The 47,023-nt window shown below is 71.0% G+C and carries 38 protein-coding genes and 1 rRNA gene (1 of these 39 cut by a window edge); 26 read left to right on the top strand and 13 right to left on the bottom strand.

The window, feature by feature from the left end; translation table 11 throughout:
- Positions 1 to 125 (bottom strand): 16S ribosomal RNA (locus ACLJPY_RS43930); the annotation flags it as partial.
- Positions 126 to 578: 453 nt separating this feature from the next.
- Between ACLJPY_RS43930 and ACLJPY_RS43925 the strand changes: the two genes are divergently transcribed.
- Positions 579 to 1,370 (top strand): alpha/beta fold hydrolase, encoded by a 792-nt coding sequence (locus tag ACLJPY_RS43925; protein WP_410596914.1) that lies wholly within the window; start codon positions 579 to 581, stop codon positions 1,368 to 1,370.
- Positions 1,367 to 2,125 carry an SDR family oxidoreductase gene (locus tag ACLJPY_RS43920; protein ID WP_410596913.1) on the top strand — a complete coding sequence of 253 codons (759 nt, stop codon included), beginning with the start codon at positions 1,367 to 1,369 and terminating at the stop codon, positions 2,123 to 2,125. Before ACLJPY_RS43925 ends, ACLJPY_RS43920 begins: the two co-directional genes overlap by 4 nt.
- Here ACLJPY_RS43920 and ACLJPY_RS43915 read toward each other — a convergent pair.
- Positions 2,110 to 3,657 carry a transposase gene (locus ACLJPY_RS43915; protein ID WP_410596921.1) on the bottom strand — a complete coding sequence of 516 codons (1,548 nt, stop codon included), beginning with the start codon at positions 3,655 to 3,657 and terminating at the stop codon, positions 2,110 to 2,112. The genes ACLJPY_RS43920 and ACLJPY_RS43915 overlap by 16 nt on opposite strands.
- Before the next feature lie 153 nt (positions 3,658 to 3,810).
- Between ACLJPY_RS43915 and ACLJPY_RS43910 the strand changes: the two genes are divergently transcribed.
- The 5 genes from ACLJPY_RS43910 (at position 3,811) to ACLJPY_RS43890 (ending at position 10,499) form a co-directional block, all read left to right on the top strand.
- On the top strand, positions 3,811 to 6,408 hold the full coding sequence (locus ACLJPY_RS43910; protein ID WP_410596912.1) for a bifunctional FO biosynthesis protein CofGH: 2,598 nt from the start codon (positions 3,811 to 3,813) through the stop codon (positions 6,406 to 6,408).
- Positions 6,409 to 6,453: 45 nt separating this feature from the next.
- Complete coding sequence (locus tag ACLJPY_RS43905) at positions 6,454 to 6,978, top strand: DUF4232 domain-containing protein (protein ID WP_410596911.1); 525 nt, start codon at positions 6,454 to 6,456, stop codon at positions 6,976 to 6,978.
- Positions 6,979 to 7,068: 90 nt separating this feature from the next.
- Positions 7,069 to 7,923 carry an arpA protein gene (locus tag ACLJPY_RS43900; RefSeq protein WP_410596910.1) on the top strand — a complete coding sequence of 285 codons (855 nt, stop codon included), beginning with the start codon at positions 7,069 to 7,071 and terminating at the stop codon, positions 7,921 to 7,923.
- Positions 7,924 to 7,953: 30 nt separating this feature from the next.
- Complete coding sequence (locus ACLJPY_RS43895; protein ID WP_410596909.1) at positions 7,954 to 8,763, top strand: class I SAM-dependent methyltransferase; 810 nt, start codon at positions 7,954 to 7,956, stop codon at positions 8,761 to 8,763.
- On the top strand, positions 8,760 to 10,499 hold the full coding sequence (locus ACLJPY_RS43890) for a choline/carnitine O-acyltransferase (protein WP_410596908.1): 1,740 nt from the start codon (positions 8,760 to 8,762) through the stop codon (positions 10,497 to 10,499). Before ACLJPY_RS43895 ends, ACLJPY_RS43890 begins: the two co-directional genes overlap by 4 nt.
- A gap of 104 nt (positions 10,500 to 10,603) precedes the next feature.
- Here the strand turns inward: ACLJPY_RS43890 and ACLJPY_RS43885 are convergent, their stop codons facing one another.
- Positions 10,604 to 11,386, bottom strand: coding sequence for a class I SAM-dependent methyltransferase (locus ACLJPY_RS43885; RefSeq protein WP_410596907.1), 783 nt, complete (start codon positions 11,384 to 11,386; stop codon positions 10,604 to 10,606).
- Between the two features lie 198 nt (positions 11,387 to 11,584).
- On the opposite strand from ACLJPY_RS43885, the gene ACLJPY_RS43880 reads away from it, so the two are divergent.
- The 9 genes from ACLJPY_RS43880 to ACLJPY_RS43840 all read left to right on the top strand — a co-directional run bounded on the left by ACLJPY_RS43880 (position 11,585) and on the right by ACLJPY_RS43840 (position 25,283).
- Positions 11,585 to 13,843 carry a discoidin domain-containing protein gene (locus ACLJPY_RS43880; protein WP_410596906.1) on the top strand — a complete coding sequence of 753 codons (2,259 nt, stop codon included), beginning with the start codon at positions 11,585 to 11,587 and terminating at the stop codon, positions 13,841 to 13,843.
- A 6-nt stretch (positions 13,844 to 13,849) separates the two neighbouring features.
- Positions 13,850 to 16,036: a discoidin domain-containing protein gene (locus tag ACLJPY_RS43875; RefSeq protein WP_410596905.1), complete on the top strand. Its 2,187-nt coding sequence runs from the start codon at positions 13,850 to 13,852 to the stop codon at positions 16,034 to 16,036.
- An 87-nt stretch (positions 16,037 to 16,123) separates the two neighbouring features.
- Positions 16,124 to 17,131, top strand: coding sequence for a LacI family DNA-binding transcriptional regulator (locus ACLJPY_RS43870; protein WP_410596904.1), 1,008 nt, complete (start codon positions 16,124 to 16,126; stop codon positions 17,129 to 17,131).
- Positions 17,132 to 17,723: 592 nt separating this feature from the next.
- A complete protein-coding gene (locus ACLJPY_RS43865) occupies positions 17,724 to 19,100 on the top strand; it encodes an ABC transporter substrate-binding protein (protein WP_410596903.1) in 1,377 nt (458 codons plus the stop codon).
- Positions 19,078 to 20,046, top strand: coding sequence for a carbohydrate ABC transporter permease (locus tag ACLJPY_RS43860; RefSeq protein WP_410596902.1), 969 nt, complete (start codon positions 19,078 to 19,080; stop codon positions 20,044 to 20,046). The genes ACLJPY_RS43865 and ACLJPY_RS43860 overlap by 23 nt, the downstream gene beginning before the upstream one ends.
- On the top strand, positions 20,043 to 20,912 hold the full coding sequence (locus ACLJPY_RS43855; RefSeq protein ID WP_410596901.1) for a carbohydrate ABC transporter permease: 870 nt from the start codon (positions 20,043 to 20,045) through the stop codon (positions 20,910 to 20,912). Before ACLJPY_RS43860 ends, ACLJPY_RS43855 begins: the two co-directional genes overlap by 4 nt.
- 32 nt (positions 20,913 to 20,944) lie before the next feature.
- On the top strand, positions 20,945 to 22,516 hold the full coding sequence (locus tag ACLJPY_RS43850; protein ID WP_410596900.1) for a glycoside hydrolase family 13 protein: 1,572 nt from the start codon (positions 20,945 to 20,947) through the stop codon (positions 22,514 to 22,516).
- A 176-nt stretch (positions 22,517 to 22,692) separates the two neighbouring features.
- Positions 22,693 to 24,903 carry an ATP-binding protein gene (locus ACLJPY_RS43845; protein ID WP_410596899.1) on the top strand — a complete coding sequence of 737 codons (2,211 nt, stop codon included), beginning with the start codon at positions 22,693 to 22,695 and terminating at the stop codon, positions 24,901 to 24,903.
- Positions 24,900 to 25,283, top strand: a complete 384-nt coding sequence (locus ACLJPY_RS43840) for a hypothetical protein (RefSeq protein WP_410596898.1) — start codon at positions 24,900 to 24,902, stop codon at positions 25,281 to 25,283. The genes ACLJPY_RS43845 and ACLJPY_RS43840 overlap by 4 nt, the downstream gene beginning before the upstream one ends.
- 3 nt (positions 25,284 to 25,286) lie before the next feature.
- Here the strand turns inward: ACLJPY_RS43840 and ACLJPY_RS43835 are convergent, their stop codons facing one another.
- Both ACLJPY_RS43835 and ACLJPY_RS43830 read right to left on the bottom strand, forming a co-directional pair.
- Complete coding sequence (locus ACLJPY_RS43835; RefSeq protein WP_410596897.1) at positions 25,287 to 25,994, bottom strand: lasso peptide biosynthesis B2 protein; 708 nt, start codon at positions 25,992 to 25,994, stop codon at positions 25,287 to 25,289.
- Entirely contained in the window at positions 25,991 to 27,742 is a 1,752-nt protein-coding gene (locus ACLJPY_RS43830; protein WP_410596896.1) for a lasso peptide isopeptide bond-forming cyclase, read from the bottom strand. Before ACLJPY_RS43830 ends, ACLJPY_RS43835 begins: the two co-directional genes overlap by 4 nt.
- Before the next feature lie 464 nt (positions 27,743 to 28,206).
- On the opposite strand from ACLJPY_RS43830, the gene ACLJPY_RS43825 reads away from it, so the two are divergent.
- Positions 28,207 to 29,427, top strand: coding sequence for an ROK family transcriptional regulator (locus tag ACLJPY_RS43825; protein ID WP_410596895.1), 1,221 nt, complete (start codon positions 28,207 to 28,209; stop codon positions 29,425 to 29,427).
- A gap of 266 nt (positions 29,428 to 29,693) precedes the next feature.
- Entirely contained in the window at positions 29,694 to 31,052 is a 1,359-nt protein-coding gene (locus tag ACLJPY_RS43820; RefSeq protein WP_410596894.1) for a hypothetical protein, read from the top strand.
- A 28-nt stretch (positions 31,053 to 31,080) separates the two neighbouring features.
- Here ACLJPY_RS43820 and ACLJPY_RS43815 read toward each other — a convergent pair whose 3' ends face one another.
- Entirely contained in the window at positions 31,081 to 32,415 is a 1,335-nt protein-coding gene (locus ACLJPY_RS43815; RefSeq protein ID WP_410596893.1) for an LVIVD repeat-containing protein, read from the bottom strand.
- Between the two features lie 105 nt (positions 32,416 to 32,520).
- On the opposite strand from ACLJPY_RS43815, the gene ACLJPY_RS43810 reads away from it, so the two are divergent.
- A complete protein-coding gene (locus tag ACLJPY_RS43810) occupies positions 32,521 to 33,966 on the top strand; it encodes an ABC transporter substrate-binding protein (RefSeq protein ID WP_410596892.1) in 1,446 nt (481 codons plus the stop codon).
- Between the two features lie 232 nt (positions 33,967 to 34,198).
- On the opposite strand, the gene ACLJPY_RS43805 is transcribed toward ACLJPY_RS43810, so the two are convergent.
- Positions 34,199 to 35,077 (bottom strand): LysR family transcriptional regulator, encoded by an 879-nt coding sequence (locus ACLJPY_RS43805; protein ID WP_410596891.1) that lies wholly within the window; start codon positions 35,075 to 35,077, stop codon positions 34,199 to 34,201.
- A gap of 71 nt (positions 35,078 to 35,148) precedes the next feature.
- Between ACLJPY_RS43805 and ACLJPY_RS43800 the strand changes: the two genes are divergently transcribed.
- On the top strand, positions 35,149 to 36,168 hold the full coding sequence (locus ACLJPY_RS43800) for an SDR family oxidoreductase (protein ID WP_410596890.1): 1,020 nt from the start codon (positions 35,149 to 35,151) through the stop codon (positions 36,166 to 36,168).
- Here ACLJPY_RS43800 and ACLJPY_RS43795 read toward each other — a convergent pair.
- Entirely contained in the window at positions 36,165 to 36,899 is a 735-nt protein-coding gene (locus ACLJPY_RS43795) for an SDR family oxidoreductase (RefSeq protein ID WP_410596889.1), read from the bottom strand. The genes ACLJPY_RS43800 and ACLJPY_RS43795 overlap by 4 nt on opposite strands.
- Before the next feature lie 21 nt (positions 36,900 to 36,920).
- Here ACLJPY_RS43795 and ACLJPY_RS43790 point away from each other — a divergent pair, with 21 nt between their 5' ends.
- Positions 36,921 to 37,553, top strand: coding sequence for a class I SAM-dependent methyltransferase (locus ACLJPY_RS43790; RefSeq protein ID WP_410596888.1), 633 nt, complete (start codon positions 36,921 to 36,923; stop codon positions 37,551 to 37,553).
- A 53-nt stretch (positions 37,554 to 37,606) separates the two neighbouring features.
- Here the strand turns inward: ACLJPY_RS43790 and ACLJPY_RS43785 are convergent, their stop codons facing one another.
- From ACLJPY_RS43785 to ACLJPY_RS43765, 5 genes are all read right to left on the bottom strand, one after another.
- Positions 37,607 to 39,499, bottom strand: a complete 1,893-nt coding sequence (locus ACLJPY_RS43785; protein WP_410596887.1) for a S8 family peptidase — start codon at positions 39,497 to 39,499, stop codon at positions 37,607 to 37,609.
- A 68-nt stretch (positions 39,500 to 39,567) separates the two neighbouring features.
- A complete protein-coding gene (locus ACLJPY_RS43780) occupies positions 39,568 to 39,936 on the bottom strand; it encodes a hypothetical protein (protein ID WP_410596886.1) in 369 nt (122 codons plus the stop codon).
- Between the two features lie 33 nt (positions 39,937 to 39,969).
- A complete protein-coding gene (gene lpdA, locus ACLJPY_RS43775; protein WP_410596885.1) occupies positions 39,970 to 41,361 on the bottom strand; it encodes a dihydrolipoyl dehydrogenase in 1,392 nt (463 codons plus the stop codon).
- A gap of 70 nt (positions 41,362 to 41,431) precedes the next feature.
- Positions 41,432 to 42,193 (bottom strand): lysophospholipid acyltransferase family protein, encoded by a 762-nt coding sequence (locus ACLJPY_RS43770; protein WP_410596884.1) that lies wholly within the window; start codon positions 42,191 to 42,193, stop codon positions 41,432 to 41,434.
- Between the two features lie 77 nt (positions 42,194 to 42,270).
- Positions 42,271 to 42,675, bottom strand: coding sequence for a nitroreductase family deazaflavin-dependent oxidoreductase (locus tag ACLJPY_RS43765; RefSeq protein ID WP_410596883.1), 405 nt, complete (start codon positions 42,673 to 42,675; stop codon positions 42,271 to 42,273).
- Between the two features lie 215 nt (positions 42,676 to 42,890).
- Between ACLJPY_RS43765 and ACLJPY_RS43760 the strand changes: the two genes are divergently transcribed.
- The 5 genes from ACLJPY_RS43760 to ACLJPY_RS43740 all read left to right on the top strand — a co-directional run.
- Positions 42,891 to 43,931: a LacI family DNA-binding transcriptional regulator gene (locus ACLJPY_RS43760; protein ID WP_410596882.1), complete on the top strand. Its 1,041-nt coding sequence runs from the start codon at positions 42,891 to 42,893 to the stop codon at positions 43,929 to 43,931.
- A gap of 80 nt (positions 43,932 to 44,011) precedes the next feature.
- A complete protein-coding gene (locus ACLJPY_RS43755; RefSeq protein WP_410596881.1) occupies positions 44,012 to 45,145 on the top strand; it encodes a DUF993 family protein in 1,134 nt (377 codons plus the stop codon).
- Positions 45,145 to 45,957, top strand: a complete 813-nt coding sequence (locus ACLJPY_RS43750) for a sugar phosphate isomerase/epimerase family protein (RefSeq protein ID WP_410596920.1) — start codon at positions 45,145 to 45,147, stop codon at positions 45,955 to 45,957. Before ACLJPY_RS43755 ends, ACLJPY_RS43750 begins: the two co-directional genes overlap by 1 nt.
- Positions 45,958 to 46,008: 51 nt before the next feature.
- Positions 46,009 to 46,680, top strand: coding sequence for an IclR family transcriptional regulator (locus ACLJPY_RS43745; protein ID WP_410596880.1), 672 nt, complete (start codon positions 46,009 to 46,011; stop codon positions 46,678 to 46,680).
- 46 nt (positions 46,681 to 46,726) lie between these two features.
- Positions 46,727 to 47,023, top strand: partial view of a response regulator transcription factor gene (locus tag ACLJPY_RS43740; protein ID WP_410596879.1) — the 5' portion only. The gene runs 414 nt beyond the window's last position; 297 of the gene's 711 nt are visible here — the first part of the coding sequence; the start codon lies at positions 46,727 to 46,729; its stop codon lies off the right edge, out of view.

Here is a 47,023-nt window from a genome sequence, read left to right as displayed (position 1 = left end):
CAGATTACCCACGTGTTACTCACCCGTTCGCCACTCATCACCACCGAAATGGATCAGCGTTCGACTTGCATGTGTTAAGCACGCCGCCAGCGTTCGTCCTGAGCCAGGATCAAACTCTCCAACAATGAACAGTTTAATCGAGGCAATTTAATGCTCTCAAAGGAACCTCATACGAGGTTTCAATACATAAGCTCTACTGGCTTAGTTCACTAGCACACTGTTGAGTTCTCAAGCAACACACCCCGAACCCGCCGCGATCAAGCGGCCCGCTCGAAGCGAGTCATTCCTAGCAGTTTTGGTGGGACACCCACTCAATCGCGATCCGCGAGAGCTTGGTTCGTGTCCCCGCCGCTCGGTTTCCCTGGCGACTTGGAGAACTTTACATGCCCCGAAAGGGCCCGAAACAGGGGGGTCCCTTAACAAGATCGGCGCAGGTCAGACCCCGTGACGAAGCCCGTCCAAGGCCCAGTCTGCCCCCAACCGGCCCGGAGCGCCACCGAAAGACGACCGGAAGAACATTGCTCCGACTACATTGCACCGTATTGCTCCGACACAAAGCTCCGCCTAGCGTCGGCGGCATGAACCTCGCTCACGACGACCTCGGGAGCGGCCGCCCGGTCCTGCTGGTCCACGGCCACCCCTTCGACCGCTCGATGTGGCGGCCCCAGGCCGAGCACCTCGCCCGAAGCGGCTACCGGGTCATCACCCCCGACCTCCGCGGCTACGGCGAGTCGCCCACCCAAGACGAGAAGACCGGCCTCGACGTCTTCGCGCAGGACCTCGTCGACCTGGCCGACCGCCTCGAACTGGACACCTTCGTCCTCGGCGGCCTCTCCATGGGCGGCCAGATCGTCATGCAGCTGGTGCAGAAGCACCCCGGTCGCGTCGAAGCCCTCCTCCTCGCGGACACCTTCGCGGGCCTCGACACCACGGAGGCCAAGCAGGCCCGCTACGACACGGCGGACCGCATCACCGCGGAAGGCATGGAGCGCTACGCCGAGGAGCTCCTCCCGAAGATGATCTCGAAGCAGACCCGCGCGACCAGGCCGGACGTCGAGGCCCACGTCCGCCGGATGATGCGCAACGCCCCTGCAGGAGGAGCCGCCGCCGCGCTGAGGGGACGTGCCGAGCGCCCCGACTACACCGGCACCCTGAAGAACGTCGAAGTCCCCACCCTGGTCGTCGTGGGCCGTGAGGACGAGTTCACCCCGGTCAGCGACGCCGAGCTCATCCACCGGGAAGTCGCGGCTTCGACCCTGGTGGTGATCGAAGGTGCGGGCCACCTGCCTAACCTGGAGCGCGAGACGGAGTTCAACGAGGCACTCAGCACCTTCCTGACGACGAGCAAGAGCAGCGGAGCGACCCCATGACCCAGCAGACCGTGTTCGTGACCGGCGCGAGCGCCGGCTTCGGTGACGCCATCGCGCGCCGGTTCGCCGCCGAGGGCGCCCGCGTGATCGCCGTCGCCCGCAGCGAGGACAAGCTCGAGAAGCTCGCCGGCGAGCTCGGCGACGCCGTCCTCCCGGTGAAACTCGACGTCAGCGACGCCGAAGCGGTCAAGACCACCATCGAGAACCTCCCGCCGGAGTGGAACCAGGTCGACGTCCTGGTCAACAACGCCGGCCTGGCCAAGGGCCTCGAGCCCGCGCAGAAGGCCGACCTCGACGACTGGGACGAGATGATCGCGACCAACGTCCGCGGCCTCGCGCACGTCACGCGCGCGCTGCTGCCGGGCATGGTCGAGCGCGGCCGCGGGCACGTCATCAACATCGGCTCGATCGCCGGCACCTACCCCTACCCCGGCGGCAACGTCTACGGCGCGACCAAGGCGTTCGTCCACCAGTTCAGCCTCAACCTCCGCAGCGACCTGCACGGCACCGGCGTCCGGGTCACGAACATCGAGCCCGGCATGGTCGGCGGCACGGACTTCTCGAAGGTCCGCTTCGCGGGCGACGAGGCGAAGGCCGACAAGGTGTACGAAGGCACGACCCCGCTGACGGCCGAGGACGTCGCCGAGTCCGTCCTTTGGGCCGCGAACCAGCCGAAGCACGTGAACATCAACGTCATCGAGCTGATGCCGGTGGTCCAGAGCTTCTCGGCGCTGCAGATCTACCGCGAGAGCTGAAACAGCGAAAGCAGCGCCTGCTGACCCGGCTCCGGCGAGGTCAGCAGGCGCTTGGTCCGCGGCCGCCCGCCGGTGGACGGGTAGCGCAGCACCAGCTCGCCGATGCCCGCCAGCTGGTCCAGCAGCTCCCGCACCGACAGGTTCATCCCCGCGCGGTCGGCCTCGCGCCGCATCAGGTGGGTCACCGTCGCCGCGAGCACCGAGACCAGGCCGTGCGCGGCGATCCGCTGCCGCGTCCACTCCCAGCGCGGGGTCGGGCCGGTGACGGCGGGCCCGGTCAGCCAGCGGAACGTCGATTCGAGGTGGGTGCGGGCCCGGTAGGCGGTCACCACCTCGGCGACCGGCCAGTCCCGGTCGGTGACCAGCACCTGCTTGCCGAAGAACTCTTCGTCCAGCCGGGCCAGCGCGAGCGCGTCGATCCGCCGTTCCACCCGGATCTCCCCGGGACGGTTCCCGCTCAGGACCGCGGTGAGCACGCGCTCGATGCGCCGGCCGCGCGTCACCCGGCCGATCTCGGCGTGCACCTGGGCGCGGTCGCCGCGGTGGGTGCCCGCGGCCAGTGCCTCCGCGAGGCCGTCGAGCTCGCGGGTCGCGGTGGCCAGCTCGTCGGCGAACGCGCGGGACTGCGCCGCGTGCAGCGTCGCCGAGTGGGTCAGGATCACCCGCCGCCGGACGCCGTCCACGACGGCGTGCGTGTCCAGCGCCGTCAGCCCGGCGAACCGCTCGGGGTCGACGCGCCGGCGCGCGGACGCGGGCTGGGTCAGCAGCTCGGGGTGGTCGGTCAGCGGCAGGGACCCGACGAACCCGCTGCGTGAGCCCAGATCGAGCTGGGCCGCCTGGCCGGAGTGGAACACGAGGGTCGCCGGCCCCAGCTCCGCCATGAGCGAGGCGAACGTCGGCGCGGTGCCGTCGTCACGCCGGTAGAGCCGCGACGCCAGCGGGATGGCGCCGTCGCGGGTCACCCGCAGGCCGGCCCCGGCGAGCACGCCCTGGCACGCCGACGGCAGCGTGCAGTCGGCGGGGGCGAACGCGGCGAACTGCGGGACGTCGACGGCGAGCGCCGCGTGGTCGTCGAGCACCGCCAGCACGGCGGCCGCGACCGTCTCCTCGATGCCTTCGATGCGCTCCGGCGTCAACCGTTCCAGGGCCCGCCAAAGACCATCCACAGTGGACAGCCGGGGCCGGATCAGCTCCGCGGCCGCGGAGCCCGCCCACCACGACCCGATCGGGGTTTCCGGAGCGGTCGCGCGGTGCAGCACCGCGACGGCGAGGGTCAGCCCCAGCGACGGCTTCGCGCGCACGACGTCGTCGACGCGGGCGACGAAATCCAGCCGGGAGAGCGTCGCCCACACCGCGGCGACGTCGCCGTACGTCCGGTACGACGCCGACTCGGGCTCGCCGCCCGGGACGGCCCGGGCGATTTCGTCGGCCGTGCCGAGGTAACGCTGGGTGACCACCCGCGGCTTGCCGTCCACCCGGGCGGACTCCGCGAGGTAGTAGTAGGTCCGTCCGCCGATCTTCTTGCCGACCACCGATGCCACCCTTTAGGTAATACACGTCGACGAGCTGATCGACAACCACGGGACCCCGCTCACCTGCGAAGATCGCGGAGAGAACCGATCGGGTGAACCGAGTGCCGAACACACCCTGGCTGGTCTCGCGAGGACAGTCCTAGCGTTGGCGGAATGGGACCCGAACCCGACGCCACCGCCCCGACCGCCTCCGCGATGCGCCGCGCGCTCGCCCGGGCGCGTGACGGGAAGACACTCGACGTAGCCGAAGCGAGCGTCCTGCTGCACGCCCGCGGTGACGACCTCACCAAGCTGTCCGAGTACGCCTCCCGCATCCGGGACGCGGGCCTGGCCGAAGCCGGGCGCGCCGGCGTCATCACCTACAGCCGCAAGGTGTTCATCCCGCTGACCCGCCTGTGCCGCGACCGCTGCGGCTACTGCACGTTCGTCACCGTGCCGGGCCGGCTCGAATCGCCGTTCCTGTCCCCGGACGAGGTCCTCGACATCGCCCGCAAGGGTGCCGAGATGGGCTGCAAGGAGGCCCTCTTCACGCTCGGCGACCGGCCCGAGGACCGCTGGAAGGCCGCCCGCGAGTGGCTGGACGCGCACGGCTACGACGACACGCTCTCCTACGTCCGCGCGATGGCCATCCGCGTCCTGGAGGAGACCGGCCTGCTGCCGCACCTCAACCCGGGCGTGCTGACCTGGCAGGACTTCCAGCGGCTGAAGCCGGTCGCGCCGTCGATGGGCATGATGCTGGAGACGACCGCGACCCGGCTGTGGAGCGAGAAGGGCGGCCCGCACTACGGCTCGCCGGACAAGGATCCGGCGGTCCGGTTGCGGGTGCTCGAAGACGCCGGTCGCAGCAGCGTCCCGTTCACCACCGGTGTCCTGATCGGCATCGGGGAGACGTTCGAGGAGCGCGCGGACGCGCTGTTCGAGATCCGCAAGGTCGCCAAGACCTACGGCGGCATCCAGGAAGTCATCGTGCAGAACTTCCGGGCCAAGCCGGACACGAAGATGCGTGCGACCCCGGACGCCGACCTCGAAGAGCTCGCCGCGAACATCGCCGTCGCGCGGCTGGTGCTCGGCCCGAAGATGCGCATCCAGGCGCCGCCGAACCTGATCGGCAACCAGTACGACCTGATGATCCGCGCCGGCATCGACGACTGGGGCGGCGTCTCACCGCTGACCCCGGACCACGTCAACCCGGAACGCGCGTGGCCGCAGATCGACGAGCTCGCCCGCCGCACCGAGAAGGCCGGGTTCGAGCTCAAGGAGCGGCTGACGATCTACCCCGAGTACGTCAAGGCCGGCGAGCCGTGGCTGGACCCGCGGATCACGCGGCACGTCGCCGCGCTCGTCGACTACGACACGGGCATGGCCCGCGAAGGCGCGATGCCGGTCGGCATCCCGTGGCAGGAACCGGACGGCGGCTGGCAGGAGTCCGGGCGCACCGAGCTGCACACCGAGATCGACACCAGCGGCCGCACCGAGGACCGCCGCAGCGACTTCGACTCCGTGTACGGCGACTGGAAGGAAATCGGCGACCGGATCAAGACCGGGCCGGCCAAGTTCGACACGGACATCCTGGAAGCGTTGCGCAGCGCGGAAACGGACCCCGCCGGGCTGTCCGACGACGCCGCGCTCGCGCTGCTGCACGCCGACGGCCGCGAACTCGACGCGTTCACCCGGATCGCCGACGACCTGCGGCGCGAGACGGTCGGTGACGACGTCACGTTCGTCGTCACCCGGAACATCAACTTCACCAACGTCTGCTACACGGGTTGCCGCTTCTGCGCCTTCGCGCAGCGTCGCACCGACGCCGACGCGTACACGCTCTCGCTGGAGCAGGTCGGCGACCGCGTCGACGAGGCGTGGGCCGCGGGCGCGACCGAGATCTGCATGCAGGGCGGCATCCACCCGGACCTGCCGGGCACCGCGTACTTCGACCTCGCGGCCGAGGTCAAGCGGCGGCAGCCGGAGATCCACCTGCACTCCTACAGCCCGATGGAGGTCGTGAACGGCGCTTCGCGGACGAACCTGTCGCTTCGCGATTGGCTCATCAAGGCGAAAGAGGCCGGTGTGGACTCGCTGCCGGGCACGGCGGCGGAGATCCTCGACGACGACGTCCGCTGGGTGCTCACCAAGGGCAAGCTGCCGACGTCGGAGTGGATCAAGGTCGTCACGACCGCGCACGAGGTCGGCCTGCCGACGACGTCCACGATGATGTACGGCCACGTCGACACGCCGGCGCACTGGGTCGCGCACCTCAAGCTGCTGGCCCGGCTGCAGCGCGAAGGCCTCGAGAAGCACGGGCGACGCGGGTTCACCGAGTTCGTCCTGCTGCCGTTCATCCACCAGAGCGCGCCGATCTACCTGGCCGGCCTCGCCCGCCCGGGCACCACGCTGCGCGAGAACCGCGCGGTGCACGCGCTGGCCCGGCTGCTGCTGCACGGCATGATCGACAACATCCAGAGCTCCTGGGTGAAGCTCGGCGAAGAGGGCAGCCGCGCGGTGCTGCAGGGCGGCGTCAACGACATCGGCGGGACGCTGATGGAGGAGACGATCAGCCGGATGGCCGGTGCGTCCAACGGGTCGTACAAGACGATCAGCGACATGCGGGCGATGGTCGAGCCGCTGGGCCGTCCGCTGGTCCAGCGCACGACCGGTTACGGCAGGCCGTCGGCCGAGCGGCTCGCCGCCGCGGAGGCGTCCGACGGTGTCGCGACGGCCGTCCGCAAGCCGCTGCTGCCGCTGCTGACCCCGTGAGGTGGTGGCGGGCGCCTTCCGGGGCGCCCGCTACCCTTCCGCCGCATGGGGGTTTCGCGCTTCGCACCACTTCTCGTCGTAGCCCTTCTCGCGGGTTGCGGTACTACGCCGCCACCACCCGCTCCGACGCCACCACCGAGCCCGACGTACGCGCCGCCGCCCCCGAGCGGTCTGTCGCTTTCGGTCGGTCCGGTCGAGGCCGGGCTCGGGCACCGCGCCAGCGTGCTGACGCTGACCAACCGGGACACCGTGCCGCGCAAGGTCACCGGCTACCCGGACGTCAAGATCCTGGCCGGCGACGGCACCCCGCTCGACGTCAAGGTGCTCCACCAGACGTCCTACTTCGCGCCCGATCCGGGCCCGCAGGACCTGACGCTCCAGCCGGGTGAGAAGGCGCTGTCGGTGCTCGCCTGGTCGGCCACGGTCACCAGCGGTGACAAGCACACCGGCGCCGCGGTTTCGGTGGTCCCGATCCCCGGCGAGCCCGCGCAGAAGCAGCCGCTGGAGACGGATCTGGGCACCACCGGCACCGTCGAGCTCAGCGCCTGGGCCAGCAGGATCGGCCGTTGACGACCGTGTGTCACCGCTCACAAACCCACGGTTGACCAGCGGGCTTCTGTGCTAACTCTGTTCCTTCACCCGCCGGAAGGGACCTCGACGATGAGCACCTCCGTAGCGCCACTGGAAATGGTCGACACCGACCGCTACCCGCTCACCGATCCGGGCAGCCCGGCCTGGCGCGAGACCGTGGGCCGCACCCGCGCCGAGCTCGCCGACGCCGGCTGCAGCGTCCTCACCGACTTCATCCGTCCCGGACTCCACGACCTCCTCCGCGAGGAATGCGCCGCGCTCGAACCGCACGCGTACACGAAGATCGAGAAGGTCAACGCCTACAACACCGCCCTCGACGAGCCGCTGCCCGAAGACCACCCCGGCCGGACGATCATGGAACGCGGCAACGCTTTCGTCGCCCGCGACCGCATCCCGCCGTCGTCGATCATCAGCCGGCTCTACACCAGCCCGGTGTTCCGCCGGTTCGTCGCGGACTGCTTCGGGCTGCCGGAACTGCACGAACTCGCCGACCCGCTGTCCGGGCTGACGCTCAACGTGATCGCGCCCGGCCGCGCGCACCCGTGGCACTTCGACACGAACACCCACACCGTCAGCATGCTCACCCAGGCTGCCGACGACGGCGGCACCTTCGAGTACTGCCCGGGCATCCGGTCCGCCGCGGACGAGAACTTCCCCGCCGTGCGCTCGGTGCTGGCCGGCGACACCGGGCTCGTCCGGCGCCTCGACCTGCGGCCCGGTGATCTCCAGCTGTTCAAAGGGCGCTTCGCGCTGCACCGGGTCAGCACCGTGGCGGGCGCGATCGCGCGGCATTCCGCGATCTTCGCCTACAGCGAGCGGCCGGGGGTCATCGGCAGCGCGGAGCGCACCCGGCAGCTGTTCGGCCGCGTCCTGCCCGCGCACCTCGCGGAGCGCACCGCCCGCGGCGACGAACTGCTCGACTAGATCACTCGACCAGATCAGGGAGCGTGGCCCATGCCTTTCGACTCCACCGGCAAGATCTCGTTCGACCACATCTACACCGCACCCGACCCGCGGCCGTTCTTCGGCACGTTGAAGCGCGTCGGCTACCACATTCCCCAGCTGGCGAAGCCGTACTTCGCGGAGCTGATCGCGGCGCACCCCGCCGAGCGGCCGACCGTGCTCGACGTCGGCTGCTCGTACGGCGTCAACGCGGCCCTGCAGCGCTGCGAAGCGACGATGGACGACCTCTACGCCCACTACACCGCCCCGGCCGTGCGCGCGCTGGACCACGCGGCGCTGGTCGAGGCGGACCGCAAGCGCGTCCACCCCGGCGGGCCGCGGTTCTACGGCCTGGACAGCTCGGCCCCGGCGCTCGAGTACGCGCTTTCGGCGGGCTTCCTCGACGAGGCCATCCACACCGACCTCGAACGCGACGACCCGGACAGCACCCAGCAGAAGCTCTTGGACGACGTCGACCTCGTCGTCTCGACCGGCTGCGTCGGGTACGTCACCGAGAAGACGCTCACCCGGGTCGCCCGCGGCTCGCGGCCGTGGATGGCGCACTTCGTGCTGCGGATGTTCTCCTACGAACCGATCGCCGAAAGCCTCGCGGAGCTGGGGTACGAGACCACGGGCGTCGGTGGGGTCTTCCGGCAGCGGCAGTTCGCCTCCGCCGAGGAGCAGACGCAGATCGTGGACACGCTGAGCGCGGCCGGCGTCGACCCCACCGGGCTGGAGTCCGACGGGTGGCTCTACGCGCAGCTGTATGTTTCCCGTCCTGAAGGCTCGGCCCCAGTCGCATTCCCCGACGAAGAAGGATGACCGTGAGCAGTCCGGAATGGTCCACCCGCACGTTCGGCAACGAGGACCGGCTCCCCCGAGTCCCGCTTCCCACCCTGGAGGACAGCGGCCGCCGGTTCCTCGAGTGGTGCGCCCCGCTGCTGACGCCGGACGAGCTGGCCGAGACCGAGGCGGCCGTCGCGGAGTTCCTCGCGGGTCCCGGGCCGGAGCTGCAGGCGCGGCTCGAGGAGTACGACCGCTCGCCCGGCGTGCGCAGCTGGCTCGACACGTTCTGGCCGTACCGCTACCTCGGCCGCCGCGACCGGATCGCGCTCAACGCCAACTTCTTCTTCCTGTTCTCCGAGTCCCCGCTCGGTCAGGTGGAGCGCGCGGCCGAGCTGACCGCGGCCGCCGTGGACTACAAGCTGAAGCTCGACGGCGAACTCGTGCCGCCGGTGCTGCTGCGCGGCACGCCGCAGTCGATGGTGCAGCACAAGTTCCTGTTCTCGGCGACGCGCATCCCGGGCGAGGTGCTGGACACCGCGCGCACGCGGTTCCCGTCGCCCGAGCGGCACATCGTGGTGTTCTCGAAGGGGACGCCGTTCCGGCTGGACGTCCTCGCCGCTGACGGCCGCCCGTATCCGCCGGCCCAGCTGGGCGAGGCGCTGCGGGCGATCCTCAAGGACGACCACCGCACCGACGTCCCGGCCGGGCCCTTCACCACGAAGGCCCGCGCCGAGTGGGCGGCTTCGCGGGCCGCGCTGCTCGAAGCCGGGAACGCCGACGCGCTCGAAGCCATCGAAACCGCGTTGTTCTGCCTGTGCCTGGACGACTTCACGCCGTCGAACGCCCTGGAGGCGGGTGACCGGCTGCTGTACGGCGACAACCGCTGGTACGACAAGGCCGTGTCGCTCATCGTGTTCGAGGACGGCACCGCGGGGATCAACGTCGAGCACTGCGAACTCGACGGCACCACGATCCTCGGCTTCACCGACGCCCTGCTGAGCGGCTCGCGCGAGCCGCGGGAGACCACCGACGGCGTGCCGGGCTTCGAGGCGATCGAGTTCACGCTGACCGACGAACTCCGCGAAGACGCTCTCGCCGCCGCAGCGGCGTACCGGGCGTACGCGGAGGCGACCGCGACGCAGACGGTGTCGTTCGACTTCGGCGCGAACCGGGCGAAGGAGCTCGGGATGTCCCCGGACGCCTTCGCGCAGATGGCGTACCAGCTGGCCCACCGGCGCGCGAAGGGCCTGACCGGCGCGACGTACGAGTCGATCGCCACCCGGCAGTTCCGGAACGGCCGGACCGAGGCCATGCGGGTCGTCACGCCCGAGGTCGTGCGGTTCGCCGACGTCCTGACCTCTTCGAGCGCTTCCGCGGACGAGAAGCGCGAAGCGTTCCGCGCGGCCGCGGCGAAGCACGTGGCCCGGGCGAAGGAGTGCCAGGCCGGCGACGCGCCGGAGCAGCACCTGTGGGAGCTGCAGCTGATCGGGAAACGCCGTGGCGACGCGGAAACCCCGGCGCTGTACTCCGCACCGGGCTGGCTGAAGCTGCGCGACGACTACCTCAGCACGAGCTCGGCGCCGTCGGTCAACATCCAGTACTTCGGCTTCGGCTCGACCAGCCCGCAGTGCATCGGCATCGCGTACGTGCTGCTGCCGGACCGCTGGAACATCTACCTGAGCACGCCGAAGCACGTCTCGGCGGAGATGTACCGCTTCGCCGACGAACTCGCTGTCGCCGTGCAGGAGCTGCAGGAGCTGCTGGCCGGGTAGTGCCGCGCGTCCCAGGTGCGCTGACGCTCACCGAGCCGGGCGCGGTGCGGGTCCGAGCCGGGCCGCTGCCAACTAACCGCTACGCCGAACGAGCCGCTCCCTGGTCACGCCGTGGGGTTCGAGACGACGAGCACCAGTGAGCCGTCGAAGGTCGGCTGCTCGCGGAGCCTGCCGTAGCGGCGTTCCCACGTGCCGTCGTCGAGGTCGTGCTGGAGTTCCGCGGCGAAGCGGTGGTGCACGCGGTCGTCGACGAAGCTCCACGCCGAGCACGACAGCCTCGCGCCCGGGTCCAGCAGGCGTTCGGGGCGGGCGTAGTAGGCCTCGTTGAAGCCGTCGGTGCAGTCGATCGGGATCGGCACGCCGATGACTTCGGTGTGGCCGCCGAGCCCGTCGGCGATGTCGTCGACCGACGGGAAGCGGCGGGCCTCGGTTTCGATCACCTCCGGCGCGTAGTCCAGCAGCCAGAAGCGGCGCAGCCGGTCCGGGTCGCACGTGAGGACGGCGATCGGGCCACGGGTGACGCGGCGCAGCTCCTCCAGCCCGGTCCACAGGTCGTTCCACTGGTGGACGCTGAACGTGCTCATCGCGCCCTCGAACGCCCGGTCGCCGAACGGCAGCTTCTCGGCGACCGCGTCGACGGCGGGCGACAGGCCCGCCGGACGTTGCGCCCGCATCGACGCCGACGGCTCGACCGCCGTCACTTCGCGGTCTTCGGGCTCGTACGCGCCGGCGCCCGCGCCGACGTTCAGCACGGTTCGCGCGTCACCCAGTGCGTCGAGGATGTACTGCCCGATGCGGGGATCCGGCTTGCGGTAGTCGGTGTAGACCCCGCCGATCGCGCCGTAGTCGGCGTCCCCGGCGCTGCCGTCCGCGCGTCGCTGGCTCATCCCTGGAAAATATCAGCGCGGGCCACCGGCGACGGCGTTGCTCCGCCGGGCGTAAGCGAACGCCGGGCATCCGGGCCAGTCGTCAATTCCTGTCGCAAACTTGCGTAAGTTCGTCCAAGTATTGCGATTTCCTGTCCGCGATTCGTATGATCCGGATCACAGAGGTCCCCACCTGCTGCGGAAAGGCCAGTGCCGTCCATGTCTCCCAGCTCTGTGTTCAGCGCGCCCAAAATCCGTTACGGCGCCTCAGCGGTCGCCGTCATCGCCGCCGCCGGGCTCACCATCGCCGCCGGCCCGGCCGCGAATTCCGCGGTCGCCGCGAGCCGCGGCGCTTCCGTGCCCTTCCTCGAACAAGAAGCCGAAAACGCCGCGACGAACGGTTCGGTCATCGGCCCGAACCGCGCCGCGGGCACCCTCGCCGGCGAAGCGTCCGGCCGGAAGGCGGTGACGCTGTCCGGCCAAGGCCAGTACGTCGAGTTCACGCTCACCGCGCCGGCGAACTCGATCGACTTCCGGTACAGCGTCCCGGATTCGGTCAACGGGACGATTTCCCTGTACGTCGGCGGTGCGCACAACCGGGACATCGCCCTGACGTCGAAGTGGGCCTGGTACTACGGCTCGTACCCGTTCACCAACAACCCCGGCGACGGGCACGCGCACCACTTCTACGACGAGACCCGCGCCCTGCTCGGCACGTCCTACCCGGCGGGCACGAAGATCAAGCTGCAGGTCGACGCGGGCGACGTCACACCGGTCACCGTCGACCTCGCCGACTTCGAGCAGGTCGGCGCGGCCGCCACGCGACCCGCGAACTCGGTGTCCGTCACCGACTACGGCGCCACCGCGAACGACACGACCGACGACGCGGGCGCGTTCGACGCCGCCGTGGCCGCGGCTCGCAGCCAGGGCAAGGAGGTCTGGATCCCCGCCGGGACGTTCACCCTCGGCCACCACATCACCGTCGACCAGGTGACGATCCGCGGCGCCGGGCCCTGGTACTCGGTGCTGACCGGGCCGCGGGCCGGGATCTTCGGCAAGGGCGAGCCCGCGAGCTGCGGGACGTCGACGTACCCCGGCAACCCGGCCGTGCCCGGCACGAGCAGCGCGGTGAAGCTCTACGACTTCGCGATCATCGGCCAGGTCGACGCCCGCGTCGACTGCGACCAGTCCAACGCCATCGGCGGCGCGCTCGGCGGCGGCTCGGTCGTGCAGAACCTGTGGCTGCAGCACACGAAGGTCGGGCTGTGGCTCGACGGGCCGTTCGACGGGCTCACCGTGTCCGGCAACCGGATCCTCGACCAGACCGCCGACGGGCTGAACCTGCACCAGGGCATCAGCAACGTCACGGTGACGAACAACTTCCTGCGCAACACCGGCGACGACGGCCTGGCCATGTGGTCGGAGCACGACGCCGACCACCACAACACGTTCTCCTTCAACACCGTGCTGCTGCCGATCCTCGCCAACAACATCGCGGTCTACGGCGGGCACGACAACACCGTGTCCGACAACGTCGTGGCCGACAACCAGGACCAGGGCGGCGGCCTGCACATCGCGAACCGGTTCAGCGCGGTGCCGCTGTCGGGCACCACGACGGTGGCGCGCAACACCGCGATCCGGACCGGCGTGCTCGACTCGAACTGGCAGTTCGGCGTCGGCGCCCTCTGGTTCGACGGCCGCGACTCGGCCATCACCGGCCGCATCGACGTCACGGACAACGACCTGGTGGACAACAACTACGAGGCCATCCAGTTCATCGACAGCGCCACCACGGACGTGCACTTCGACGGCGTCCGGATCACCGGCGCGGGCACCTTCGCCTGGCAGATCCAGGCGAAGCCGACGGGGTCGGTGAAGAACGTCGTCGCGACCGGCGTCGGCCGCGCGGGTGTCTACAACTGCATGGGCCCGGACGCGATGACCGGCCTCGCCGACCAGGGCGGCAACTCCGGCTGGACGACGACGTACTGCGGCTCGTGGCCGTCGCCGGTCTACGGCTCCGACAACGGCGGCACGACGACCACCACCCCGCCCCCGCCGACCACCACGACCACGACTCCGCCGTCCGGGAACCTGGCGCTGCACAAGGCGGTCAGCGCGTCCGGCTCGCAGGGTGGTTTCCCGCCGGGCAACGCCGTCGACGGCGACGCGAACTCCTACTGGGAGAGCACGAACAACGCGTTCCCGCAGTCGCTGACCGTGGACTTCGGCAGCACGGTCACCGTCTCGAGGCTGGTGCTGAAGCTGCCGCCGTCCTCGGCGTGGGGCACCCGCACCCAGACGATCTCGGTCGACGGCGTCAAGGCCGCGGCCGGCTACACGTTCAACCCCGCGTCCGGCAACACCGCGACCGTCACCTTCCCTGCGACGTCGGCGCGCACGCTGCGGCTCACCTTCACCGGCAACACCGGCTGGCCCGCCGGGCAGCTGTCCGAACTCGAAGCCTATTCCTCCTGAGAGGTGATGACGATGTCCCGCATCCCGGCTCTGCTCGCCGCCGCGCTCGCGGCGTCCGGCCTGACCGTGCTGGCCGGCGCCGGCCCGGCCGCCGCGGCGACCTGCCCCACGACCGCGTCCGGCGGGGCGAGCGTGCCCTTCCGGACCGTCGAGGCCGAGTGCTCGGCCACCAACGGCTCGGCCGTCGGCCCCGACTACACCCAGGCCTCGATCGCCTCGGAAGCGTCCGGACGCCAGGCCGTGCGGATCACGACCGGCCAGTACGTCGAGTTCACGCTGCCCGCGGCGGCGAACTCGATCAACGTCCACTACAACCTGCCGGACGGCTCGTCGGGCCGGCTTTCGGTGTACGTCAACGGCACCAAGCTCGGCAGCGGGCTCTCGGTGACGTCCCGCTATTCCTATGTGGACACCAGCTGGATCCCGGGCGCGAAGACGCACCACTTCTTCGACGACGCCCGGTTGCTGTTCGGGCAGAACGCTTCGGCGGGCGCGAAGGTGCGGGTGGCCGCCGACTCCGGTGACGTCGGCCAGGCGACCATCGACCTCGCCGACTTCGAGCAGGTCGGCGGCGCGGGCACCAAACCGGCCGCCGACCTGTCGGTGACCGACTACGGCGCCACCCCGAACGACTCCTCCGACGACTCGCAGGCCTTCCGGAACGCGCTTTCGGCGGCGCGCTCGCAGGGCAAGGAACTGTGGGTCCCGGCCGGGCGGTTCGAGATCTCCTCGGCGCTGCAGATCGACCAGACCACGGTCCGCGGCGCGGGTCAGTGGTACACCGTGCTGCACGGCAACAACATCTTCAACAACGGCAGCGCGTCCGGGAACATCAAGCTGTACGACTTCGCGGTGTTCGGCGACGTCACCGAACGCAACGACGGCAGCCCGGACAACGCGTTCCACGGTGTCCTGGGCAACGGTTCCGTGGTCAGCGGCCTGTGGATCCAGGACACGAAGTGCGGCCTGTGGCTGATGAACGGCGCGTCGTCGAACCTCGCCATCGAAAACAACCGCATCCTCGACACCCAGGCCGACGGCGTCAACTTCGACGGCGCCGTCACGAACTCGACCCTGCGCAACAACTACCTGCGCAACAACGGCGACGACGGGCTCGCGCTGTGGTCCAACGGCCAGGCCGACTCCGGCAACTCCCTGCTCAACAACACGGTGGTGCAGCCGAACCTGGCCAACGGCATCGCGCTGTACGGCGGCTCGAACAACACGGTGAGCGGCAACCTCGTCCAGGACACCAACGCACTCGGCGGCGGCTACCTGGTGGCGAACCGGTTCAGCTCGGTACCGCTGTCCGGCACGGTGACGCTGTCGAACAACACCGCGCTGCGGGCCGGGGCGCTCGACCCGAACTGGCAGTTCGGCGTCGGCGCGCTGTGGTTCGACGCGCGTGACCAGGCGATCACCGGCGTGACGATCCGCGTCACCGGGTTCACCGCGATCCAGAGCCCGTACGAGGCCATCCAGTTCATCGACGGCAACGGCGCCGGCAAGCCGATCCAGGGCATCACGATCGACGGCGTCTCGGTGCAGGGCGTCGGCACGTTCGTGGCGCAGGCCCAGACGCAGGGCTCGGTGTCGATCAGCAACCTGACCGCGTCCGGCGTCGGCGTCACCGGGACGTACAACTGCCCCTACCCGACGTCGATCCCCCGGATGGCGTTCAGCGGGTCGGGCAACAGCGGCTGGACCGGCACCTGGAGCGACTGCTCGACCTGGCCGGCGCCGAACTCGGGGCCGCCGCAGCCGCCGCAGTCCGGCACCAACCTCGCGAAGGGCAAGGCGATCAGCGCGTCGGGTTCCCAGGGCGGCTTCCCGCCGTCGAACGCCAACGACGGTGACGCGAACTCCTACTGGGAAAGCACGAACAACGCCTTCCCGCAGACGCTGACGGTGGACCTGGGCGCGGCGGCGTCGATCAACAAGGTGACGCTCAAGCTGCCGCCGTCGTCGGCGTGGGGGGCGCGCACCCAGACGGTCACGATCTCGGGCAGCACCGACGGCGGCTCGTACACGACGCTGGTGGGTTCGCGCGGTTACACGTTCGACCCGGCTTCGGGCAACACGGCGTCGGTCTCCTTCACGGCGACGTCCCAGCGTTTCGTGCGGCTGACGTTCACCGGGAACACCGGCTGGCCGGCCGGGCAGGTGTCCGAGTTCGAAGTGGCGGCTTCGTAAGCTCGGCTCTCGGCGAGCCCGTACCGGTCGTGCCGACCGGTACGGGCTTGTCATGCTTTTGCGCCCAGTTGCTGTAAAGTTTCAGCCATGACGCGTCGTCTTGCCGAAGTCGCCCGCCAGGTCGGGGTCAGCGAAGCCACGGTCAGCCGGGTGCTCAACGGCCGGTCCGGGGTGTCCGCCAGCACCCGCGCCGCCGTGCTCACCGCGCTGGACGTGATGGGCTACGAGCGCCCCACCCAGCTGCGCGGCGAGCGGGCCCGCCTGGTCGGGCTGGTGCTGCCGGAGCTGCAGAACCCGATCTTCCCGGCGCTGGCGGAGATCATGGGCAACGCCCTCGCCCAGCAGGGGTTCACGCCGGTGCTCTGCACGCGGACCGCGGGCGGGGTGTCCGAGGCGGAGTACGTCGAGCTGCTCCTGCAGCAGCAGGTGTCGGGCGTGGTGTTCGCCGGCGGGCTGTACGCGCAGGCGGACGCGGTCCACTCGCACTACCACCACCTGGTCGAGCGCCGCCTCCCGACGGTGCTGATCAACGCGGCGGTCGACCACCTCGGGCTCCCTCAGGTGTCGTGCGACGACGCGGTGGCGGTCGAGCAGGTCGTCGGGCACCTGAGCTCCCTCGGGCACGAGAAGATCGGCCTGGTCCTCGGCCCGTCGGACCACGTGCCGTCGCAGCGGAAGCTGGAGGCGTTCCGCTCGTACGCGGCAAAGCTGGGGTTGCCGGTGCTGGACGAGCTGGTGGAGCACGGGATGTTCTCGATCGAGGGCGGCCACGCGGCGGCGGCCCGCCTGTACCCCCGCGGGGCGACGGCGGTGCTGTGCGCGAGCGACCTGCTGGCCCTGGGCGCGGTCCGGGCGGCGCGCCGGCAGGGGTTGTCGGTACCGGAGGACGTTTCGGTGGTCGGCTACGACGACTCGGCGCTGATGAACTGCACCGACCCGCCGCTGACGACGACCCGCCAGCCGATCGAGGCGATGGGGCGGGCGGTCGTGGAGCTGCTGGTGAAGCGGATCAACGGCGGTGAGGTGGCGGCGGAGGAGCTGCTGTTCGCTCCGGAGCTGGTGGTCCGGGGGTCCACCGCGCGCCGGATGGCTTGAGTCTCTTCTAGCTCGAGCCACCACCCCGAAGCCTGATTGTGACTACGGACGGTGGTGCCGCGTCAAGGCGGGAAAGCGTGCCTTGACCCGGCACCACCGTCCGTGTTTTCGGCTTCGTATCGGGGTGGCGGGGAAGGTCTGGGTGGGGACGCCGGTCGTGCTTTCGCGTGCCGGTTGCGCTGGTCAGGAAGCTCGGACGTAGCGATACGACTCTGCCGGGGCATTGGCCGCCGGTGGGCGCTACGGCCCTGCCTGATGCCTTCGGCCAAGACCGGGGACCACCAGCTCCGCCGCAATTCCACCCGTCAGTCCCCCGGCGACTGCGCCCGGCAAGGGCCAGGGCGCCGCCCCAAAAACACCCCCGCCCTCCCTGGGGGGCGTGCCCTTGTCCAGCCTATCGCCCCCCTCCGACGAAAACCCGCGAAAGACCTTCCCGCCAACCCGCCTGTCCACATCGCAGCCCTCCTGTGGACAGTCCGCGGCCTGTTCGTAACTTGCAACTTCTCGTCGTCTTATTGCGCCGATCCGGTCTACCACTTTAGAGTGACCGCAATCACGTGACAGCCGTCGCGACCCCGAGAAGAGGCTTGAGATGAGCAGTCCCTGGTCCAGAACCGCCACCCGACGGATGTTCTGCCTGCTCGCCGCGGGCGGGCTCGCCCTCACCGCCGCCGCCTGCGGGGATGGTGACTCCGCGGCCCAGAGCGGCGGGAAGGTGAAGATCACCGTCACCGGCCAGCCGCCGACCAGCCAGCCGTTCGAACGCAGCGTCTTCGACGCCGACGTCAAGGAGTTCGAGGCCGCGCACCCGAACATCGACATCGAGCCGCACGAAGGGTTCATGGACCCGAAGACGTTCTCCGCGAAGCTCGCCGGCGGGCAGCTCGAGGACGTCTACTACGTCTACTTCACCGATCCGGCGCAGATCATCGCGCGGCACCAAGCCGCCGACATCACGGAAGCCGCGAAGAGCGTTCCGCACATCAACGACATCAAGCCGGAACTCCTGGACAACTTCCGCGACGCCGGCGGCAAGCTCTACGGCCTCCCGACGATGAACTACACCATGGGCCTGCTCTACAGCCGCCCGCTGTTCCAGAAGGCCGGGCTCGATCCGGACAAGCCGCCGCAGACCTGGGACGAAGTCCGCGAAGCCGCGAAGAAGATCTCCGCGCTGGGCAACGGCGTCGTCGGGTACGCCGACTACAGCAAGAACAACCAGGGCGGCTGGCACCTGACCGGCTGGCTCTACTCGATGGGTGGCGACATCGCCCGCAAGGACGGCGACAAGTGGGTCGCCGACTTCGACAACCAAAAGGGCAAGCAGGCGCTGCAGTACCTGCACGACATGCGCTGGACCGACAACTCCATGGGCGCCAAGCAGCTCCTCGAAGCCCAGGACGTCCAGCGCATGATGGGCGCCGGCCAGCTAGGCATGTACATGGCCGCCCCGGACAACGTGCCCGTGCTCGTCAAGCAGTTCAACGGCAAGTACGAGGACTACGGCATCGCGGGCATGCCCGGCGGCCAGGGCACCCTGCTCGGCGGCGAGGGCTACATGATCAACCCGAAGGCGTCGCCGGAGAAGGTCAAGGCCGGCCTCGAGTGGATCCAGTGGAAGTACCTCAACCCGGACCGCTTCGAGAAGCACATCCAGCAGTACGTCGACGGCAAGCAGCCGGTCGGCCTGCCCGCCGAGCCGACCCCGGACGTCTGGCAGGGCGCCGTGCGCGAGCAGCAGCTGGCCCTGAAGACCAAGTACGCCAACGTTCCCGCGAAGAACTTCCAGTCCTACGTGGACACCACGAGCAAGATCAAGGGCAGCATCGAGCCGCCGAACGCGCAGCAGGTCTACGCCGCGCTCGACAGCGTCATGCAGGCCGTGCTGACCGACCAAAACGCGAACATCGACCAGCAGCTGAGCTCCGCCGCGTCGAAGGTCAACGGTGTCCTCGCCCAGGTCAAGTAGCGTGCTCGCCTGGCCCGCGGCGAAACCGTCGCGGGCCGGGCGCCCGGCCGCCACGCCGGCCAACCGCACGAAACTGCGCCGCAAGCTCAAGGAGAACCTCACCGCGTACGGCCTGCTCTGCGCCGCGCTCGTGGTGTTCGCGCTGTTCTCCTGGTACCCGATCGTGCGCGGCGTGCTGCTGAGCTTCCAGCAGGTCGACTTCGTCAACGCGCCGACGTGGGTCGGCTTCGACAACTTCGCGAAACTGTTCGACGACCCGCTCTTCGGCGTCGCCTGGCGCAACACGCTGCTGTTCACCGGGCTCGCGCTCGTCTTCGGCTTCGCCGTCCCGTTCTTCACCGCGGTGCTGCTGAACGAACTCCGCCACGCCAAGGCGTTCTTCCGGCTCGCCGTCTACCTTCCGGTGATGCTGCCGCCGGTGGTCACGGCCCTGATGTGGAAGTGGTTCTACGACCCGGGTCCCGGGCTGTTCAACTCCGCGCTCGGCGCGGTCGGCCTGCCCGGCGGCCAGTGGCTGGATTCGTCCACGACGGCGATGCTGTCCCTGGTCTTCGTCTCGACGTGGGCCAACATGGGCAGCACCACGCTCATCTACCTCGCCGCGCTCGGCACCATCCCCGGCGAGCTGTACGAAGCCGCGGAACTCGACGGCGCCGGGTTGTGGAAACGGCTGCGGCACGTGACTTTCCCGCAGACCCGGTTCGTCCTGCTCGTGCTCCTGCTGCTGCAGATCGTCGCGACCATGCAGGTGTTCACCGAGCCGTACGTGATGACCGGCGGCGGCCCGGACGACTCGACGGTGACCGTGCTCCTGCTCCTGTACCGCTACGCCTTCGTCTACAACGACTTCGGCGCGGCGAGCGCGATGAGCCTGCTGCTGTTCGTGGCGCTCGGCGTGTTCTCGGCGTGGTACGTCCGGCTGACGCGGAAGGCGGACCAATCATGAGGACCCTCGTCTCGCCCGGCGCGCTGCGCAGCCCGCGCGGCAAGGTCGTCTACGGCGTCGTCTTCGCGGGCACGCTCGCGGTGTTCGTGCTGGCCTTCATGTTCCCGCTCTACTGGGTCGTCACGGGCGCGATGAAGTCGCCGCAGGAACTGGCGCAGACCCCGGCGACGCTCGTCCCGCACGAGTGGCACCCGGAAACGTTCGCCGACGCCTGGAACCAGCTCAGCCTGGGCAAGTACTTCCTCAACACGCTCGTCGTCGCCGGTGGCGCGTGGCTGGCGCAGCTCGCCATCGACGTCCCGGCCGCGTTCGCGCTGTCCAAACTGCGGCCGAAGTTCGGCAACGTCGTGCTCGGGCTGATGCTGGCCACGCTGATGCTGCCGGCCACGGCGTTGCTGGTGCCGACGTACGTGACGGTGACGGACCTGCCGCTGCTGCACCTCAACCTGATCAACTCGCCGACGGCGGTCTGGCTGCCCGCCGCGGCGAACGCGTTCAACATCTACCTGCTGAAGCGGTTCTTCGACCAGATCCCCGACGAGCTCATCGAAGCGGCGCGCCTCGACGGCGCCGGGCCGGTGCGCACGCTCTGGCAGATCATCCTGCCGATTTCGCGGCCGATCCTGGCCGTGGTGTCGATCCTCGCGGTGGTCACCGCGTGGAAGGACTTCATCTGGCCGCTGCTGGTGTTCCCGGACACCGAAAAGCAGACGCTCTCGGTGATGCTGCAGCGGGTGGCGATCGACATGCCGCTCAACGTGCTCGTCGCCGGGATGGTGCTGGCCAGCCTGCCGATGGTGGCGCTGTTCCTCGCCTTCCAGCGGCAGATCCTCGCCGGGCTGACCGCCGGCAGCCTCAAGGGCTGAGGCTTACCACAACGACCAGGAGGGGCACTTTCGTGACCGACAAGACCGGCTGGTGGCGGAGCGCGGCGATCTACCAGGTGTACATCCGCAGCTTCGCGGACGGCAACGGCGACGGCGTCGGCGACCTCGCCGGCGTCCGCGCCCGGCTGGACCACCTGGCCGACCTGGGGGTCGACGCGATCTGGTTCACCCCGTGGTACCCGTCCCCGATGGACGACGGCGGCTACGACGTCGCCGACTTCCGCGACATCGAGCCGCTGTTCGGCACCCTCGCCGAAGCCGAGGAGCTGATCGCCGAAGCCCACGCCCGCGACATCCGCGTGATCATCGACATCGTCCCCAACCACTGCTCCGACGAGCACCGCTGGTTCCAGGCCGCACTGGCGGCGGGCCCGGGTTCGCCGGAGCGGCAGCGGTTCTGGTTCCGGCCCGGCCGCGGCCCGGACGGCAGCGAGCCGCCGAACAACTGGAAGTCGCGCTTCGGCGGGTCCGCGTGGACGCGCGTCCCGGACGGCGAGTGGTACCTGCACCTCTACAGCTCCCGCCAGCCTGACTTCAACTGGGACAACCCGGAGATCCGCACGGAGTTCGAGGACGTGCTGCGCTTCTGGTTCGACCGCGGCGTCGACGGCTTCCGCATCGACGTCGCCGACGGCCTGGTCAAGGACCCCCACCTGCCCGACGTCGACGACGGCGACGAGACGCCGTTTTCCGACCAGGAGGGGCTGCACGAGATCTACCGGTCGTGGCGCAAGATCGCCGACAGCTACGGCGGCGAGCGCGTGCTGGTCGGCGAGATGTGGCTGCCGGACATGTCCCGGGCGGCGCGGTACCTGCGCCGCGACGAGCTGCACTCGGCGTTCAACTTCGACTTCCTGGTGTGCCCGTGGGACAGCGACCGCTTCCGGGACGTCATCACGCGCACGCTGCGCGCGCACGACGAAGTCGGCGCCCCGGCGGCCTGGGTGCTGTCGAACCACGACGTAACCCGCCACGTGACGCGCTACGGCCGCGCGCACGACACGGGTTTCTCGTTCGCGAACCGCCTGCACGAGCTGCCGGTCGACCGGGCAGTCGGCACCCGCCGCGCACGGGCGGCGGCGCTGCTGACGCTGGCCCTGCCCGGCGGGCTGTACGTCTACCAGGGCGAGGAGCTGGGGTTGTGGGAGGTCCTGGACATCCCGGACGAGCTGCGCCAGGACCCGGTGTTCGCCCGCACCCACGGCACCGACCCGGGCCGCGACGGCTGCCGCGTCCCTATCCCGTGGTCCGGCGACGAGCCGCCGTTCGGTTTCGGGTCCGGAGGGGCGTGGTTGCCGCAGCCGCCGGAGTGGAAGGCGTACACGGCCGAGGCGGAGGCGGCGGACCCGGCGTCGATGCTGTCGCTGTACCGAGACGGCCTGCGGCTGCGGCGTGAGCTGCCCGCGGGTCCGTTGGAATGGCTGTCGCTGGGCGACGGGGTGCTGGCGTTCCGGACGGGTTTCACGTTCGCGTTGAACTTCTCGGCCGCGCCGGTGCCGCTCCCGCCGGGCGAGGTCCTGCTGGCGAGCGGCCCGGTGGAGGGTGAGCTGCCGACGGACACGGCGGTCTGGCTGCGGTCTTAGGTCACACCGGAGGCCGCCACGCACCCGGCGGCGGCCTCCGGTGGCCCGGTGGGCCGTGTGTCGCCGGAAATCTTCGCCGCCAGCTCGGCCAGGTGCGGTTTCGCGACGGCGATTGTGGTTGACGCAGCCGCGGTGTATACCGAGAAAGGGTTGAGCGGATCTGGGAGGGGTGCGCGATGGCCCCGTATCCCGTGCACCATGCGCTCTTCACGTTCGACATCGAAGACTTCAGCGCGCGCTACCGGGACGACCGCGCCCGGCTCGCCGTGCGCGCCGCCGTGCACCGCTTGGTGCGTGATTCGTTCACCACGGCCGATGTCGCCTGGGACTCCTGCACCTACCAGGACTGCGGGGACGGTGCCGTGATCGTCGTCCCGGCCGGTGTGTCCACCGTGCTGTTGCTCGATCCGTTGCTGCCCAAGCTGCTCGCCGGACTGGTCGACCACAACCACCGGGCACCCCCGGCCGAGCAGATCAGGTTGCGGGTCGCCGTGCACGCCGGCGAGATCACCCACGACGAGCAGGGGATGACCGGACACGACCTGGTCGTGGTCTGCCGCCTGCTGGACGCCGCCGAGCTCAGGATCGCCCTGGCGCACGCCGAGAGCCCCCTGGCGGTCGGGGTGTCCGACCACGTCTACGAAACGATCGTGCGGCACGGGTACCGGGGCATCGAGCCGTCGACCTACCACCCGGTCACCGTTCAGGTGAAGAAAACCCGGCTGCACGGCTGGATCCACGTACCCGGCTCCCCCGTGCCGCCGCACCTCGGTGCGCACGACGGCGGGACGCCGCCGCGGCAGCTGCCGCCGACTCCACCCGCGTTCGTCGGGCGCGCCGTGGAACACCGGCTGCTCGACAAATTGAGCGCCGAAAGCCGCCTCCTGGTGTTGAGCGGCCCGCCCGGCGTCGGCAAGAGCGCGGTCGCCGTGCAGTGGGCCCACCAGGTTCTCGACCACTACCCCGACGGCCAGCTGTACGCCCACCTCGGCGGCCCGGCCGGCTCGGTGACGGTGGAGCAGGTGCTGGGGCACTTCTTGCGCGTGCTGGGCGTCACCGCCTCCCGCGTACCGCTCGATCTCGTCGAGCAGTCCGCGCTGTTCCGGTCCGTCACCGCGGGCCGGCGGCTGCTGGTGGTGCTCGACGACGTCGGTTCCGCCGACCAGGTACGCGTCCTGCTGCCGGCGTCGGCGGTGGCCACGACCGTGGTGACCTGCCGGTCGAGGCTGAGCGGGCTGGTCGCGAACGGCGGCCGGCTGGTCGAGATCGACCCCCTTCCCGCGGAAGACGGGGTCGAGCTGCTCGCGCGGCTGGTCGGCGACGGCCGGATCGAACGTGAACGGCAGTGTTCGCAGCAGCTGGCCACGCTGTGCGCCGGTCTCCCGCTGGCGTTGTGCGTGGCCGGCGCCCGGCTGGTCTCCCATCCCCGGTGGCCGGTGGAAAAGGTGGTCGCCGAGCTGGTCGACGAAGGGCGTCGGCTGGCCGGCTTGTCTCTTGCCGGTGATCTGTCCGTACAGGTGGTGTTCGATATGTCGTACGAAACGTTGTCCGCTCCCGCCGCCCGGCTGTACCGGCTGCTGGGTCTGCACCCCGGGCCCGACTTCGCCATCGGTCTCGCCGCCGCCGCGGTGGCCGTGCCGGCGGCCGAGGCCGAACGGCTGGTGGACGAGCTGGTGACGGCGAACCTGCTGGCGGACCCCGCCGCCGACCGCTACCGGCTCCACGACCTGATCCGGCTGCACGCCAGGCAGCAGGCGCTGGCGCAGGAGCCCGCCGGGCAACGGGAGCTGGCGCTGCGGCGGATGCTCGACTGGTACCTGCGCACCGCCACCGACGCCGGTGCTGTGGTGACGCCGCACCGCACCGACGTGCGCCGCGATTTCACGGACACCCCCGTCGAGCGCGTGACGTTCACCGGCCATGCGGACGCCCTGGAATGGCTCGACCGCGAACGGGTGAACCTGCTGGCGGCCGCCCGCACGGCGGCGGAAAACGGCTGGAACTCCACCGCATGGCAGCTGGCCGACGCGATGTGGGGCCTGTTCCTGTACCGCACGCACTACTACGACTGGCTGCAGTTCGACCTGCTCGCGGTCCGGGCGACCGAGGAGGACGCCGACCGCGAAGCGGAGGCCGGCGCGAACGACCGGCTGGGCTTGCTCTTCCACGCCTTGGGCCGCAACGACGAGGCGCTGGCGCACATGGCGAAGGCCGCGGAGATCTGGCGGGAACTCGGGGACCGGCACCGGATCGCCGGCTCGATGGAACGGTTCGGCTTCGCGTACCTGGACCAGGGCCGCATCGAGCTCGCGCTCACGCATTCGAGCAAGCGCTCGCCGGCTACCGGGAGCTGCGGCAGCAACGCAGCGTCGGGCTCGCGTTGGTGAGCATCGGGCGCGCCCTGTTCACCGCCGGGCGCCCCGCCGAGGCCGAGCCGCCGTTGATCGAAGCCGTCGCGGTCCTGGACGACCTCGACGTGCCGGATCCGTACAACGCGGCGAGAGCACGGATCGCGCTGGCTCGTGCCGAGGTGCGGGTCGGTGCCCGGCAGCGGGCACTGGAGCGGCTCCGCGCGGCGGCGCTGACGATGCAGGCGGTGAACTCGCCACTGGGCCGCGCGGACGCCGAGTGGGCGTTGGGCGAGCTGTTCGAAGACGCCGGCGAGCCACGGGTCGCGAAGGGGCACTACGAGCGCACCGAGGAGATCTACGCCCGGCTCGGCAACCCCGGGGTGGACCGGGTGCGCGAGCGCATCCGCCGGCTCTGATGGTCAGGCCCGGAACACGCGCCGGTAGGTCGGGGGCACCGGCTCGTCAGCCGGGTGGGTGACCGGTTCGCCGTCCACCTCGATCCAGGCGTGGAACGAATACGGGTCGGCGGTGAACCCGAAACACCAGTCGACCCGGCCGCCGAGGAACGCCGCCGTCAGCACCGCGGTGAGCGAGAGCTCGACGCAGGCGACCCGGCCGGGGTACCACCGGCTCGCCCAGCGGGCGGCACCGAGCGCGGAGAGGGCGTCGGCGGTACTCGCTACCGGCTTCGACCGCTTGAGCTTGGCGACGAGAGCGGCCGAGGTCCGGAAGGGCAGGCGCAGGAGCAGCAACGCGACCAGGAACGCGAACGCGGCCGCGAGCCGCCGGCGCCTGTCCACGGGAGCCTCGTCCGCCGGCACGGCCATCAGCACACCGGCGGGATGGCGGCCACCCGTGTCGGGCAGTTCGACCAGCCCACGTGCCACCAACGCGGACACCAGCTCGTCGACGTCCCGGCGGATCCGGTCCGCCGGGACGGCCGGGTAGCGGGCGACCACGGCGTCGGCCGCCTGGTCGATGTCGGCGACACTCCGCAACTCCTGGTAGAAGACGGCTCCGCTGCGGTTGAGCACGAACCAGTGCCCGGTCGCCGAGTCGAGCAGCACGAGCCGACCCGCATCGTCCGGTACGGCGTGCACACTGGCGGGCACCCTGGCCTCGATCACGGACGGTCACCCTCCTCGCGCTCCCGCAACCACGCCTCCACCGCGAACACGTGGTGGAGTGCGCCCCAGGGCGCAGGCAGGCCCTGGATCGCCTCCTCGAGCACCCCGCGCACCGGCCCGGGCTCGAGGATCCCGAGGTCGGCGGCGACGGATTCGGTCAGCATCCGCCGCAACGCCGGAGCCGCCCGGCGGACACCGAGGTACATGTCGCGGGTGTAGTCACCCTTGGTCGTGCGAGCCAGCACCGCCGTCGGCACGAGCCCGGCCAGCGCCGCGCGCAGCAAGGGCTTGGGCGTCCGCGGATCCGCGCGCCGGCGCGCGGGCAGCGAAAGGCAGGCCCGGACCACCTCGGTGTCCATGAACGGGGCGTGCATGTCGACGCCGAACTCGGCGCCGACCGCCCGGACGGTGCGGAGTGTCAGCGTCTGCTGCCGCACGAGCTCCCGGGTGACCGCGTCGCCGGGGTCGAGCTCGTCGTCCTCGGCCAGGTGGTCCGCGGTGTCCCGGATGTGGGCGGCGAGGGACCGTCTGGCGGACGGGGTGAGCCACTGCGCCGAAGGACGCCGCCAGTGGGCGATCCTGTCCGCCTCCCAGGAGTCCGCACCGATCGGGTGACCGGCGGCCACGTCCTTCGCGAGGTCGCCCAGCGCCCGGCGCCGGGTCGTCCGGCTGAGCGTCAGGGCGCGACCGACCAGTGCGAGCGGCGTCCGGCCGCGCAGCCGTGCCCACGCCACGCAGTCCGACCACAGGCGGACCAGCTCACCGTGGCGCGCCAGGTCCGCGAGGTAGGCGGCGGGGGCTTTCAGCACGACGTCGCCCCCTTCGCCCGTCACGTGGGCTTGCGAGCCGAATTCCACCGCGCGCGTCAACCGCGCTCGCAGGGCCCCCATGGCCAGCGACGATCCGTGCGGCCAGTCGCCGGTGGGACCGAGCACCTGGTACGGCAGGTGCTCGGCACCCGCGGGCACCAGGTGGTGGCGGATGCCGGTCACACTTCGAACGTGCCGGCCGGCGAATTCGACGTCGTCGGTCACCGGGGCGGCGGGGTTGACGGAGGTGAAGGAGTCGAGCTCGCCCAGCTCGCCCGCCGCCAGCACCGTCAAGGACGTCGAATCGAGGCCGCCGGACAGGTCGAACGTCAGCCGATACGGCGACAGGGTGCGGGCCCGTACCGCCGTGGAGAGGGCTGCCCGGAGCCATTCGGCGGATTCCACCACCGTCATTTCCGGATCAGGGCGCAGGACGGAATGCGGGCGTTCGAGTATGCCGGATGGCCCGATCGACAGAACGTGCCCGGGCGGCACCCGGCGAATCCCGCGATACATCGATCGCGTGCGCACCGGTTCTCCCGATTCCGGACAGGCCAGTACCGCCGCCACGGATATTTCGTCCAATGCCGCACCGGTCAGCTGCGCAAGGCGCGCAGAATCGGTGCCGAACCAGACGGCGTCCGCTTTCTCGGCGACGAAGAGCGGAAACTGGCCGACGGGGTCGGCCAGGAGGACCGCCCCGGAACGAGTGACCAACAGGCTGGAGTGGCAGCCCGGCCAGCCGTCCGTCGCGCCGACGTCGTTCGTCCGTGACATGGCGGCACAAGCCTGTGTGAGCTGGGAGTCCGGCACGAAGCTGTGTCCGATGAGGAACAGTGTGCCGTCGGGGGAGCCGGCCTCCCGGAGGGTGGCCGACAGCGTCCGCGAGACGACGTGCGCGAGCCCGGTCGACCTCGTCCAGCAACCGGTGAGGCTCATCGGTTCACCACGACGGCACGTCACCTGTATCCGGCACCGGTTCGGGAACTAGTCTTCCTGGCTGCTTTGGTCCACGGATCCGCTGCCATTCCCGCGGGTGGTCTTGAAGGCGGGCCCGAAATCGAATACCGCCGGTGGCTCGTAGCCACTCTCCGGAGCGAGGAGGACGGTGTCCGGGTCGACGTCAGCGTCGTTCACGAGTGCCCCCTCGATACGCGATGGCGAACCGTCTTCGGCCAGTCACTGTTTGCACATAGTACAGTTGTTCGGGTTGATTGACAAAAAGTCACCCACACAGGAAGTCGACTTGTCGCAACGGTCGGGTTGAACCAAGCTGTGCACGAACCGCCACTCCCGGAGGGCCGGACTCAACAGGTCGGTGGGTCCGCCTTCGCCGACTCGCCGAAGCCTCGTCTGCGCAGTGTACTCTTCAAATCGAAGTCAACCAGCCATCAGGAGGCAGAGTGTCGAGCACGGGAGCCACGACCGTGGATGCCCGGTCCCTGCTGTGGACCCCGTCGGATTCGGTCAAGGACGTCAACCGCCGGAAGGTCATCCGCGCGGCGATGGCGGATCCCGGGATCACCCAGGTGAGCCTGGCCAAGCGCCTTCTGCTGTCGCAGGGAACCGTCTCCGCGGTGGTCTCGGAACTGCAGCAGGAGGGCATCTTCCGCGTGCAGAGCGAGGAGGGTGAGCGCGGCAAACGGGTCCGGCTCGGCGCCGTCCGCGGGGTGGCCGTCGGCGTGGAGGTCAACCACGACCGGATCGCGGTGGCGGCCCGCCGCGTGGACACCTCGGCGGTCGAGTACGAATCGATGTCCTTCCGCGCCGACCAGGGCAGCAGCAGCTGGGTGCGGGAGAGCGCCAACCTCATCAAGGAGCTGACGGTCCAGACCGGGCTCGACATCGACCACATCGTCTCGATCGGCGTGGGCATCCCGGCCGCGGTCGACCCGCGGACCGCCATGGTCACCCAGGTGGCCGCCTCGCTCGACTGGGACATCACCGGCAGCGTCCCGGAACGGTTCCGCGACCACTTCCGCGACGTGCCGATCATCGTGGACAACGAGGCCAACTACGCCGCCTACGGCGAGTACCTGTACGGCGCCGGTCGCGGCGCCGGGACCGTGCTGTTCGTCAAGGCGTCCGTCGGCCTCGGCGCCGGGCTGATCATCGGCGGCCTCATCTACCGGGGACGGCACGGGTACGGCGGGGAGATCGGCCACCTGACCATGGACCCGGACGGCATCCCGTGCCGGTGCGGCAACCGCGGCTGCCTGGAGACCCTGGTCGGCGGGGCCCGCCTCCTCGAACAGGTCCGGCAGGCGTACGCGGGGTACCGCGCCGATCTGCCGACCAGCGTCGAAGGCATGATCGAACGCGCCAAGCGCGGCGACGCCGTGTGCCGGCGGGTGCTCCAGGACGCAGCCCGGACCATCGGCCTCGCGCTCGCCCGCGTGTGCAACCTGATGAACCCCGAGCTCATCGTCCTCGGCGGCGAACTGGGGAGGGCACCGGAGCTGCTGCTCGAACCCATGATGGACGGCCTGCGGCTCTACGCGCTCCGCGGCATGGTCGACTCGAAGGACCCGGTGAAGATCGTCGGCTCGGACCTGGGCCTCGCCGCGGGAGCACGGGGAGCGCTCGGGTTCGCGCTCATGACCGACCGCACCGTCGAAGCGTGAGCGAGCCTCATACCTTCATCACCTTGACTTCAATTTGAAGGCAAGTAGACTTTTGTCAGAGCCTCGCAGTTATCGGTTCCGAAGTTGCGGGACGACGGCCACGCCGTACCGGGCCGCCACAAGTGGCACCGCGCCGCGGTTCCACCGGCTTGCCGGAGGCTGACAAAAGGACGGGTGTACGACTGGGTCGAAGGGCCGAGCACTTCGATTCGATGGTCGGACGTCATGAAAGGTGCCGCGCGATGGACGTCCTCCCACTTCACCTCATGACGACCGGTTCCTCGTCCGGCGGCATCCGCCGCCTCGCGGACCGCTACCTGCCGAAGGCCTCCACCACCCCTCGCCCCCGCCCCGCGCCGAAGCGCGGTCGCAGCTGGATCAAGCCGCCGCCGGCGGCCGCGCCGGTCAGCCCCGACGCGGCCGCCGAGCCGCGGGCCGAGCACTGGAACACGATGGACATCGAGCGCACGGTCCTGGTCGCCGTGCACACCATCACCAGCCTGATCCGGCTGGAGGACATGGTCCTGCACCTCGAGAACGATCCGCGGGTGCAGCTCATCTACACCCAGGTGCCCGACCAGTTCGGCGAAGGTGTGGAGAACCGGCTGCGGGAACTGGAGGTCCGCGTCATCCCGTGGGCGGAGGCGATCAGCCGGAAGTTCGACCTGGTCGTCGCGGCGAGCTTGCACCGCATCGGCGACCTGCCGGCCCGGGCGAGGTTCGCCGCCCCGCACGGTGCCGGGTACAACAAGCTCTGGCCCGCGTGGGCGTGGCCCGGGCTGGACGACGACCGGCCGGTGTACGGCCTGGACCGGGCGTCGCTGCTCGACGACGAGGGCCGGCCGGTCGTCGACGCGTTGCTGCTCCCCCATCCCGCCCACCTGTCCACCCTGTCCCGCCAGTGCCCCGAAGCGGTGCCGTACGCGGTGGTGGCCGGCGACCCGTGTTACGACCGGTTGCTCGTCTGCCGTGCGCATCGGGAGCACTACCGGGAACGGCTCGGCATCCGGGACGCGCAGACCCTCGTGGCCGTGTCGTCGACCTGGGGGTCGCGCTCGCTGCTGGCGGTGAACGGCGATCTCCCCCGGCGGCTGGCGAGCGAGCTCCCGGCCAACCACCGGGTGATCGCCACCGTGCACCCGGCCGTCTGGGCGGGGCACGGCGCCCGGCAGGTCCGGAACTGGTTCGGCGAGGCGCGCGCAGCCGGGCTCGACGTGGTCGACACCTACGAGGATTGGCGAGGTCTCCTGGCCGCCGCCGACTTCCTCGTCGCCGACCACGGCTCACTTTCGGCCTACGCGGCCGGCGCGGAGATCCCGGTGCTGCTGAGCCACTTCGCGGACACCGAGGTCGATCCGGACTCGATCGTGGCCGAACTGGCCAGGCACAGCCCGCTGTTCGATCCGCAAGCGTCGCTGGTCAGCCAGCTCGCCGCCGCGAGGGAAGCGCAGCCCGCCCAGTGGCAGGCCGTCCACGACCGGCTGGCCGCCCGGAAGGGAGTGTCGGCCGAGATCGTCCGGGAGACGCTCTACCGCAAGCTTTCCCTGACCGAGCTGCCGCAACCGGCCCGCTGGCCACTGGTGCCCCCGCCGCGGCTCGTGCAGGACAACCGCCGCAGCCAGTGACGCCCTCGGCGGGAGCCGGGCCCGACCACTACTTCGTGAGCTGCAGGACGTCCACACCGCGGGTGTTGTCGGCGACGTAGACGTACTTCCCGTGCCAGTACGGCGCCCAAGCGCTCGCGTCGCCCGGGCGGTAGTAAGCGATCTGCCGCGGGTTCGTCGGGTCGCTGACATCGAGGAACCGCGTGCCCTGCGCGTAGAACGACTGCACCAGGATCTTCCCCCGGACGTCGAAGTAGTGCGCGGAGCAGTCGTCCGAGGCCGGGTCGCTGCCTTCCTGGCCGTTGACGCCCCAGGTGCCCACGCTCTGCAGGCGGAACGGCTTCTCCGGCGTCGAACGCCAGCCTTCGCCGTGGTAGGAGCCGGCCAGGGACGAGATCGTCAGGACGCCGTCGCCCGCGCAGCCGGCGACGAAGTTCTCCTCCGTCGCGTAGATCAGGTCCTGGCCGCGCCAAGCGCCGTCGCCGATGCGGTGGCCGGTCGGGTGGAAGCTGTTGTGCATGAACCGGGACGGTGCCGCCGTCTCGGCGATGCCGCCGCCCGCGTACGGGACCGGTTCGTGGGCCGTCGCACGGCGGATCTTCCCGGTCAGCGGGTCGCGGTGGATGCCGGAAGTCCAGTAGCCGCGGACGCCGCCGCGGCCCGAGACCCAGGCCACGCCGTCGGCGTCCACCTGGACGTCGTGCACGTAGTCGGTCTTGCCGTCGTTGCGGGCCAGCTCGATGGGCTCCGGGTTCACCTTCGGGTGCTTCGGGTCGCGGACGTCGGTGACCCAGATCGGCCGCCCGCCCCAGTCGGCCGGCTGGTTGTCCGCCTTCGCCGGGCCGCCGGTCCACAGGTAGCGGCAGCCGTCGACGCAGCTGGTCGTGTGGCCGGCCGGGACCTGGACGTAGCTGAGGATCGCCGGGGCCTCGGGCTTCGAGACGTCGACGACGTAGATGCCGGACTCGCCGGTGTGCGTGGTCCCGCCGTACGCCCGCGGGTCGCGCGAGAGGAAGACCAGCTTGCGGTTCCGGTCGACCTCGGTGTCCTCGGTCTCCCACAGCCCCGGCAGGCTGACCTGGCCGACCAGCTTCGGCGCGGCCGGGTTCTTCGTCAGGTCGTAGACCTTGAGCCCGAACTCGCCGGACACGACCATGACGTCCCGGCGGCCGTAGTCGAGGAAGTTGATCGAGATCGCGCCGGCGGCGTCCGGCACGTTGCCGACGGCCTTGACGTTCTTGATCGCCCCCGGGTCGCCCAGCGTCCGGGCGGCCGGGACCGCCGGTTTGTCGTCCTCGCCGCAGGCCGCGGCCGGCCACCCGGTCGCTACCAGCGTGGCGCTGACGGTGACGGCGGCGAAGCACGACCGCAACCAGGTGCGCACGCGAAACCTCCCAGAACCCCGGCGAGCGTGACCTCCCGAACGGTACGACGGAGATCAACCGGACACAACCGTCTTTCGTTGCCTTCCGACTGGTAGGACTGGCACATGCGTCTGCTCGCCCTGTTCGCTGCCCTGGTCCTCGCGCTGACCGGCTGCTCCGGTGCCGATCCCGCGCGGCCCGGCGTCCTGTCCGTCGGCCTCCGCGAACCCGCGACGCTGCTGCCCGCCGACCTCGCCGACCAGGCGGGCCGCCTGGTGACGGGCGCGCTGTGGACGCCGCTGGCCGACTACGACGCGACGTCCGGGAAGGTGACGCCGCGCGCGGCGGCGTCGATCGAAAGCGGCGACCGGGTGCACTGGACGGTCAAGCTGCGGCCCGGGACGTTCCACGACGGCACCCCGGTCACCGCTCAGTCCTATGTGGACACCTGGCGGGCGATCGCCGCGGAGCAGTGGGTGTCCTCCCCGGTGCTGACGAAGCTGCTGCGCGCCCGCGAGATCAAGGCGACGGCGCCGGACACGATCGCGCTGACGCTCGACCGGCCGTCCGGCCAGGTCCCCGCGCTGCTGTCGGCACCGGGCCTGGTCCCGCTCCCGGCGTCGGTGCTCGCCTCCCGCGACTGGGACGGCTTCGCGAAGGCGCCGGTCGGCAACGGCCCGTACCGCCTCGACGGCGGCTGGAAGCCGGGCTCGGGCGGCACCCTCAAGCGCGTCGGCGCCGGGAAGGCCGAGGAGGTCGAGCTGCGGGTCGGCGAGCCGGCCGCCCAGTACGACGCGGTCAAGGCGGGCACCCTGGACCTCGCGACGGAGGTCCCCGGCGACCGGCACGAAGCCGTGCAGGGCGACTTCGCGGACCGGCACGCGTCGTGGGCCCTGCCCGAAGCGGGCTACCTGGCGTTCCCGGTGACGGACCCGCGGTTCGCCGACCCGACGGTCCGCCACGGCTTCGCGCTGGGCGTGGACCGCGCGGCACTGGAGGCCGGGCCGCTGGCCCACCAGGTCGACCCGGCCAAGGCGCTGCTGCCGCCGTCGGACGCCCCGGGCGAGCGGACGGGCACCTGCCGCCCGTGCAGCTTCGACGCGGCGGCGGGCAAGGCCCTGCTGAAGCAGGCGGCCTTCCCCGGCGGCGCCACCGTCTACTTCGGACCGGGCGCGGAGTCGTGGACGCGGACGCTGGTGGTCGGGCTGCACAAGGCGCTGGACGTATCCGTGACCGCGCAGGCGGTGCCGAAGACGGGGCCGCTGGACGGACCGTCCACGTTGGACGTCAAGCTGGCGACGGCCAGCCCGTACGAGCTGCTGTCGTTGCTGGCTTCACAGTCGGGGTACACGGACGAGGTCTTCCGCCAGAACCTGTCCATGGCCGACGCGGCGGCCACACCGGAGGAGGCGGGCGAGCTGTACCGGCTGGCGGAGAACCAGCTGCTGCGGGATCTGCCGGCGGCCCCGCTGTGGTCGGGCCACGGCCACGCGGTGTGGGGCCCCCGGGTCCACGACGTCACGGCGACGCCGTTCACCGGCCCGGTGCTGGCCGGGATCGGTGTCTCGTGAGCTGGGACCCGCACTGCTGGGCCGCCTCCAGTGTCGCGTGTCCCAGGTTCGCTGACGCTCACCGAGCCGGGGGTAGGTAGGGGTCCCGAACGCCCCAAGGCGGCCTTGGTTGCGTCTGACGCACCGAAGGCCGCCTTGGGTGCTCCATCCATGCCCCCGCCGCCACCCTCAACGGATGCCACATTGAGGTGCTTGAGCCGGGTCGCTGTCGACAAACCTCGGACACGTGACGCTAAACCCTCGCGTGCGCCACCAGGGTCTCGATGAACGCCCTGGTCAGCGGATCCGGGTCCGCCCGGGTGTAAGCCACCAGCGTCCGGCGGACCGGCACGCTCGGCCGCAGCACCCGGCCGTCGAAGCGGGCCGGGAGGACGTTCGCCGGGACCAGCGCCGGGCCGAGGCCGGCCGCCGCCAGGATCGGGGCCGCCGCCGTCTGCTCGGTGCGGACCGCCGGGCGGGGGCGGAAGCCCGCCGCCGCGCAGGTGGCGTCGACCAGCTCGGCCAGGCCGTTGCCCGGGGCGTAGTGCACCCACGCGCAATCCGCCAGGGTCGCCAAGTCGACTTCGCCGGTGTCGTCGTCCTCGCGGGCGCCGTCCGCGGGCAGCACCACGACGAACTCCTCCACGCCGAGCTCCCGCACCGGCCCCGCCCAGTCGCCGGGCCGCGGGCCGAGCGCGACGTCGGCCTCCCCCGCCGCCATCGCCTCCCGCAGCTCGTCGGCGTGCCGGAACTCGATCAGCCGGACGTCGACCTCCGGCCGGGCGCGCCGCCACACGCGCAACGCCGGCGGCAAGACGCCCAGGCTCACCGAGTACACCGTGGCGACCTGCAGCTCGCCCGCCGTCGTCCCGGACGCCAGCCGGGCCGCGCAGCGCGCGCGTTCGGCGTCGGCCAGCGCCGCCCGCGCGTGCGGCAGCATCGCCCGGCCCATCGGCGTGAGCCGGACCGCGCGGGGCAGCCGCTCCAGCAGCGGGCCGCCGAGGCTGCGTTCGAGAGCCCGCATCTGGTGCGACAACGCCGGCTGCGTCACGTGCAGCTGCTCGGCGGCGCGGGTGAACGAGCCGGTGTCGACCACCGTGACCAGGTACTCGAGCTGCCGGAGACTTGTCATGAACACAGCTTATCGACTTGGTGACTACCAAGCCTTGGACTTATCGACCGAGCGCGCCCAGGCTGGAGGTCATGGAACGCAAGACAGCAGTGGTCGCCGGGGCCAACGGGATCATCGGCAAGAACCTCGTCGAGCACCTGCGGGCGGCGGGCGGCTGGGACGTCGTCGGCCTCTCCCGCCGCGGCGGCCCGGGCTCGATCCCCGTCGACCTCCTCGACGCGGCGGGCACCCGCGCGAAGCTCGCCCACCTGACCGCGACGACCCACCTCTTCTACGCCGCCTACCAGGACAAACCGACGTGGGCGGAGCTCGTCCCGCCGAACCTGGCGATGCTGGTGAACGTCGTCGACGCCGTGGAAGCGGCGGCGCCCGGCCTCCGGCACGTGAGCCTGATGCAGGGCTACAAGGTCTACGGCGCGCACCTCGGCCCGTTCAAGACGCCGGCGCGCGAGACCGACGCCGGGCACCTGCCGCCGGAGTTCAACGTCGACCAGCAGCAGTTCCTCGAACGGCGGGCGGGTGCCTGGACGTGGTCGGCGCTGCGGCCGTCGGTGGTCGGCGGCACCGCGCTGGGCAATCCGATGAACCTCGCGCTGGTGATCGCGGTCTACGCGTCGATTTCGAAGGAACTCGGGCTGCCGCTGCGGTTCCCCGGCAAGCCCGGCGCGTACGACAGCCTGCTGGAGCTGACCGACGCGGGCCTCCTGGCCTCGGCGACGGTCTGGGCGACCGGGCACCAGGGCGCCTTCAACATCGCCAACGGCGACCTCTTCCGCTGGCGCGAGCTGTGGCCGAAACTGGCGGCGTACTTCGGCCTCGACGTCGCGCCACCGCTGCGGATGTCCCTTGTGGACGTCATGGCGGACAAAGCTCCACTGTGGACCGAGATGGCCACGCGGCACGGCCTTTCCGCGTCCTACGCGGACGTTTCGGCCTCCTGGACGTTCGGCGACTTCGTGTTCGGCTGGGACTACGACGTGTTCGCGGACACGTCGAAGTCCCGCCGGGCCGGGTTCGGCGAGTACGTCGAGACGGAGCAGATGTTCTACCGGCTCTTCGACGAGTTCCGGAAGGCCCGGGTGATCCCCTAGCCGCGGCCGATGAACGGCATGGTCGTCGCGGTGACGGTGAGGAACTGGACGTTCGCGTCCAGCGGCAGCCCGGCCATGTACCGCACCGCGTCGGCCACGTGCCGGACGTCGAAGGTCGGCTCGGCGACGACGCGGCCGTCGGGCTGCGGGATGCCGGCGGCCATCCGCTCGGTCATCTCGGTGGCCGCGTTGCCGATGTCGAGCTGGCCGCAGGCGACGTTCCAGGCGCGGCCGTCCAGCGAGATCGACCGGGTCAGCCCGGTGACCGCGTGCTTGGTCGCGGTGTAGGCGACGCTCGACGGCCGCGGCACGTGCGCGGAGATCGAGCCGTTGTTGACGATCCGGCCGCCCCGCGGGTCCTGGTCCTTCATCAGCCGCACGGCCTGCCGCGCGCAGAGGAACATCCCGGTGAGGTTGACGTCCACGGTCCGCTTCCAGTCCTCGACGGACAGATCGGCGACCGTGCCGCCGACCGAGATCCCGGCGTTGTTGAAGAGCAGGTCGAGCCGTCCCCACCGGGCGCGCACGGTTTCGAAGAGGGCCTCGACCGAGTCTTCGTCGGAAACGTCGGTGGGCACGGCGAGCGCGTTCTCGAAGCCCGCTGCCGTTTCCTCGAGCGCGGAAGCGCGCCGCCCGGCCAGCGCGACGTGGTAGCCGTCGGCCAGGAGGGCCCGGGCCACGGCCCGCCCGATGCCCGATCCCGCTCCGGTGACCACCGCCGTCTTCGCCATCGTTCCTCCTAGACTGCCCGCATGGGACTCCGCGAGCGCTTCCAGGCCGGGCTGGCCCGGCAACTCGGCCACCCTAGCGGCCTGCGCGGCCGGATCGTCGGTGCGATGCTCAACCGCCGGAACCGGGCGGCGGTCGTGCGGGCGGTCGCCGCGCTGAAGACCGGAGGCACCGAAACGGCACTGGACATCGGCTTCGGCGGCGGGCTGGGCCTGGCCCTGCTGCTGCGGGAGGCGGGCGAAGTCCACGGCGTGGACGTCTCCCGGACGATGCTCGAGCGCGCCCGCAGCACGTTCCGCCGGGAGATCGCCGCGGGCCGGCTGGCGGTGCACGAAGGCTCGATGACGGCACTCCCGCTGGCCGCCGCGTCGGTCGACGCGATCGTCTCGACGAACACCATCTACTTCGTCGACGACCTCGACGCCGCCCTCACCGAGGTCGCCCGGGTGCTGCGGCCGGGCGGCCGGTTCGTGCTCGGCATCGGCGATCCGGACGCGATGAACCGCGCCGAGATGCTGACCCGCAACGGTTTCCGGATCCGGCCCCTGGACGACGTCGAGGCCGCGCTGGTTCGCGCCGGGCTCCGGGTGCGGGCCCACGAACGGCTCGCCGGCGGCGGGCTCGGCTTCCACCTCCTGGTCACCGGCCGCCCCTGACGGGCACGGCCCGGCGAGCGCGCTGCTCGCCGGGCCGTCCGGTGCTGGGGACGCTACTTGGGCTGGACCCCCAGCGCGGCCAGGGCCGGGCCGGCCATGATCACGCCGTTGCCGGTCACCGTGTCGAACCCGGGCGCGCCCAGGTCGATCGCCGAGGACACCAGGGCCGAGCGGATCTGGGCCGGGGTCGCCGTCGGCTTGCCCGACAGCAGCAGGGCCGCGATGGCCGCCGCGTGCGGGGCCGCCGCCGACGTGCCGAAGAACGGCTGGAAGCCGGTCACCGAGGTGGCGACGCCGTCGGCCGCGGTGATGTCCGGCTTGTTGCGGACCGTGCCGCCGGTCGAAGACACGTTGCCCGGCGTGATCGCCGAGCCGTCGGCGTTGTAGAACAGGCGGCGCTTGCCGTCGGAGGAGAACCGCTCCCACTTGCTCGACGCGCTGAACTGGCCGGGGTACGGGCCGGCCGGGTTCGCCGGGTCGCCGGTCTCCAGGGGACGGCCGAACGCGGCCGCCGCCGGCGCCGCCGCCACGCTGAAGGCGTTGACCGCGGCCGAGTGGCCGTTGGTGACACCGTTGGTGCTGAACGCCTTGAGCGAGCCCGAAGCGACGAACCGGCCGCGGATCACGTTGAGGGCGATGAACCGGTCGGCGCCGCTGTACTTGACGACCGCGACCTTGTAGCCCGAGCCGGTGGACGGCACGTTCGCGATCTCGTACGGGTTCTGCGAGCCGGACTGCGCGTTCTCGCTGGAGGCCACGACGCTGCCCGAGGAGTTCAGGACGAACAGGTCGTAGTCGTTGGCGGACCGGCCCCAGGGGTCGGACCAGAACAGCGTCACCGGCTTGCCGAGCGAGCCGGCGGACAGGGCGTCGAAGTTCTGCGTGGTGCTGCTCGGGTCGAAGTCGTGCGGGGTGCCGGTGACGCCGCTGATCTTCGAGGAGGAAGCGCGGAAGTCACCCTCGTAGTAGCCGCTGGTGCCGTCGGTCGCGTTGCCCGAGTTGCCGGCCGAGGAGAAGTAGAGGACGCCCGCCGCGGTCACGTCGTTGACCGCCTGCGCGACCTGCGTGTCCTGGAAGGGCGACTCGTCGAAGTAGGAGACGTCGTCGACGATGATCTGGCACTTGCCGGTGCTGCGCAGCGCGCGGATGTTCGCGGCGAAGCTCGCCTCGCTGGTGAACGCGGTCGCGAAGCCGAGGGTCGCGTTCGGCGCGAGGTCGTGAACGATCTCGAGCATCGCGGTGCCCTCGTCGCCGCTGCCCTTCTGACCGGACAGCACGTCGACCGCGGGCAGCTCGCCGGCGGCCTGCGACTTCGCCAGGGAGTCGACGCCGTCGGAGAGCACGCAGACCTTCACGCCGGAGCCGCTGACGCCGTAGGTGGTGCGGGCGGTGTCGGCGCCGTGCGCCTTGTCGCCTTCGGACACCTGCGTCGCGGCGGCCACCGCCGTCCGGAAGTCGCGGTTGCCGGCCTCGCTCCAGGTGGTGGCCTGCGCGGCGGGCTTGACCTCGGTGACGTCGGCGCGGCCGGCGATCGCGTCCAGCGCGGACAGCGGCAGGTCGGCGCGGACGGCGCCGTCCGGCGAGACGGACCGGACCGCGCCGCCCGCCGCCTTGACGGCGTTCGCGACGGCCTGGCCCTGGGCGGCGATGTCGACCGAAACGGTGCCGGCGTTGCTCACGCCGACGCCGGAGCGGTAGTCCGGCAGCTTCGCGGCCAGCGACCGGTCGGCCCGCAACCGCTTCTCGACGACCAGCTGGCTCGATTGCTTGCGTTCCGCGGGGCTCAGGCTCTTCTTGATGCTCTGCAGTGCGCTGATGCCCGCTTCGGTGCGCGCGGCCGCGGCGTCCACGGTGGACGGCTGCGCCACCGAGACCCCCGTCGTCAGCAGCAGCGCGCCCACCGTCAGCGGAACCGCGTGCGCGGCGACCCGGCTGAATCTCACCATTTCGCTGTCTCCCTGTGCTACTCAGCCACTCGACCGAATGACACCCGACTGGGTGTAATGGGGAGAATCTAAGGAGTGACCGGGCGGGATTCCAGCGACCAAAGTCGGGAACGCCCGCTGGTCCACATGCTGGAACAAGCCGGATACCTCAAGGAAACGTGAGAACTATTTTTACCCGGCGTGCCCGCTTTCGATTTCCGGTGCGCGGCGACGGCCTCGGTGTACGAGTAGGCCCGGCGCACGGTGAAGAGCAAATCGCCCTTGGCGTAGAGCGCGGCCGGCTCGGCGAGCCGGGTGGCCGAAAGTCCGGATTTCGAGACGAGCACCCCGGGTTCCGCGGCCCGGTGGTGGTGCACGAGGGTGAGGATCCGGTGCCGATCCCTCACCAGTTCGAGTGAGAGGTCGAGCGCTTCACCGCCGGCGCCGTCGAGCACCACGAGGAGCTCGGCCGAAACTCCGCTTCGGGCGTCCTACATGTTGATCATGTGACCGGCGAGGCCGTGGACGGCTTCCTTCACCGCTTCCCCCAGCGTCGGGTGCGCGTGGACGTTCCGCGCCACCTCGTGCACCGTCAGGTCCCACTGCTGGGCCAGCGTCAGCTCCGGCAGCAGCTCCGTGACGTCCGGGCCGATCAGGTGCCCGCCGATGAGCTCGCCGTACTTCGCGTCGCTGATCAGCTTCACGAAGCCGCCCGCGTCGCCGAGGCCCTGGGCCTTGCCGTTGGCCGTGAAGGGGAACTTCGCCACCTGGACGTCGAAGCCCTTCTCGCGGGCCTGTTCCTCCGTCCAGCCGAAGCTGGCGATCTGGGGCTGGCAGTACGTCGCGCGCGGGATCATCGGGAAGTCGAGCTCCATCGTCTCCGCGCCCGCGATCGTCTCCGCCGCCACCACGCCCATCGACTCCGAGGCGTGCGCCAGCATCAGCTTCGCCGTCACGTCGCCGATCGCGAAGATGTGGTCGACGTTCGTGCGGCCGCGGCCGTCCACCGCGATCGCGCCGCGGTCGGTCAGGGCCACGCCCGTCTTCTCGAGGCCGTAGCCCTCCACGCGCGGCTGGAAGCCGATCGCCTGCATGACCTTGTCCGCGGAAAGGACCTGCTGTCCGTTCTTCTCCGAAGACACCGTCACCTGCACCGAGGAACCCGAGTCGTCGATCGACTCGACGCGGGTCGACGTCAGCACCTTGATGCCGAGCTTGCGGTAGCGGCGCGCGAGTTCGGCCGACACCTCGGCGTCCTCCAGCGGCACCATCCGGTCGAGGAACTCGACGATCGTGACGTCGACGCCGTAGTTGTGCAGCACGTAGGCGAACTCGACGCCGATCGCGCCCGCGCCGGCGATCACGATGCTCGACGGCAGCTCGCTCGACAGGATCTGCTCTTCGTACGTGACGACCCGCGAACTGCGCGAGGTCCCCGGCAGCAGCCGCGTGGTCGCGCCGGTCGCGATGATGCAGTGGCCGAACGTGATCCGCGAGCCGTTCACCTCGAGGGTGTGGTCGTCGACGAACGTGCCGTGCCCGTCGAACTCGGTGATCTTGTTCTTCTTCATGAGGAAGTGCACGCCCTTGACGCGCCCGTCGGCGACCTTCCGGCTCCGCTCGTACGCGGCCGTGTAGTCGACCTTGATCGGGCTGTCGGAGGAGATGCCGAACGCCTTCGCCTCCTGCGTGACGACGTGCGCCAGCTCGGCGTTGCGCAGCAACGCCTTCGACGGGATGCACCCGACGTTCAGGCAGACGCCACCCCAGTACTTCTCCTCGACCACCGCGGCGCTCAGCCCCAGCTGGGACGCGCGGATCGCCGCGACGTAGCCGCCCACCCCGGCCCCCAGCACGACGACATCAAAGTGTTGTGCACTCATACCCCGAAACTACCCTTCCGGGCGCGGCGGGGCGGGGTGACCCGGACCTCATGCGGCCAGCGGGCGACGGTCAGGCGGCGACCGGACGCACCTCGCCGCGGATGCCCTCCAGCAACGCCGTCACCGCGCCCATGATCCGGGCCGTCGCCTCCTCCAGGACCTCGCGGGTGAGCGGCCGGTCGCGCAGGTCCGACAGGTCGACCGGCGGCCCCGCCACCAGGTCGACCGTCTTGCGCGGCAGCACGTGCGGGAACTTCGCCGTCGACGGCAGCAGGTGGTGGGTTCCCCAGTTCGCCACCGGGATCACCGGGGCGCCGGTTTCCAGCGCCGCCCGCACGACGCCGGTCTTGCCGCGCATCGGCCAGCCGTCCGGGTCGTTCGAGAAGGTGCCTTCCGGGAAGATCGCGACGCATTCGCCCGCGCGCACGGACGCCACCAGGTCGCGGTAGGCCTCCGCGGCCGTCGCCGCGCCGCGGTAGACCGGGATGTGCCGCCCGGACCGCATCACGCGGCCGACCACCGGCAGCTTCCAGAGCGACGCCTTCGCCAGGTACCGCGGCACGCGGCCGGCGGCGAGGCAGAACGCCGTCAGCGTCGTCGGGTCGGCGAACGACAGGTGGTTCGACGCCACCAGCACGCCACCGGACTTCGGGATGTTCCGCGCGCCCCGCACGCGGAACCGCGTGGTCTGGACGAGGAACTGCCAGACCACCTCGATGGCGAAGCTGTACCAGGCGCCACGGCCGGCGCGGGCGAAGCGCCGGCCGTAGGCGATCATCTGGCGTCGGGTGAGCAGCTCACCTTCGGTGTCCAGGGCGGTCCAGCGGTCCATGGTTGTCATTCGTAGCCCACGACCGGCCGGATCGGCCCGTGCCCGCGCCGAACGCGGCGCAGATCACAGCGGGAGGTTCAAAGCCGCTCGAGCACCACGACCGGGATCTCACGGTCGGTCTTCTTCGCGTACTCGTTGTAGTCCGGCCAGACGGCGGCGAGCTTCTCCCACAGCTTCGCGCGCTCCTCGCCCGAAGTGGTGCGGGCGCGGGCGCGGAACTTGTCGGCCTTCACCTGCACGCCGACCTCGGGGTGCTCGACGAGGTTGAAGTACCAGCCGGGGTGGTTCGGCGCGCCGCCCTTGGAGGCCACGATCACCGGGTTCCCGTCGACTTCCTGGTAGATCAGGGCGAACTTGCGCTCCTGCCCGGTCTTGCGGCCCGTCGTGGTCAGCACGAGCGTCGGCACGCCCTCCTTCCAGTCGTGGCCGACCTCGCCGTCGGTCTCCTCGTAGCGGCGGACGTGTTCGTCACCGAACAGCATGCGTGGTTCCTTTCGCGATCGGCACCAGTGGCGGTCTCACCACTTGAAGGTTCTCCTTGTTCACAACACACACGCCCCCGGCGATCTTCCCGCGACATTCACTCGTTCGGGGGAGGTCCCCCGAGCAGCGGCTTCTCCGGGCACACCCCCCTCCCAGTAGATTGCACCGACCGAGCACGCCGAGACACTCGAGACCGATCTTGGAGGAGCCAGCCATGAAGGCCCGGCCGCACGTGACACTGGAAGACGTGGCACGCAGCGCGAACGTCTCGCTCGCGACGGCGTCGCGGGTGCTCAACGGCACCGCTTCCGTCCGCGCCGACCTGCGGGAGCGGGTGTCCGCCGCCGCGGCCGAACTGGCTTACGCCCCCAACGCGCACGCACAGGCCCTCGCCGGTGGCACCCACCGCACGGTCGGCGTGATCTGCCACGACGTCAGCGACCCGTACTTCGCCGCGATCGCGGGCGGGGTGATGCGGGTGGCCACCGACAACGGGCTGCTCGTGATGCTCGCCGGCACTTTCCGCGACCCGGACCGCGAAGTCGCCTACGTCTCGACGCTGCGGGCGCAGCGGGCCGCGGCCATCCTGCTGATCGGCTCGGCGTTCGAAGACCGCGCGTGGGAACGCGCGATGGCCGCCGAACTCGAGCCCTACCGGCGCGGCGGCGGCCAGGTCGCGGCGGTCAGCAGGCACCGCGGGCTCAAGATCGACACCGTGCAGCCGGACAACAAGGGCGGCGCCGCGGCGCTGGCGAAGGAACTGGTCGGCCTCGGCCACAAGCGCTTCGCCGTGCTGGCCGGGCCGCGGCGGCTGAGCACCGTGATCGACCGGCTGGCCGGGTTCTCCGGCGAACTGGCCGCGCACGGCATCGACCTGCGCGAAGACGACGTCGTCGAGGCCGCGTTCAGCCGCGACGGCGGTTACGAGGCGACCAAGCGGCTGCTCGCCGGTCGCCGTCGCAAGCTCCCGACCTGCCTGTTCGCCGTCACGGACGTGATGGCGATCGGCGCGCTGACGGCGTTGCGGGAGGAAGGCCTGTCCGTGCCCGGCGACATCTCGGTGGCCGGCTTCGACGACATCCCGGTGGTCCGCGACCTGGCCCCGGCGCTGACGACCGTGCGGCTGCCGCTGGAGGAACTCGGCGAACGCGCGATGGACCTGGCGATCAAGGGCTCCGAAGGCGCCCGGCCGCGGACGGTCCGGCTCTCCGGCGAAGTCGTCCTGCGCGAGAGCACCGGACGACCCAAGCGCTGACCCACCGGGCCTTGCCGCGGGCGCGGCCGAGGCCCTACCGTGGTCGAGAAAGCGCTTTCTGACCCTTTCGGAGGTGCTCGATGCTCGTGCTCCCGGCCCCCGGCGGCGAGCTGCTGGCCTGGACGCCGTCCGGGCCACGGCCCCCCGAACCCCCGGAAACGCCGCCGTCGGCGCGGATCGCCTACGCGGCCGCGCACGTCGTCGCCGACGCGCGGGCCGACGAGCCGTACGCCGTCGACTGGGACACGACGCTGGCCTTCCGCGAGCACCTCTGGTCGTGCGGGCTCGGGGTCGCCGAGGCGATGGACACCGCGCAGCGCGGCATCGGGCTCGACTGGGCGACGACGCGCGAGCTGGTGACCCGCACCGGCGCGATCGCGGCCGGACGGCGCTGGTGCGCCGGGGTCGGCACCGACCAGCTGCCGCCGGGCCCGGCCACCGTGGCGTCCATTGTGGACGCCTGGCGCGAGCAGCTGGACCTGGTGGCCGGCGCCGGCGCGGTCCCGGTCGTCATGGCCAGCCGGGCACTGGCCGCCGCCGCGGAGAGCCCGGCCGACTACCACGCCGCCTACGGGAAGCTGCTGTCCGAGGCGGCCGGGCCCGTCCTGCTGCACTGGCTGGGTGCGCAGTTCGACCCGGCACTGGCCGGCTACTGGGGCCACGACGACGTCCGCGCCGCCGCACGCGAGCTGGCGGCGCTGTGCACCGAGCACGCGGCCGCGATCGCCGGGGTGAAGGTCTCGGTGCTCGACGCCGGCGTCGAGACCGAATTCCGCCGGGCGTTGCCGGCCGGTGTCGCCTGCTACACCGGTGACGACTTCAACTACCCCGGGCTGATCGCCGGGGACGCCGAAGGCCACAGCGAGGCGCTGCTCGGCATCTTCGACCCGATCGCCCCGGTCGCCGCGGCCGCGCTGGCGCGCCTCGACCAGGACGACGAACCCGGCTTCCGCGCCCTGCTCGGCCCCACGGTGGCCCTGTCCCGCGAGATCTTCCGCGCGCCGACCCGGCACTACAAGACCGGCGTCGTCTTCCTCGCCCACCTCAACGGCCACCAGGACCACTTCCGGATGCTCGCCGGCCAGGAGTCCGCCCGCACGATCACCCACCTCGCCACGCTGCTGCGGCTCGCGGACGAAGCAGGCGTGCTGACCGACCCCGAGCTGGCCGAGGCCCGGATGCGGCCGCTGCTGCAGGTGGCGGGCGTGGCGTGATGGACCCCCGGCTGAGCCTCAACCAGATCACCACGAAGTCCTGGTCGCTGCCCGAGGCGGTGGCCGGCTGCGCCGAGGCGGGCGTCGGCTGGATCGGGCTGTGGCGCGACAAGGTCGCCGAGACCGGCGTCGACGAGGCCGCCCGGCTGCTGAAGGCGCACGGTGTGCGGGTTTCGTCGCTGTGCCGCGGTGGGTTCTTCACCGGCGTCACGCCGGACGGGTCCCCTGTGGACGGAGTGGCGCAGACCCGCGCGGCGATCGACGAAGCCGCCGCGCTCGGGACTGGCGTGCTCGTGCTGGTCGTGGGCGGGATCGCCGGCAACGACCTCGCCGCGTCCCGGCAGCGGGTCGCCGACGCGGTCGGCGAGCTGGCGCCGTACGCCGGGGCGCGCGGGGTCCGGCTCGGCCTGGAGCCGCTGCACCCGGTGCAGTGCGCGGAGCGGTCGGTGCTGTCCACTGTGGACCAGGCGCTGGCGATCGCCCGCGAGCACCCGGCCGAGCAGGTCGGGGTGGTCGTGGACGAGTTCCACGTCTGGTGGGACCCGCGGATCGAGGAGTCGATCGCCGCGGCCGCCGGCCGGATCGCCGGGTTCCACGTCTGCGACGTCCTCGTGCCGCTGCCCGACCCGCTGCTGGGCCGCGCCCTGCCCGGCGACGGCCCGATCGACCACCGCCGGCTGCGCGCGGCCGTCGAAGCCGCGGGCTACACCGGGCCGATCGAGGTCGAGGTGTTCAACGCGGACCTGTGGGCCCGGCCGGGCGCCGAGGTGCTCGCCGAGACCGTTGCGGCGTTCGAGCGACACGTGGCCTGATCCGGTCCACCTGGCGGTACACTGAGACCACCAGGCGGACGGGGGTCACGCATGAAGGCGGACGAAGACGGCTCGGTCCGGAGCGTGCTCCGGGCGTTCGACCTGCTCGCTCTCTTCACCGAACACCGCCGGACCTGGGCGGTCAAGGACCTCACGGCGGCCAGCGGCCTGGCGAAGACGACGGTGCTGCGGCTGGTCGCCACCTGCGAGCAGCGCGGCCTGCTCTGGACGCGGCCGGACGGGCGGATCACCGTCGGGCCCGGGATGCTGCGCTGGGCGCAGCTGGCCAACACGGCGTGGCAGCTGCCCGAGCCGGTCCGCCAGGTGCTGCGGGAGCTGGCCCAGGAGTGCCGGGAGACGGTGAACGTCTACGTGCGCAGCACGTCCGTGCTGGTCTGCGTGGCCCAGCAGGAGGGACCGCTGGCCATCCGGCACGTGGGCCGCGTCGGTGACGAGCTGCCGCTCGGGTCCGGGGCCGCCGGGCGCGTCTTGGACAACGCAGGCGGCACCGGCGGCACGGCGGTCAGCCACGGCGAGCCGGAGCCGGGCGCGTCCAGCGTCGCCGCGCCGGTGCTCGACGGCGACGGGCGGCTGCTGGCGGCACTGGCGATCACCGGGCCGAGCAGCCGGTTCGGGCCCGGCGAAGTGGCTGCGTTCACCGAAGCCCTCACCGCGGCCTCGATGCGGATATCGCAGATCGGCCTCGCGACGCGGGCGGAATAGGCCACAGCAGTCCGGGATCCGGCCGTTCGCCGGTTACGCTTCCGGCATGCCGAACCTGCTGGTGGTGGAAGACGACGCGGCGATCGGCAGCGTGCTCGAATCGACCCTGCGGCTGCACGGGCACCAGGTGTGCTGGCGCCGCGACGGGCGGACCGCCCTGCAGGCCGCCGAAAGCGGCGAGTTCGACCTGGTGCTGCTCGACCTCGGCCTGCCCGACCTGGACGGCGTCGAGGTCTGCCGCCGCCTGCGGGCTGCGCTGCCGTCCGCCGTGCTGGTGATCCTCACCGCCCGGCAGGAGGAGATGGACGTCGTCGTCGGCCTGGACGCCGGCGCCGACGACTAC

This window comes from Amycolatopsis sp. lyj-23, assembly GCF_046549135.1.
Classification (GTDB): Bacteria; Actinomycetota; Actinomycetes; order Mycobacteriales; family Pseudonocardiaceae; genus Amycolatopsis.
The sequence above is the reverse complement of the archived record's forward strand: the minus strand, read 5'-3'. Positions and strand labels throughout refer to the sequence as shown.

Excerpts from the sequence above, each read along its gene's own strand:
- ACLJPY_RS43790 (WP_410596888.1), top strand. The coding sequence starts at position 36,921 with ATGGGACTCCGCGAGCGCTTCCAGGCCGGGCTGGCCCGGCAACTCGGC.
- ACLJPY_RS43805 (WP_410596891.1), bottom strand. The coding sequence starts at position 35,077 with ATGACAAGTCTCCGGCAGCTCGAGTACCTGGTCACGGTGGTCGACACC.
- ACLJPY_RS43895 (WP_410596909.1), top strand. The coding sequence starts at position 7,954 with ATGCCTTTCGACTCCACCGGCAAGATCTCGTTCGACCACATCTACACC.
- ACLJPY_RS43810 (WP_410596892.1), top strand. The coding sequence starts at position 32,521 with ATGCGTCTGCTCGCCCTGTTCGCTGCCCTGGTCCTCGCGCTGACCGGC.
- ACLJPY_RS43785 (WP_410596887.1), bottom strand. The coding sequence starts at position 39,499 with ATGGTGAGATTCAGCCGGGTCGCCGCGCACGCGGTTCCGCTGACGGTG.
- ACLJPY_RS43800 (WP_410596890.1), top strand. The coding sequence starts at position 35,149 with ATGGAACGCAAGACAGCAGTGGTCGCCGGGGCCAACGGGATCATCGGC.
- ACLJPY_RS43765 (WP_410596883.1), bottom strand. The coding sequence starts at position 42,675 with ATGCTGTTCGGTGACGAACACGTCCGCCGCTACGAGGAGACCGACGGC.
- ACLJPY_RS43875 (WP_410596905.1), top strand. The coding sequence starts at position 13,850 with ATGACGATGTCCCGCATCCCGGCTCTGCTCGCCGCCGCGCTCGCGGCG.
- lpdA (WP_410596885.1), bottom strand. The coding sequence starts at position 41,361 with ATGAGTGCACAACACTTTGATGTCGTCGTGCTGGGGGCCGGGGTGGGC.
- ACLJPY_RS43745 (WP_410596880.1), top strand. The coding sequence starts at position 46,009 with ATGAAGGCGGACGAAGACGGCTCGGTCCGGAGCGTGCTCCGGGCGTTC.
- ACLJPY_RS43925 (WP_410596914.1), top strand. The coding sequence starts at position 579 with ATGAACCTCGCTCACGACGACCTCGGGAGCGGCCGCCCGGTCCTGCTG.
- ACLJPY_RS43830 (WP_410596896.1), bottom strand. The coding sequence starts at position 27,742 with ATGAGCCTCACCGGTTGCTGGACGAGGTCGACCGGGCTCGCGCACGTC.
- ACLJPY_RS43770 (WP_410596884.1), bottom strand. The coding sequence starts at position 42,193 with ATGGACCGCTGGACCGCCCTGGACACCGAAGGTGAGCTGCTCACCCGA.
- ACLJPY_RS43820 (WP_410596894.1), top strand. The coding sequence starts at position 29,694 with ATGACGACCGGTTCCTCGTCCGGCGGCATCCGCCGCCTCGCGGACCGC.
- ACLJPY_RS43865 (WP_410596903.1), top strand. The coding sequence starts at position 17,724 with ATGAGCAGTCCCTGGTCCAGAACCGCCACCCGACGGATGTTCTGCCTG.
- ACLJPY_RS43755 (WP_410596881.1), top strand. The coding sequence starts at position 44,012 with ATGCTCGTGCTCCCGGCCCCCGGCGGCGAGCTGCTGGCCTGGACGCCG.
- ACLJPY_RS43750 (WP_410596920.1), top strand. The coding sequence starts at position 45,145 with ATGGACCCCCGGCTGAGCCTCAACCAGATCACCACGAAGTCCTGGTCG.
- ACLJPY_RS43910 (WP_410596912.1), top strand. The coding sequence starts at position 3,811 with ATGGGACCCGAACCCGACGCCACCGCCCCGACCGCCTCCGCGATGCGC.
- ACLJPY_RS43870 (WP_410596904.1), top strand. The coding sequence starts at position 16,124 with ATGACGCGTCGTCTTGCCGAAGTCGCCCGCCAGGTCGGGGTCAGCGAA.
- ACLJPY_RS43880 (WP_410596906.1), top strand. The coding sequence starts at position 11,585 with ATGTCTCCCAGCTCTGTGTTCAGCGCGCCCAAAATCCGTTACGGCGCC.
- ACLJPY_RS43795 (WP_410596889.1), bottom strand. The coding sequence starts at position 36,899 with ATGGCGAAGACGGCGGTGGTCACCGGAGCGGGATCGGGCATCGGGCGG.
- ACLJPY_RS43920 (WP_410596913.1), top strand. The coding sequence starts at position 1,367 with ATGACCCAGCAGACCGTGTTCGTGACCGGCGCGAGCGCCGGCTTCGGT.
- ACLJPY_RS43760 (WP_410596882.1), top strand. The coding sequence starts at position 42,891 with ATGAAGGCCCGGCCGCACGTGACACTGGAAGACGTGGCACGCAGCGCG.
- ACLJPY_RS43900 (WP_410596910.1), top strand. The coding sequence starts at position 7,069 with ATGAGCACCTCCGTAGCGCCACTGGAAATGGTCGACACCGACCGCTAC.
- ACLJPY_RS43905 (WP_410596911.1), top strand. The coding sequence starts at position 6,454 with ATGGGGGTTTCGCGCTTCGCACCACTTCTCGTCGTAGCCCTTCTCGCG.
- ACLJPY_RS43885 (WP_410596907.1), bottom strand. The coding sequence starts at position 11,386 with ATGAGCCAGCGACGCGCGGACGGCAGCGCCGGGGACGCCGACTACGGC.
- ACLJPY_RS43890 (WP_410596908.1), top strand. The coding sequence starts at position 8,760 with ATGACCGTGAGCAGTCCGGAATGGTCCACCCGCACGTTCGGCAACGAG.
- ACLJPY_RS43845 (WP_410596899.1), top strand. The coding sequence starts at position 22,693 with ATGGCCCCGTATCCCGTGCACCATGCGCTCTTCACGTTCGACATCGAA.
- ACLJPY_RS43855 (WP_410596901.1), top strand. The coding sequence starts at position 20,043 with ATGAGGACCCTCGTCTCGCCCGGCGCGCTGCGCAGCCCGCGCGGCAAG.